This is a genomic window from Algibacter aquimarinus (assembly GCF_039543265.1).
Classification (GTDB): domain Bacteria; phylum Bacteroidota; class Bacteroidia; order Flavobacteriales; family Flavobacteriaceae; genus Algibacter_B; species Algibacter_B aquimarinus.
Genome location: NZ_BAABJK010000004.1, coordinates 230,087 through 287,757 on the forward strand (window position 1 = coordinate 230,087; position 57,671 = coordinate 287,757).

Below are 57,671 nucleotides of genomic sequence, written 5' to 3' on the forward strand. Positions count from 1 at the left end.
TGCAAATACATCATAAATAGTTGCTCCAGAAGTACCTCCATTAATATGAATATGCGATAGCAATGGAATACCAAAATACCAATCGTTATTTACCTCTCCACCGGGATTGAGTATTAGTGATTGTGGTATTTCTGAAAACCCGTAAAGTATTTGCTTGTTTTGTGAAAACGAAACACAGCACAAAGCAAGCATTATAAATGTACTTATTGGTTTCATTAAGAATCGTCTCTGATATTAAAGTAAAAAGCTGCTAAGGATTTTAACTCAATTCTACCTAAAGAGTTTTCATTTATTGTTTGTCCAGGGAGTATTCTGAGCGTGAATATTAAGACTGAAGTTCTTTTTAAAGCCTCTAATGTAACATCTTCAAAAGTTTCAGTATAGCTTGAAAAAACATCATTATTATTAGTTGATGCTTCTTGAATAAACGTAAAAGTGTGCTGTAATTGTGAATTATTATCTAAAAAATCTACTTGTAGTTCAAAATCTCGGTTGATAGAATTTACTGTTTCAAACTTAAATTCTGTTTTTACTAAATTATCAATAATAAATTGATCATTAAAAATATCAACAATTACAAAATCTTGAAAAGCACTAATTTCATTTCCATTAATTAAAAACTCATTTGCATTTTCATTAAAAAACACAAGGCTTGACTCTATAACTGGATTTATTTCAAAATCTCTTGCTTGATCAAAATCAATATCTTCCGTACAAGCTAAAACAAAAAAACTAGTACATATAATAAAACAAATGTTCTTAATCATAGTTATTCAAAAACGAATTTCAACTCATTATATTATAAATACTTTTTTAAGCTAATCAAATTATTTACTTGTTTAATACCTATATCTAAGTCTGTGTTATGAACATCAAAAAAAATGGCTTGCATACCTATATTTGTTGCTCCTAATACATCTGCCTCTAAGCTATCTCCAATCATAACGCTTTTGTCAATCTCTGTATTAGCCATTGTTAAAGCATAATTAAAAATTTTAGGATTAGGTTTTTTAACACCTACCATTTCAGAATTTGTTACCGTTTTAAAATAATGGTTAATGTTAGATTTAGTTAATTTTTTATGCTGTATTTCATCAAATCCATTGGTAATTATATGCAGATTATAATTTAATTTGAGGTAATCTAAAATATGGAAAGTATCCTGAAATACATTGTTAAACGTTGTTAGATATTTTATATAATCATCAGAAATTTTTAAAATTAAATCATCTTCAACTTTGTGATTAGCTGCTAAAAAAGCATCATTTAATCTGTTAAAACGTAAAGCTTCTTTTTCAATTTTTTCTTCTCTATAAAGCTTCCAGTATTTTAAATTAATAGGTTTATAATGTGATAAGAAGTCATCTAATTCTAATTCTATATTATTTAACTTAAATATTTTTTCGAATGTTAATGCTGAGTTTTTATCAAAATCCCAAAGTGTATGATCTAAATCGAAAAACACGTCTGTAATACCATTAATCTTCATTTGCAGAATTTAAAATTAAATTAAACAATTCTTTAAAGCCTTTCCACCTATTACCATTAACAAAAGTGTAATTATGAAAAACTGGAACAAACTCACCGTTTACTTGTTTGATTTGATTAATAATTTCATTCAATACTTTTTTCTTATCCAACAATGATTTCTTCTTTAATAAAGCAAAATCCATAAGATGATAGGGATGAATTTTTAAAGGTGTTTGTATTTCATAATCTAAATCGTAAAACAAAAATGGTGTACAAGAACCTGCCCTAAAACCAATATGGTTTACGTAACCCATGGTGTAATCTTCTTTTATTTCTAACTCGATTAAATACCGATAGGAATCTGGTAAGTTTAGTCTTGAAAAGGATTGTCTTGAAGCTGTTAATGGTTTATTTATTATAGCTTCCATTCTTATTTTTTCTTTCTTTAAAATAGAGGCATTATCTATAGCAAAATATGATGCTTTTAGGCCAACTCTTGAATAATCTGCAATATGTTTTATAAGTGAAATAAACTTCTTTTTGTTAGGGTTTATACCTTTATCATAAGTTGAATAATCTCCAATTAAAAAGAAAAACAAGAACTTAAAAGGAGTCTGTTTTTGTTTATTTATTATGTACTTGAAAGTATCATAAGGATCATGTTTTAAGCCTAGAATAACGCCAAATCTGTTATATAAACTCCTAAATCTCAACTTAAAAAAGTCTTTGGTAGCGCCTCCAAAAGAACGCATGATTCCTTTTAATTTATAATTGTATGCGCTTGGTACATCTATAATAGGTTTTATACTATATGTTTTCTTAGGAAACTTAAAGTCTGGAAACTGTTGTTGTAATGCTTCCTTAAATTTATAAGCCCAAATATCGACCACGGGTTGTTGTAAAAATCCATGCTTATAGGCTAAACTTTCTTTGGCAGTAAAACGTCCAAATTCATCTTTTACATGAGGTAAATACTCTTCATATCGAGATAATAAGTAAAAAGCAGCAGAGAAAATATCAAACGGTATAGTGCTCTTTTCGCCATTATAAAAAAAGCATTTTGAATTACCCCAATCATGAATATTAATATCTACATCACTTAACCCTTGCTCAAATAAAATGTCATGACTTTTTATAAAAAACTCATTACTTAGTTGTTGCTTTGTATACGACATTTTTAAGCTATCGTGGGCTATAAACTCTTCAATTTTATTTGTAAAACCAACTTTAACACCTAGTACTCTTGTACAAATATGCCTGAAAACGTATTTAAGTCGAGGAGAAATTTTATGTGTATAAACTAGAAGCATTAAAGTAAGGTTTCATCAGCAAAACTAAAGTATGCTTTTTCTGTTATAATCAAGTGGTCTAAAACTTTTATATCTAAACTTTGGGCAGCAGTTTTTAACTTTAGAGTAATTTGTTTGTCGGCTTCACTTGGTTTTAAAGTTCCTGACGGGTGGTTATGCGCCAGTATTAAACCTGTTGCTCCATGCTCTAGAGCATTTTTTAAAACCAAACGCACATCAACTAAAGTTCCAGTAATACCGCCTTTACTAAGCTGATTTTTTTGAATAACTCTGTTGGAGTTATTTAAATAAATAATCCAAAACTCTTCGTGTTCAAGTTCACCTATTACTGGTTGCATTAGTTCAAAAACCGAATTACTTGATGTAATTTTCTTTTTTTCGAGAGCTTCTTCTCCTCTGCGGCGTCTGCCCAACTCTAAAGCTGCAATAATACTTATGGCTTTAGCCTCACCAATACCCTTAAACTCCATAAGTTGCTTAATAGAAAGCTTTCCCAGAGCACTCAAATTATTATTTGTACTTGCTAAAATACGTTTACACAAATCAACAGCACTTTCGTCACGGCTACCCGAACCAATTAGAATAGCTACAAGTTCTGCATCGCTTAAAGCGGCTTTTCCTTTATGTAATAATTTTTCACGAGGTTGATCGTCTTGACTCCAGTTTTTTATTGAAAATGACGATGGTTTTTTTTGCATTGGTTAAAGATAAATATTGTAATTTACAGTAGCAATAAAAACTAGTATTATGAAACCATTAAAAAAAGAAGATATTAATCAAGATGTTTTTGATTTATATGATGATTATGCACATAATAAACTTAATAGACGTCAATTTGTAGAAAAGCTATCACTTTATGCAGTAGGTGGAGTAACTGTATCGTCATTACTGAGTTTTATGTCACCTAACTATATTGATAATCTCTTAGTAAAACCAGACGATCCAACTCTAGATTCAGAGTTTATTTCATATAATTCACCAAAAGGAGGTGGAACTATAAAGGGACTATTATCGAAACCTAAAGCTATTAAAACAAAGCTACCTGGTGTTATTGTTGTTCATGAAAATAGAGGACTTAACCCTTATATTGAAGATGTTGGTAGACGCACTGCAAAGGAAGGTTTTATAAGTTTAGCACCAGATGCATTATCACCTCTGGGCGGTTACCCTGGAAATGATGATGATGGTAGAGCCATGCAGAAAAAGAGAAATAGAACAGAAATGCTTGAAGATTTTATAGCCGCATACCATCACATTAAAAATCATGAAGATTGCGATGGGAATGTTGGCGTAGTTGGTTTTTGTTTTGGTGGTTGGATTTCTAATATGATGGCAGTAAAATTACCTGATTTAGGTGCAGCTGTTCCGTATTATGGTAGACAACCTGAAGCAGAGGATGCTATAAAAATTAAAGCACCCTTACTTTTGCAATATGGCGAATTAGATACTCGTGTAAATGCTGGCTGGCCAGCTTTTGAAAGTATTTTAAAAGAAAATAATATTGAATACCAAGCTTATATTTATCCAAATGTAAATCATGGTTTTCATAATAATACCACGCCTCGTTATGATAAAGATGCTGCGAAATTATCTTGGAAAAGAACTATTGCTTTTTTTAAGGAGAAGTTGAAGTAGCTTCTTTCTAAAAAATATTATATTTACCAAAGCTAAATGACTATTATTAACCTAAAAACTACATCTTGACCACTCTAATCGACTTTTATTTTGATATAAAGTTTTCTATTATGCAAAATCAGATAGAGTAAATATTCAAAAGTATTTTAATTAATAATTATGTTCGGGCTTAATCTATCAAAATATAATAAACACATTAAAGTGCTTTCAATAATACCTGTTTTAATTGGGTTGCTAACAATAAGCGAAAGTTTTTTACCAAATAAGAATATTGAAACTATAGTTGTTTCAAAAAAAGAAAGTTATCGTGCTAAATTTGACAGAACGACTTACAATATATATTTTGAAAATAATAATGACCAGTTTACAAAAGAAATATTTAATGATTTTGAAGTTGGTGATAACGTGACACTCACTACTTCGTACTTCCATGAAGAAACATCAAAAATCACAAAAAAAGAATCTGGAAAGATTTATGAAAACTCTACGGGAGAAGCCTATATACAATATATTTTTGCTGTTATTTTTTTACTCCCAGCGTTATCTTGGATAAAAAAAAGAAGTTTAAGTAACAAACAATCAAAATATATTATATTTATAATTCTTTTTAGCTTCACAGACCTTTATAGGATTTTAAAATAAATACACTTATGAAAATCAATAAACTTACTCTGGTAATTACTCTAGTATTCGTTTTATTTTTATTTATTGATCCCGTTTATGCTGGACCTGGTGGTACAGTAGCCAAAGCTTTATTTAAAACTTGGTGGGGTAAATTATTAATGAGTGTTTTAGTAATTATTTTCCTTCCTGTTGTTTTTTATGTTAGAATTATTGAATTTATTGCAGTTAGAAAAGCAAAGAAACAACTCGCTAGACTTGCTCTTAAAAACAAAGATTTTTCTTGGTTGAATATTCAAAAGAATGTTTCGAATGTATTTAGTAGAGTTTACTTAGCTTGGGGGAATGAAAACATGAAAGAAGTTTCAGAATATGTTAATCACTGGTATTGGCAAAACCAGCAACTTGTGCATCTTGATAGATGGAAAAAAGAAAACCTCTTAAACGTATGCAAACTTCAAAATATAAGCAGCATTAAACCTATGTACTTAGAAATTTCAGATAATGACAATTTTGAAGGCTCTAAAATAGCTTTCGAAATTACTGCTAATATTGAGGATTATCTGATTAAAAGAGACACAAGAAGAGTTGTTCAAGGGAAAAAAGGCTTTAGTGATGAAAGTAAAATTTGGATAATGGAATACACCGATGGCAAGTGGCTATTGGATGATATTAGAGATGAAGAATTCAGTTTAAGTTTTGCTAAAATGGAAAATGTTGTTCCTGCGCTTGATAATGTAAATAGAGTTGCTTGAAAAAAGTATTTTTACATGAAATTATAACAAAATAAAAATACATTTCTGTCTTTAAGGGATAGACAGAATTACCCAATCAACCCCTCCACCTCATCAAAATTCAAACCACCGTAATTACCAGAACTCATTAACAATAAAGCCTTATCATCAAAGTTTTGTTCAAATAAAAACACTTTAAAGTCATCTGGGTTGGTATAAATAATTAAATCATCTCTTTCAAAAGCTTCAGCAATTTGTTGATGAGTTACTTCTTGTAGTTTTTTAATTTCAACGGCATGTGGTGAATAGAATACCACGACTACATCGGCTGCATCTAAAGCACCTTTATATTCTTTTAAAAACTCAGCATTTAAACTGCTGTAAGTATGCAATTCTAAACAAGCTACCAAAGTTCTGTTTTCATACTGCTCTTTTACAGCTTTTGTTGTGGCCTCGACCTTACTTGGTGAATGTGCAAAATCTTTATAGGCTACACTATTCTTACTTTCAGCAATTTTTTCTAAGCGTTTGCTGGCACCATTAAATGTAGAAATGGCTTCATAAAAATCGTCTTCATCAATACCCATGTGCTGGCAAATCCATTTAGCACCAGCTAAGTTATTGAGGTTATGCTTACCAAAAATCTCAATAGGCAATTCACCTTCTGGTGTTTCTAAAAGTGTTTGTCCGTTTTCAACGGTGTATTCTGGTGTTTGGTATGCTAATTTTCTAATGGTGTTTTCTGAAGCTTCTACTACCCGCTTTACCTCTGGGTCTTCTTCATTATAATTAATGCTTCCTCCACTTACAATAGAATCTACGAAAATACTGAATTGCTCTACATAGTTCTCGTAGGTTGGAAATACGTTTATATGATCCCAAGCAATACCGCTTAACAAAGCTATATTGGGTTTGTACAAATGAAATTTTGGACGTCTGTCTATTGGAGAACTTAGGTATTCATCACCTTCTAAAACAATAAAATCATTGTGTTCTGTGAGTTTCACCATAACATCAAAGCCTTCTAATTGTGCACCAACCATATAATCTACATCTTTATCATGGTAATGCATCACATGCAAAATCATGGACGTTATAGTAGTTTTTCCATGGCTCCCTCCAATAACTACTCTGGTTTTGTGTTTAGATTGTTCGTACAAAAACTCTGGATAACTATAAATTTTGATTCCCAGTTCTTGAGCTTTTAATAGTTCTGGGTTATCTTCTTTAGCATGCATTCCCAATACAATAGCATCTAAATTTGATGTGATTTTTTCTGGATACCAACCAAATGCTTCGGGCAATAAACCTTTTGCTTCTAATCTAGATTTTGATGGCTCGAAAATAGTATCATCACTTCCTGTTACATGGTAACCTTTGTTGTGTAAAGCAAGTGCTAAATTGTGCATTGCAGCACCACCAATGGCTATAAAATGTACGTTCATTTAATTCTTTTTGAAGATGTTCAAATATACTTTATTTACAATAAATTCGAGAATGATTCATCTTGAAATTAAACACTTTTTTTGAATTAATTATGAAAAAAAAATTTAAAAAAAAGTTAACTAAAGACTTAAAATCTTTTCTTTTTGCTTCTTGAAGGGTTTAACCTTAGGTAGTTCTGCAATAGCCAAATCTATGTGTTTTAAAGCTTGATTTTTATTGTGTCTATGCATGTGTATTTGAGCCAAACGATAATGCGCCCAAGCTTTAGGAACGCCATCTTCAGCTGAATAATTTTTAAGATAAGTTTGTAAACATTGTTCACCTTTTTTTAACTCTATATTATATTCAGCAGCTACTTTTCCTATTTGATAATGTAATGCATTACGACTATGTTTTTTTTGAGCTTTCTCTATGTTTTCAATTGCTTTTTTAGGCTCATTTTCGTTTTCATAAAGCTGTGTTAGTTTTTCAAAACAGGTTAAAGAACCGCCTTCTTTAATCGCCATTTTATAAAATTTCTCGGCAAGTTCTGGCTCTTTATCGTATTCATAAACATAACCTTTAGCTAAGTATCCATCCACTTTCGATAAGTTTTCTAATTCTTCAGCATAGTGTAAAGATTTACTTTTGCTTCCCCCAAATATACCGGGTAGCTGCATATACAATTCCACTAGAGCCCAACGCGCCTCAATATGATTTTGGTCTAACTCTGCAGCCTTTAAAAAAGAAGATTTTACATCACCTATAAAACTAATTGCCTTAAACTTATTTTCTAGAGCTTTCATTCCTAAAGCTCCACCATATTTATAATGGTAATTAGCTATGTTTTCTTTTGCTTCAACCAGTTTTCCATATTGTTCTATAGCCCTATCCCACTTTTTTTGATGACCAAAAGCATCTCCTAAAAGCTCAATAGCTTCTAAATTATATGGATGTTTTTCTAAATAATTGGCTACAATTTCTTGAGCTTCTGTATATTTCTTTTTTTGAAAAAGAGATTCTACACCACTAAGCGATGATTGGCTAAAAGCCAAAATAGGACATAGAAGTAGGAATAAAAACTTGTTCATAAAATTTAGGTCGAAAATGCAAAGTTAATCTTTCATCAGAATTTAACCTATTCCGTTTCTTGTTAACTTAAAAAATAGCTAACTTCACTCAACCAACGAAACCATTTACGCATTTATTGTTTTTTGGAATGGCTTTTGAAAGTATTTTTATGACAAACTTAAACACATGAAAAACGCTTTATCTATTTTAATAATTATATTTTTTTCAAACTTTATTCAGGCTCAAAACTCCAATTATTCTGAGTTATGGGAAAAAGTTGAACAGTTTGAAATTGAAGGTTTGCCTAAATCTGCATTAAAAATTGTTGATGCTATTTATAATCAAGCAACAAAAGACAAAAACAACCCTCAGTTGGTAAAAACCATGCTTTTTAAAAGAAAATTCGCTTTAGTTTTAGAAGAAGATGCCCAATTAAATATTATTAATGATTTTAAAAATCAAATAAATCGAAGCGAATTCCCAACAAAAAATATTTTAGAAAGTATTTTGGCTAATATGTATTGGCAATACTTTAACAAAAACCGTTGGACGTTTTATAACCGAACGAAAACTGCCGAAAAAATAAATGCTGTAGATTTTAGAACTTGGGACTTAGAAACACTTTTTAACGAAATTCATATACATTTTCAAAACTCGCTTGAAAGTGGTTTAATGTTGCAGCAGGAAGACTTAAGTAACTATGATGAGATTTTAAACCTTCAAAAAGATTCTAAAATTTACAGGCCTACTTTGTTTGATTTTTTGAGTCACCAAGCTTTATCTTTTTACAAAACCAATGAAACGAATATTACCAAACCTGCCTATAAATTTGAGATTGATAATCCTGACTTTTTAGCTGATTCTGAAACGTTTTCAGCTTTAAAAATCACATCTAAAGACTCAACTTCACTACAACTTAATGCTATAAAAATCTATCAAAATTTAATTAAATTTCATTTAAAAGATGAAAATCCTTCTGCATTGGGTGATGTTAATATTGAGCGATTAAAATTTATAAACGACCACGCTACCTTTAGTAATAAAGAATCTATTTTGTTAGAAGCTCTTAAAGTTGAAAGTGAAAAGTTAAATACGCATAACGTTTCTGGTTTATATAACTTTGAAATGGCATCTATCTATTATAAGCAAGGTCAGAAATATAATAGAACGAATGACTATAATCGATGGAAAGCCAAAGATGCTATGGATATTTGTAATAGCGTTATTTCAAAATTTCCTGAAAGTAAAGGCGCTGAAAAATGTAAAGTATTAAAATCTCAAATAGAGCAGCAAACACTTCAAATTACCACTGAAAACATGCTTCCTATTCAAAAAAACGCTCGTTTATTGTTGCGTTACAAAAATTTGGATTCACTTAATTTTCAAATTTTTAAACTCTCTAGAAAAGAATTAGAACGTTTTAATAAAACATATAGAAAGGACGAGCAGCTTAAATTTATTAAAAAACTAGACCCTAAAATAAATTGGAAAAGCACATTAAAAAATGAAAAGGATTACCAAACTCATACTACAGAAATTGCCATTCCTAAACTAAACAATGGTAGTTATTTAATTTTTTCATCGTTAGAAAATAATGAAGATACTTTTGCTTTTAGCACCATACAAGTTACAAATTTAGCTTTAGTTGAAACAGAAAATGACTATTACAAAACCTTCCAAATAATTGACAGAAATATCGGAAAGCCCATAAAAAATGCAAATGTTGAACTAAGTTTTTATGAGAATAATGACAGAAGTATTCAAAGAGAAAACTTCACAACAAATAGCTATGGTGAAATTAAAATTGAAAAAGACAACGACCGTTATAGAAACATTACAGCAAAAATTAAATATGGTAATGATATAGCTTATTTCGGAAATTACTACATCAATAAATTTTACAAAAGAGAAAGGGAAAATATAAATTACAAATCGTTTGTATTTACAGACAGAAGTATTTACCGTCCTGGGCAAACAGTTTATTTTAAAGCCATTGCAATGAAAACTAAAAAGGGTAAATCGAAAGTACTGGCAAACGAACCTGTTTATGCTGTATTGTACAATATAAATGATGAAGAAATAAAAAAACTGGAACTAACAACCAACGAATTCGGATCTGTTTCTGGAGAATTTATACTACCAAATAATGGTTTAAATGGCGAATATTATATTGAATTTGATGGCGAAGATGAAGATTTATTTACTGAACATTATTTTTCTGTAGAAGAATACAAGCGACCTAAATTCGAAACAAATTTCAAACCAGTTACCGAAACTTTTAAAGTTAACGACTCTGTAACAGTAAAAGGAAATGCTTTGGCTTTTGCTGGTAGTAATGTAACCGATGCCAAAGTTGTTTATAGAGTACACCGAAAAGTAGAATACCCACGCTGGTATTATTGGTATCGCCCTAGTTTTTACAGCGAACCTCAAGAAATAACACATGGCGAAAGCATAACTAATGATAAAGGCGAATTTGAAATCACTTTTAAAGCACTACCTGACCAAAGTGTTGATGAATCGAGCTTACCTATTTTTAATTATGAAATAATAGCCGATGTAACCGATTTAAATGGTGAAACTAGAAGTGCTAAAACTATAGTAAATGTTGGTTATCATGCTCTAGTTGCCAACATATCTATTAACAATACTTTTAATAATACTTTAGATAAAACAAAAAAAGACAACACTATAACTATAAATACTGAAAACCTAAATGGCGAGTTTGTTCCAGCTCAAGGCATTGTTAAAATATATAAACTTAAAGCACCCAGCACCGTTTTAAGAAAACGTCCTTGGGCAGCACCAGATTATCAAAATTTTAGTAAAGAAGCTTTTAAAAACTTATTTCCTTATGACGCATATTCAGATGAACAAAACCCAAATAATTGGAAAAAAGGTGAATTAGTTTTTGAAAAAGACTTTAATACAGAAATTACTAAACAACTTAAATTAGGTCGAATTAAAAAATGGCAATCTGGTGCCTATCTTATTACTTTAGAAACTAAAGATAAATTTGGACAATTGGTTAAAGATGAAATAAAAACAACTCTTTATAGCAATGATGATAAGACTTTAGCTGACAACAAATTATTTAATATTTCAACCAATAAAACTGATTACAAAACGGGACAAATGGCTTTAATCACTCTAGCATCAGCTTCCAAAAATTTAAACGTTACTGTTAAAGTTGAAAAGGATAGAAATATTATCAAAACACAAGTAATAGAATTAAGTAACAATAAAAAAATAATTTCTATTCCTGTACAGCAAGAAGATATTGGTGGTTTTTCTTTGCATTACAGTTATGCAACTTTTAATAGTTACCAATCTGGAACGCTAAATATTTCTGTGCCTTACCCTAAAACCGAGCTAGATATTGAAACAAAAACCTTTAGAGACAGATTACAACCCGGAACGGACGAAACTTGGAGTTTTAAAATTAAAGGGCCTCAAGGTGAAAAAGTAAGTGCTGAACTTTTAGCAAGTATGTACGATGCTTCTTTAGACCAATTCAAACAGCATAATTGGGAATTTAATCCAATACAAAACCCTATCTATAGTTCTTATAATCGCGGTAATGCATACGGTAGTTTTGGCACAAAAAACTTTAGAGTTTATAATACTAGAAGGAGTTTTAATTACGGACAAAATTATTATGACCAGCTAAACTGGTTTGGGTTTAGTTTCAATTTCAATAAATGGCAATATGATAACTATCTAAAATCATTAAGGTTAAAAACAGAATCTAAATATGATAATTCTATAAAAAAAGGATTTGTATCAGGGACTATATTTGACGAACAAGGAAATCCATTACCAGGGGTAAGTGTTATTGTAAAAGGTACTATTAGAGGAACATCTACAGATTTTGATGGTAATTTTAGTATCGAAGCTTCTAATAAAGAAATATTAGTACTAAGCTATGTAGGCTTTAGTACTCAACAAATTAATCTTACTAAAAATAATTCACTTAATATATCATTAGCTGAAGATATCGAAAGATTAGAAGAAGTTGTAACTATTGGCTATGCTTCTCAAACTAGAAAAGCTAATTTATCTTCCTCGGTTTCTACCGTTAGTACAGAATCAATGGATGATAGTTTAGGAAACCTTCTCGGTGCAACTGCTATTCAAGGCACTGGTAAAAGTCGTAGCGATAATAAAGAAATTTTCATACGTGGACTATCTAGCTGGAGTGGTTCTGGAAATCCATTAATACTTGTTGATGGTGTACCTGAAGATATTAATGATATTGATTTCAATGATATCGAAAATATTTCCGTTTTAAAAGGTTCATCGGCTACGGCTATTTACGGAGCAAAAGGTGCTGATGGTGTTGTTATTTTAACGACAAAAGAAGGTTTAAAAAAATTAGCTCAAGTACAGGTTAGAAAAAATTTGCAAGAGACAGCCTTTTTCTTTCCGCATTTAAAAACAGATGTGGAAGGACACGTAAGTTTCAGTTTCTCTACACCCGAAGCCTTAACCCAATGGAAACTACAATTATTAGCACATACTAAAACTTTAGAAAGTGCCACAACAAGTTTAACTACTGTAACTCAAAAAGAATTGATGGTGATTCCAAATGCACCACGTTTTTTACGAGAAGGCGATGATATTACCATTAGTACAAAAATTTCAAATCTCACAGATAAAGAACTTTCAGGGCAAGCTATTCTATTATTAACCGATGCTATTTCAGGAAAAAAAATTGATGAAAACCTCAACAATATTGAAAACATTAAATCTTTTTCTGTAGATGCAAAAGGTAACACACAAGCATCATGGAATTTATCAATTCCTGATGATGTTCAAGCTATTCAATATAAAGTAATTGCAAAATCTGAAACCTTTAGTGATGGCGAACAAAATGCCCTACCTATTCTTAGCAACCGTAAATTAGTTACTGAAACTTTACCCATGTGGATCCGCTCCAACGAAACAAGAACTTTTACCTTAGACAAATTAAAAACCAATACCTCAACAACGCTAAAGCACCATAAGTTGACTTTGGAAATGACGTCTAACCCTGCTTGGTATGCAGTGCAGGCACTTCCTTATTTAATGGAATATCCTTACCAATGTAATGAGCAAACATTCTCAAGATATTATGCAAATGCTTTAGCGAGTCATATAGCAAATTCGAACCCTAGAATTCAGGACGTTTTTAATCAGTGGGCATCTCAAGAAGTACTTATATCAAATCTTGAAAAGAATGAAGAACTTAAGTCTATTTTAATTCAAGAAACACCGTGGTTGCGTGATGCACAAAGTGAAACCGAACAGAAAAAACGGATAGCTTTATTATTCAATTTAAATAAAATGAATAACGAATTACAATCGGCCATTAATAAATTGAAAAACAATCAAATGTCTTCTGGTGGTTGGGCTTGGTTTAATGGAGGGCGTGAAAACAGATATATTACACAACATATAATTTCTGGTTTTGGGCATTTGAAACAACTCAACGTAAAATCTGAGGAGAACTCTAGAATGATAGAAAAGGCTATCAATTATCTAGATGAAAAATTCATAAAAGAATATAAAGACATACGTAAATATGACGCCAAAGTAGACTTAAATAAAGACCATTTAAGCTACACACAACTACATTATTTATACATGCGAAGCTTTTACCCAGAGATAAACAAATCGAAAGAAGTTGAAACTATTATTAACTATTACCAAACTCAAATTCAAAAGTATTGGTTAAGCCGCTCATTATATTCTAAAGGGATGATGGCGTTAATAACGCATCGAAATAACGATTCGAAAACCGCTTCAAAAATTCTAAAAGCCTTAAAAGAAACAAGTATTACCACAGAAGAATTAGGCATGTATTGGAAAGCAAATACAAACTCTTGGTATTGGTATCAAGCGCCTATTGAAACTCATGCCTTAATGATTGAAACGTTTTCTGAAATTGAAAACGATACTGAAACTATTGATAACTTAAAAATCTGGTTACTTAAAAACAAACAAACTAATAAATGGAAAACCACTAAAGCAACAACCGAAGCTGTGTATGCATTACTACTTCAAGGAAGTGATTGGTTGAGTGTTACAGATATGGTTGACGTGATTTTGGGTGGCAAAAAAATAGAACCTTCGAAACTTGAAGATGTAAAAGTTGAAGCTGGAACAGGTTACTACAAAACATCATGGAATAACTCGGAAATTAAGCCAGAAATGGGAGATGTACAACTCACCAAAAAAGGTAGTGGTATTGCCTGGGGAAGTTTATATTGGCAATATTTTGAAGATTTAGATAAAATCACTTCGGCAGAAACGCCACTTAAATTAAAGAAAAAGTTATTTCTTAAAACGAATAGTGATACTGGTGAAGAAATCTCAGAAATTACATCTAAAACAAATTTAAAAGTTGGTGATTTGGTAAGAGTTAGAATAGAATTACGTAGTAACAGAAATATGGAATTCCTTCATATGAAAGATATGCGTGCTGCCGGACTTGAGCCTGTAAACGTTATTTCTAAATACAAGTGGCAAGATGGTTTAGGTTATTATGAAAGTACTAAGGATGCTTCTACAAATTTCTTTTTTGATTATTTACCTAAAGGCGTTTTTATTTTTGAATACGATTTAAGAGTTAATAATGCTGGTAATATGAGTAATGGTATTACAACTATTCAAAGTATGTATGCGCCAGAATTTAGTAGCCATAGTGAAGGAACTAGGATTCAAATAGATTAATTAAAAAAGGTCTTTCAATAATATTGAAAGACCTTTTAGGTAGTTTAGTTTGGTGTTAATTAAAAGTAACGGTGCTTATCTATTATATGGGTATTCACTTATCCAATGAAAGCCCCTATTGGTTAATAAAAAGTCTTCTTTACCCAGCCGTTTAGTTTGACCAGAGATTGTATCGTTTTTATGAATAAAACTAAATTCTAAAGTTTTTTCTGTGGTTGTGTAATTAAAATCAAAAGCCTCAGAAGTATTTCCAGAAGGAGAAAATGTAATCTTATTAGTAATAGAGTCTTCTTCTACTTTATAGTATAAATTTTCTTTATTCATTTTTTCTATCTGTACTCTGCCTACTCTTTCAAATCTAATATTCTTCCATAATTTATCACTTTTGTAGTTAGTAATAGTATCTCCATTAATTACATAGTTGGTAACTTCATAAACACCATATAATTTAGGCTTAGAAGCTTTTGAACCATAGGATTTTTGTGATTGTTTGGCATTATAAAATCCATATCCTAAAGCATAACTAAGAATTAATACCTTAATTATATTTAAGCTTATATTAAAACCCTTTTTTAATGATGGTCGTTTTATAGGAACTACATTAGTAACAGCTTTATTGGTAAGTAAAAAAAGTATCACTTTTTTAATATCTCGCCACAGAAGAAATAAGGTCATGATAACGAGATGGGTAGATAATATTTTAACAGGAACATCAAAAAAGTAGTTTACAGCCATAACATTCATTGTTGTCATGAGTGTTATTACTGCACCTAAAGTTAAAGTACGTCTAAATAAGAGTAATCCAGCAAGTACCTCAGCAATTCCCATAAACATATTATAACCCTCTGAAAACCCTAAAAAAGTCCAAGCTAATCCCATTGGTGAGGAGTCACCATAAGGCTCAAGCAATCTGTAAAAGTTGGGTTCTGGAAACTGTAATTGAATTACTTTAACCAAGCCATAGCTTATCAACATTAGGCCAACATAATATCTTATAGCCGTTGTTAGCCAATAATAGAGTTTATCGTAATTTGTTCTTTTTCTGTCTAGTAAAGTCCAAATTAAAGTTCCAATTAAAGCAACAATAAAAACAATAAAAACTACCAGATAATCATAAGTAGTATCACCACTTCCGTTAGGGCCAGTGCTAATTTTGTATGGCACTTTCAGAACACTTTCACCAAACCAAGTGATAAAATTCTGTGATAATTCAACAGGCTTTTCTGCCAGAAGTTCGAAAAATGGATAAGCGCCATTGTTTTCAAAAATAATTATTAATAAGAAGTAAATAAATGAAAACCTAAATCCGATGCGGCCAATTTTAGACCATTGGTTTTCAATATTTGAAGATCTATACGTCATTAACGCAAAAACTAAAACTAAAGCGTACAATAAAAGTATAAATATTCCAATATTTGGATAAACTGCTTCTGCACTTCCTGTATTTTTTGATATGCCTTTCCCTTCAACTAAAACGGAATAGCTGCCCTCTACTTTGTCTTTACTTGTTTTAAAAGTGAATTCCTTCACTCTATATTGTTCTCCTTTAGAAATACCCTGATTCCATTTAGGAATAACATTGTCTTTTATCTGTTCTTCGAAATTTGCATTACTAATAGGTACTGCTTGATAATTACCATTGCTATCCTCTATATAAAGTTCAAACTTATCAAAGAAAAACTTACCATTATTTAAACAAATAGCACCAAAATTAAGTGTCTTTGATTTTGAATCAATAACACCTTCGACAACATACGACTCCCAAGTATTCGATTTTATGGGTCTGTCTCTCATATTATCAAAAAAGCCTCTACCTTCATCTGGTTTATTGTCTACTCTAGCCCATATACCTGCCCAAGCCTCATCATCTTTAGTATCAACTTTTACCCAAGCAATAACTTTAAACTTTTTAATAGTATCAGACGCTACATCTTTTGATTGACTAAATGATATCCAAGTTCTGGAGATTTGTTTTTTATCTTGACTATTGACAGAAAAACAAATTAAAATAAGTGCTAAAAAGATTAATAGTTTTTTCATTTTTTAAAAGCTTAGTTGTTCTTTAAATATGTAAGATTGTCGTCTAGAAATCTCTATTTCTTCCCCAGAATTCATTTGTATTTTAAGTTTTCCATTAAACCAAGACACCACTTTTTTTACATGATTAATGTTAATAATCTGTTGTCTATTAGCTCTAAAAAAAACGTCTTTAGGTAATTTTTCTTCAATTTGCACAAGCGATTTATAAATAAGAGGTGTATTGTTTTCAAAAAATACCCGTGTGTAATTTCCAACTATTTCAAACATAGAAATATCTTGAATTTTAACTAGCCAACACTTTTCACCATCTTTAATAAAAATCTGTTTATCTAAACTTAAAGTATTGTCGTTTTTAGCCTCAGGTAATGAATTATCTGTTGCCCTTTCTATTACTTTATTAATACTCTGCGAAAATCGTTTTTGATTTATTGGTTTTAACAAATAATCGAACGCATTATATTCAAAAGATTTAATAGCGTACTCATCAAATGCAGTTGTGAATATTACTATAGGCACTTCATCAAGCATTTCCAATAGCTCAAAACCGTCTTTTTCAGGCATATTTATATCTAAAAATAATATATCAGGTTTTGTTTCTATTATTAGATTATACCCTTTATCTACATTTTCAGCTTCACCTAACAATTGAATTTCTTTATACTCTTTTATAAGTTCTTTCAACTCATTGCGAGCCAATCGAGAATCTTCAACTATAACGGCCTTTAAACTTATCATTTTAATGGTATTTTTATAGTTGCAACTACCTTATTATCTAACCTTCTTAAATTAAAAGTAGCTTCTTCACCATAGAGTAATTCGAGACGCCTTTCAATATTTTGCAAACCTAATTGTGTACCATTTTTATTTTGATTTAATTGTCCTGTATTAGATACTTCAATTCGTAGTTGGTTATCTTCAATTTTTGAAATGAGTTGTACTTCTCCTCCTTCTTTTAAATTAGAAATACCATGCTTAATAGCATTTTCAACCAACATCTGAATAATCATTGGCGGAATTTTAATATTTAAAGAGGCTTTATCAATATGAGTTGTAAATATGAGTCTATCTTCAAATTGGATTTTTGAAATGGCCACATAGTTTTCTATCATTTCTAATTCGTCTTCTAAAGCTATAGAATTTGAGTCGCTTTTAGTAAGTGAATAGCGTAATGTTTCAGACAAACTAGTTAGCATAACACGCGATTTGTCAACATCCTCTAACATTAAACCACGAATATTATTTAAACTATTAAACATAAAGTGTGGGTTAATTTGACCCTTTAGTGTATTAAGCTGAGATTCTTTTAAATTACTTTCTAATTGTATTTGCTTTAATTTAACAGTTTTTAATTGATGGTATATTTTAATTGTTAAAAACACAAAAAACCAAACAAAATATAAAGTTATAAAATAAAAGAAATTAAATATTTTACCTTCAAATGTAACAGTAGAATTTGTACCTCTAATTTGCAAAGCAGCGAAATCTAAAATTGGCCAGATTATAAAAGAATATAATAACTGAACTCCAATAAAAACAGCTGCAAGCTTCCAAATATTTTGTTTTAAATTGGAAATTTTAAGTTTGTAATCAATAACTAACGATATTACATAGCTGCATAAAAAAGCAAATAGACCACACAAAATACTTTCGACCCAGAAGTATAATTTCATATTATACATCAATTCATCTGACCTTATAAAAATTTTGGGTATGCCTAGAGTAGTTGTAAATAATAAAATCCAGCCGATTAAACCGAATGTTATGTAATATCTATTTAATGATAATTTCATTTACTTCTTCTATTTCAAAATAATCATTTATACTGGTTACCTGAGTTTAACATAGATGTGCATTACATATACTACTTTAATGTTACTCTTACATTTAGATGGATATCAATTTATGTTATAAAACTCAATTAAACATTAATACTGATTATTTTTATCTATCCTTTAGTTAATAATTTAGAATATTAGATGAATTAATGTGTCTAATAAATTAAATATAAAACTAATTAGAACTTTAATTAGATTAACCATAACACTGTTCGTTTTTTGATTGATAATTGATTGATGATATAAATGTACTTTGTAAATACACTAAAAAAAGTCAAATTATGATGAGTGGTAAAATGCTTAACGCTAATGGTGTTTATTTTAATAAAGCTCTTAAACATGTGTTAGCTATAATCAAAAAATTTGATTTTAATTATCGGTTATAAGGATATTCACTAATCCAATGGAAGCCTCGTTTTGTTAGTAAAAAATCTTTTTTATCGAGTCTTTTTGAGGCCCCATAAATAGTATCTCTTTCAAAAATAAAATCAAAATCTAAACCAGTACTATCAACTTTCTTATAATTGAAATCATAACTCTTACTATCATCACTCCAACTTGTTACCTTAAACTTATCTGCTACCAAACTATCCTTTTCAATACCAAAATACTCTTTACTATTATCAAATTTTCGTATTTGCATAGATCCCTCCCTTTGAATAGCAATACTTTTCCAAAGTTTTTCGTTTTTGTAATTTGTAATGGTATCTCCATTTATAACAAAATTAGTTACTTCGTAAACACCATATAAATCTGGTTTTGGTGCTTTTGAACCATACTGTTTTTCAGCTTCAATTGCATTTATAAACCCGTAAATAAAAACATAACCAATTAATAATCCTTTAAAAACGTTCATGGCTATATTTATTCCCTTTTTAAATTCGGGCCTTTTTATAACCTCTAGTTTTGTACTTACGCCTTTAAAAAAGAAAATTGTAAGCCTTTTTATATCTCGTGATAATAAAAACAAGGTCATTACTACTAAATGTGTTGATAAAATTTTAACTGGAATATCATAAAAATAATTTACTGCCATAATATTCATTGCTGTCATCAATGTTACAAGAGCTCCAAATGTCATTGTTCGCCTAAACAAAAGTAAACCTGCTAGAAGTTCAGCAATTCCCATGAACAAATTATACCCTTTTGAAAAACCTAAAAAGGTCCATGCAAGCCCCATTGGTGAAGACTCACCATAACTCGATATTAACCTATAAGGCCCTGGATAAGAAAACTGCAATTGGATAACCTTAACTAAACCATAGCTTATTAGCATTAAACCAACATAATAGCGAACGGCTAGTGTAAGCCAATAATATAATTTGATATAATTATTCCTTTTTCTATCTAGAATAGACCATAAAATAGCAGTAATAATAGCAACTAAAAATGCTGTTAAAATTACCAAATAATCAAATGTAGTATCACCGCTTCCAGTGAGTTTTATTGAAATTTCATAAGGCACTCCATAAACATTTGCGCCCATCCAAGGAATTAGTTTATTTAACCATCCTTGAGGTATTTTAAATATTTTATACCAAAAGGGAAATGCACCATTATTTTGAAACAGAACAATTAATAGAAAGTAAATACTGATAAATCTAAAACCTATTTTTTCTAATGAAGACCACTTTGTCTCTGAAGATAATTCACTCATTTAACTTGTTTTTTAATTGATACTTGTAATATATTTAAGAAGTTAACCCCAAAATCTCAAATTATGATGAACGGCAAAATACCATACTCAAACGGAATTAAGGTAAGTTACCTCAAATTAAATTTTCTAATCACAGAAGAAATTCAATTAATTTATATAAAACTCAAACATATTGAAACCAGACAATTAACTGATTTACAGAACATAAAAATGAGTTGATATTAATTATTATCTTTGTTATTGTTGTAAAACTCCAGTTTTGATAAATATAAAGCCCCTAAATATTATTAAATCTATCATATACCCCTTACTGGTATGCTTGTTCTTATCGATAGTCTCCTGCGGTATACGAAAAACTACTACTGAAGAACAAAAACCACTTGAAATAAACCCTAAAATTATCTTTTTGATCTATTCAATTTCTAAAGAAGAAAATGGAAATAAAAAAATGGTATTTATAAATAAAACTATAGCGAATGGTAGATTAAAAAATAGTAGTAATAAATATTTAAAAACAGGAAAGAAGGGCGATTTTATATGTACACAAAAAGACAAAAACTCTAATAAGCTTCAAACCGTTTATATAAAGAACCCTTTTTCTAAAACTATAGAATTTATAAACGATTCCCTTATCTTTGAAAGTAAAAAAATAGATTTAACAACCACCCAAATTTCATTAAGATTACAGTTAAATAGTAAAACAAAATCAATTATAATTAGTGAAATTATTGATGATTTAAAAAATACAAATCCACTAATTGAAACAAAGCTAGATTAAAATGAAAAACTTAGTTTTCATATTAATTTTATTTTTAATGACTAACACTATGTTAGCTCAAATTTTTGATGTTGAAGCCATCAAAATATCTGGGGATAATGATAAACGTATAAACCTCATCATTTTAAGTGAAGGCTACACAGCTGCTCAACTACCACAATTTATAGCAGATGCGAATAGTTTTACTAGTGAAATGTTTAGTCAATCTCCTTTTGCCGAGTACAGTAATTATTTTAATGTTTATGCCATTAAAGTCCCCTCTAATGAAAGTGGTGCAGATCATCCTGGAAGTGCAACAGATACCAGTGAACCAGCGTCACCAATAATAGATGTAGATACGTATTTTAATGCTACTTTTGATGCTTTTGGGTTTCATAGACTTTTATATTATGGAATTAATTTTGCAGATGCATCTAGTGCAGTAACGAAAATAAATTCAGTTTTAGCTGATAATTTCCCTACTTACGACCAAGCTTTAATAATAGTTAATTCAACTGTATACGGTGGTTCTGGTGGCGAATTCCCCATAGCTTCAAGAGCAGCTAGTGCCAATGAAATTGCTATACACGAATTAGGACACTCTTTATTTAACTTAAAGGACGAATATTATCCAGGTGATGCTTTAGCCTCAGAAGCTATCAATATGACACAAGAAACTAATCCTAGTTTAGTAAAATGGAAAAATTGGTTAGGGACTAATGGTGTAGATATTTACCCCTATGCTACTTCTGGAAATGCTGCTAATTGGAATAGACCTCATCAAAACTGTAAAATGCGATATTTAGGTGTTCCGTTCTGTGCCGTTTGTAAAGAAGGGATTGTAGAAAAAATACACGATTTAGTTTCTCCAATAAACTCTTTTACTCCAGTTTCCAATGCATTAGATAACCCATCTTTACCAATAGATTTTAACCTAACACTAATTAATCCTATACCAAATACTTTAAATAGTGATTGGACATTAAATGGTGCAAATTTTTCAAACAATTCAAGTAATATAAGTTTATCAGATATCGATTTAGTTGAAGGTTTTAATGCCTTAACTGCAGTTGTAACAGACAATAATGCAGCATTACTAAGAGTTGACAACCATGAAATTACACACGTCTATACAGTGAGTTGGTCAATAAACTACAGTGCTTTAAGTATTAATGATATTACAAGTAAAACAAACACTTACAGCATTTCTATGTATCCGAACCCTGCCAAAAATTTATTAAATTTAAAGGTTGAAAGTATTACTGAATCACGATTAAAGATAGATATTATTGCTTTAGATGGTAAAAAAATTAAAACGAAACGAATTAGCAATTATCAAAATAATCAAATTGACATTAGCAACTTAAGTTCTGGTATTTATGTTACTAATTTTTATGCCAACAACGTTTTAATTTCGAGTAGAAAACTCCTAAAAAAGTAAACTACTGTTTGGGAGGATATTTGGTAAATACTTTTTCTACAATCTCTGTAAATCTTGCTTCTCTTTTTTCAGGAGTTGCTCTCGGATTAAAACCAGATTCACTTATAGCTTGCCAGAATAATTGTTTTTTACTTTCATCAACAAAATCGATAATTATTTGTCTGTTAATATTATTTTGTCCGATAGGTAAACCTATAGAAATCCCGCCACCAACATTTCTTCCACCGCCTCCTACTCCAACGCCAACAGTTTCTCTTTGTGCGGCTTGAAATTCATTACTTTTTATATCAATAAAAAAATCTGGTGTGTTAGATAGTTTGTAACCTTTAGCTTCCATTTTATCATCTAAAGCATCTAATAAACGTTTGGTATCTAATTCAGATAAACCCGTTTGCATATCACGATAGTAATTATATGTTTTATAGTTGGTGAAATTAGTTTGTTTATCATAATCATAGTTTACATAAATAGGAGAACAGGATACAATAAACAATAATAAAATAATAGTTTTTCCAAATTTCATAGTAGAAAGTTTTTATAAATTTAATCAAAAATTGTTCCATTTAGCTGCGTTGAAATCTTAAAATATTTGGAAAATTAAAATAGTATTTAGATATTTGTCTAAATACCTAATTAATGAACTATCTCTTTAAAGCGTTAAATGATGAAACCAGAAGGCAAATTTTGGAATTACTAAAAGAAAAAGACATGACTGCTGGTGAAATTGCTGATGCTTTCAAAATATCAAAACCAAGTATTTCTCATCATTTAGATATACTAAAAAGAGCCGATTTGGTATCTAGTGAGAAAGTAGGACAGTTTATAACATATACCATTAATACAACCATTTTAGAAGATGTTTTACAATGGATTTTAACTTTAAAAAAATAGCCTGATGAATTTAAAAAAAGAAATACCTCTTATAATAATTGTTTTAATTCCATTTTTTTATTTGGCTTATATATGGAGTGGATTACCAGAAACCGTTCCAACACACTGGAATTATAAAGGCGAAATTGATGGCTGGGGTAAAAAATCATCCTTGATATTAATTACCTTTTTATTACCAGCGCTTACCTATATAATTTTTACTGTAGTTCCTTTTATTGATCCTAAGAAAAAAATAAAGGGTATGGGAAACAAATTTTACAATTTAAAGTTTTTAATGACGGTTTTTATGTCTGCACTGGCCATGTTTATATTGTACAGTGTAAAAGAACAATCTATTACAAATCCAGCTTTTATAATACTTGCAATAGGTATATTATATATTATTCTTGGAAATTACATGCGAACAATTAAAACAAATTATTTTATTGGCATACGAACACCTTGGACTTTAGAAAACGAAACGGTTTGGAAAAAAACACATGCTTTAGCAGGTAAATTATGGTTTAGTGGTGGCTTAGCAATCATTATTTCAAGTCTTCTTACTAACAAAAATTTTAACGGTATTTTTTTTATAACTATAACTATAATAATATCGGTTATACCACTTGTGTATTCATATTTAGAATTTAAAAAACTCCAAAACAATTCCTAAACTACTCCTATTATGAAACAATTTCTTATTATCGCAATATTATCAATATCAATATTCTCTTATTCTCAAAATAATAGACCTCAAGATCCAATTGAGCCTTATAATTATCTTTCTGAAGATGTATATTTTACAAATACTGCTGCTAACAATATAAAACTAGCGGGTACATTTACATTACCAAAAACTAAGAAAAAACCTGCTGTTGCTATTTTAATTTCTGGTTCTGGACCACAAAACAGAAATGAAGAAGTTAAACAATTTAATCATCGCCCATTTTTAGTATTGTCGGATTATTTAACAAACCAAGGTATTGCTGTTTTAAGATATGATGATAGAGGTGTTGCCAAATCAAAAGGCGATTTTGGTAGTGCAACATCTCTAGATTTTGCATCAGATGTTGAAGCTGCAATTAGTTACTTAAAAACGAGAAAAGATATTGATACTTCAAAAATTGGGTTAATAGGTCACAGTGAAGGTGGATTAATTGCACCCATAGTTGCATCCAAGAATAGAGATGTTGCTTTTATCGTATTGTTAGCTGGCACAGGTGTAAATGGCGGAAAAATTTTGGAAACACAAACAAGAAGGGCTGCAGAATTAGCTGGTGCACAAAAAAACATATTAGATGAAAATGAAAAGTTATCATCTAAAATTTATGATATTATAAGAAATAATACAGATGAAGAAATTATTAAAACAGAAATTACTAATTTTTTAAATGGTTTTAAAAAAAATAATCCAACTTCGCCTATAGCTTCAGTAATCTCTCCAACTATGATTAAACAACAATTAAGTGTTCTAAAATCAGAATGGATGCTTAATTTTATTAGGTTAGAACCTGCTGATTACTTAGCAAAAACAACTTGCCCTGTTTTAGCTTTAAATGGTAGTAAAGATTTTCAAGTATTGCCAAAATTAAACTTAGAAGGTATAAAGAATGGGCTTGAAAAAGCAAATAATAAAGATGTTACTATAAAAGAATTAGACGATTTAAACCATATGTTTCAAACTGCTGAAACTGGCAGTTTACAAGAATACGGGCAGATAGAAGAAACTTTTTCACCTATTGCACTTGAAATAATAAAAGATTGGATTCTAGAAAGATTCGATTAATTATTTAACATCTTCCATAATACGTCTTTTAGCTCTGTAATGCCTTTTTGGGCTACAGATGAAATAAATAAGTAAGGTATAGGAAGCTCGTTATCTAATTCCATTTTTAATTCTGCTTTTAGTTCTTCATCCAACATATCACTTTTTGAAATAGCTATAATACGTTCCTTATCAAGCATTTCAGGATTATATCTACGAAGTTCGTCTAACAAAATATCATATTGTTTTTTGATATCGTTAGCATCAGACGGAATAAGAAATAGTAGAATAGAATTTCGTTCTATATGCCTTAAAAAATAATGCCCAAGACCTTTACCTTCGGCTGCACCTTCTATAATTCCAGGAATATCCGCCATCACAAAGGTTTGAAAGTCTCTATACTTTACAATACCCAAATTCGGTTTTAAAGTGGTAAACTCATAATCAGCTATTTTTGGTTTAGCTGAAGTAATTACAGATAATAATGTAGATTTTCCAGCATTTGGAAAACCAACTAAGCCAACATCAGCAAGCACTTTAAGTTCCATGGTTATATACTTCTCCTCCATGGGTAATCCAGGTTGTGCGTAACGTGGTGTTTGATTTGTGGAACTTTTAAAATGCCAGTTTCCTAAACCACCTTTACCGCCTTCAGCTAAAATTTTTTCCTCTCCGTCTTCGGTAATTTCAAAAAGAATATTGTTAGTTTCGGTATCTCTAATTACAGTACCTAAAGGCACATCAATATAAAAATCTTCTCCATCAGCACCTGAACTACGACTTTTGCTTCCATGCTCACCATGACCTGCACGAATGTGTTTTTTAAACTTAAGATGTAAAAGTGTCCAAAGGTTTGATTTTCCTCTAACTATAATATGGCCTCCACGACCACCATCTCCTCCATCAGGCCCGCCTTTCTCTATATATTTTTCACGATGTAAATGAGAAGATCCTTGCCCACCTTTTCCTGAGCTAACAAACATTTTTACGTAATCTACAAAGTTACCTTCAGTCATAATATCAGTGAATAATTATGGTTTAAGAACTAAAAATTATATTTAGTTTTTCTTAATCCTTTTGGGTCTGCCTAAAATAAAGTATAAAATTGTACCAAGGAATGGTACTAATAAAACAATTAATACCCACATGATTTTATCATTATTTTTAAATTCATTTTTTAAAATACTGATAAGTGCAATGATTGGAAAAAACAATAATATTAGTACTACAAATATTATTATCATTTGCCAAGGTCCAATTGCCAAATTAGTAGTAAGTTGTAGTAAGTTCAAACTTGTATTACAATTTATCTATTACACTACTTAAGCGCACCGTAATATCCTCTATACTGCCAATACCATCAACTCCAAAATATTTTTTTTGTGCTGTATAATAATCTTTTAAAATAGCTGTTTCATCATAATACACCTTAATTCTGTTTCTTATTACAGCTTCATTTGCATCATCTTTTCTTCCACTTGTTTTTCCTCTTTCAAGTAAACGTTTTACTAAAACTTCATCATCAACTTCTAATGCTATCATCGCATTAATCTGAGAATCTTTACTATCCATTAACTTGTCTAATGCTTCTGCTTGTGCATTAGTTCTAGGGAATCCATCAAAAATAAAACCATTAGCATCAGCATTCTTTTCCACTTCAGCATTAAGCATATCAATAGTAACTTGATCTGGAACTAAAGCGCCTTTATCTATATAAGACTTAGCCAACATCCCTAAAGCGGTTTCATTTTTCATGTTAAATCTAAAAACATCGCCTGTAGAAATATGTACTAAATTGTATTTCTCTTTTAAAAATTCTGCCTGTGTTCCTTTACCCGCACCTGGAGGGCCAAATAGCACTAAATTTGTCATGTGTTGTGTGTCTTTTATTTGATATACTTCTGGAATATCTCTTCCTAAACCATCGTAGTCTAAACCATAGCCTACTATAAATTTGTTAGGAATTTCTATGCCAACATAATGTAATTTAAAATCTTTCTTGTAAGCTTCGGGTTTGTAAAAAAGTGTGGCAATTTTTAACGATTTTACCTTTTCATTTTTAAATATCCTATGAACTTCGTTTAATGTATTTCCAGTATCAATAATGTCTTCTAAAATAATAACCGTACGCCCAGTTAAATCTTGCGTTAAACCAATAAGTCTTTGAATATCTTCTGTAGATTTAACACCTTCATAAGATGCTAATTTTATAAAAGTTACTTCACATGGCTTAGGATATTTTTTTACAAAATCGCTTACTACCATAAACGAACCATTTAAAATACCAATAAAAACAGGAATTTCATCACCAATATCATTAGCTATCTCATTTACCATGCGGGCTAATGCTTCATCAATTTCTTTAGCAGAAATAAAGGGTTTAAAAAATTTATCGTGTAGCTTAATCACTATTCTGTTTTTTTTGCAGACGCAAAGATAATCAATAGATTGGCGAATAACGATTTTTTGATTTAGGAATTCTGGAGTAATTTAAGATTTAAGTGTATTTTTGCGTAACCTAATTTTATTTCAGTTAAAAGCATTTAAATGAACTACTTTTCTTCAAATTTCAAACTCGGTATTCTTGGTGGTGGGCAATTAGGAAAAATGCTACTTTATAACACCAGAAAGTTTGATGTGTACACTTGTGTTTTAGAAGCCAGTAATGATGCGCCTTGTAAAATTGCGTGTGATAAATTTCATCTTGGTAATTTAATGGATTACGATGAGGTTTATAATTTTGGAAAGCAAGTTGATGTTTTAACTATTGAGATTGAAAACGTAAATATTGATGCTTTAGAAGCTCTTGAAAAAGAAGGAATTAAAGTATACCCTGGTTCAAAAACGTTGAGAAGTATTCAAAATAAAGCAAAACAAAAACTGTTTTATGTTGACCATAATTTACCAACCGCTCCTTTTTCTCGTTTTGCGTACACTTCAGAAATTGAAGACGCATTAAACCATGGTGGATTAAATATGCCTTTTGTTTGGAAAGCAGCTCAATTTGGATATGATGGCCAAGGCGTTAAAATAGTTAAATCTACGGAAGATTTAAAAGGATTACCAAATGTTGAGTGCATTGCAGAAAATTTAGTGCCTTTTAAAAATGAATTGGCAGTAATAGTTGCAAGAAATGCTTCAGGAGAAATTGCTACTTACCCTGTGGTTGAAATGGAATTTCATCCAGAAGCAAATCAAGTTGAATATGTAATATGTCCTGCTAGAATTTCTAATGAGGTTGCAAAAAAAGCACAGGACATTGCTCTTAAAACCTCTGAAGCTTTTAATCATGTAGGATTATTAGCAGTGGAAATGTTTCAAACTCAAGAGGATGAAATTTTAATAAACGAAGTTGCACCACGTCCACATAATTCTGGTCATCAAACTATTGAAGCAAGTTACACATCACAATTTGAACAGCATCTAAGAGCAATTTTAGATTTACCTTTAGGGAGAACAGATAATAAAGTTGGTGGTGTTATGGTAAATTTAGTTGGAGCTGAAGGCTACACCGGAAATGTGGTTTACAAGAATATAGAAAGTATTATGAAAATGGATGGTGTAACACCTCATATTTATGGAAAAAAGCAAACACGCCCTTTCAGAAAAATGGGACATGTAACTATTGTAAATAAAGATTTAAATGAAGCCAGACGTGTGGCAGAACAAGTTAAAAAATCAATTAAAGTAATAAGCGAGTAATATGAGCAAAGTTGGAATTATTATGGGAAGTAAAAGTGATCTTCCTGTTATGCAAGATGCCATAGACATCTTAAAGGGGTTTGATATAGAAATTGAAGTTGATATTGTTTCTGCACATCGTACTCCTGAAAAACTATTCGATTATGGAAAGCATGCGCACACTAGAGGATTCTCAGTTGTTATAGCAGGCGCTGGAGGAGCCGCTCATTTACCGGGTATGGTAGCCTCATTATCCCCACTTCCCGTAATTGGTGTACCTGTAAAAAGTAGTAACTCCATTGATGGATGGGATTCTGTGTTATCTATTCTTCAAATGCCAGGTGGTGTTCCAGTTGCCACTGTTGCTTTAAATGGAGCTAAAAATGCTGGTATTTTGGCAGCACAAATTATCGGGTCTTCAGATAAATGTGTACTGGATAAAATTATGACTTACAAAGAAGGATTAAAAATTAAAGTAAACGAATCTGCTAAAGACTTAAAATAAAAAAAGCCTCAAATATAATTTGAGGCTTCTAGCTATTAACAATAATTCCTTGAGTTAGTCACTCTTCAAATTGTTGCTGGCAAAAATACAAAAATTTTATTATGCATACATAGCATATTACATTTTAACATATTTATTAAAAAAATGATAAAGAAATATCTAAATACTCCATTTAATACCAAATATAATACTGCTCCATTCTCAAAAATTAAAAACACAGATTATATTCCAACCTTTAAGGAAGCCATAAATCTAGCAAAGAAAGACATTGATGATATTGTAAACAACTCAGAAAAACCTTCTTTTCAAAATACTATTGAAGCTTTAGATTTTTCTGGTGAACAATTAGATAGAGTTTCTAGTATTTTTTTCAACTTAAATTCGGCTGAAACTAATGAGGAGATTCAAAAAATAGCTCAAGAAGTATCTCCAATGTTGTCTGAATTTAGTAACGACGTTGCTTTAAATACAGAATTATTTGAACGTGTAAAATCTGTATACAACTCTAAAGATGAGTTAAATTTAACAACAGAGCAAAACACTTTATTAGATAAGAAATACAAAAGCTTTTCAAGAAATGGGGCCAATTTACCTGAAGAAAAGAAAAGTGACCTAAGAGAAATTGACAAAAAACTGAGTCAGTTAAAATTAAAGTTTGGTGAAAATGTTTTAGCAGAAACCAACAAGTTTGAAATGCTAATTACAAATGAAGAAGATTTATCTGGGCTCCCTGAAGGCACTAAAGAAGCTGCTAAACAATTAGCAACATCAAAAGAGAAAACTGGTTGGCTATTTACTTTAGATTACCCAAGCTATATTCCTTTTTTAACTTATGCTGATAATCGTGAATTACGCAAAAAAATAACACTTGCCGCGGGAAGTAAGGCCTTTAAAAATGATGATTTAGACAACCAAAACAATGTTTTACAAATAGTTAAACTTAGGCATAAGCGTGCTAATCTTTTGGGTTATAAAACACACGCACATTTTGTTTTAGAGGAGCGTATGGCAGAAACACCAGAAACGGTTCTTGAATTTTCAAATGAATTGCTAAAGAAAGCTAAACCAGCTGCTGAAAACGAATTTAAAAATCTTGAAAACTTTGCAAAAGAATTAGATGGTATTGATAGATTAGAAAAATGGGATGGATCATATTATTCAGAAAAACTAAAACAAAAATTATTTAGTTTAGACGATGAAAAGCTTAAACCATATTTTAAATTAGAAAATGTTATTGCTGGAGCATTTACCATTGCAAATAAATTATTCGATTTAAAATTTGAAGAAATTGATACCATTGATAAATATCATGAAGATGTTTTAACCTATAAAGTAACAAACTCAAAAGGTGATTTTATTTCTGTTTTCTATGCAGATTTTTTTCCTAGAGCAGGTAAAAGAAATGGAGCGTGGATGACATCCTACAAACCACAATACATTAAAAATGGAGAAAATAGCAGACCTCACGTTTCCATAGTTTGCAACTTTACAAAACCTACAAAAACAAAACCTTCCCTATTAACATTTAATGAAGTAACTACTTTATTTCATGAATTCGGACATGCGCTTCATGGCATGTTAGCTAATACCATCTACCCTAGCTTATCAGGCACTAATGTACACTGGGATTTTGTAGAATTACCAAGCCAGATTATGGAAAACTGGTGTTATGAAAAGGAAGCCTTAGAATTGTTTGCTACGCATTATGAAACTAACGAAGTGATCCCTATGGATTTGGTTGAAAAGATTAAAGAATCTGCCACGTTTCATGAAGGCATGCAAACTTTACGCCAGTTAAGTTTTGGTTTATTAGATATGAGTTGGCATGGAAACGAAACGATAGAGAGCATTAAAAATGTAAAAGCTTTTGAAACAGAAGTCTTTAAAAATACATCTCTTTATCCTGAAACAAAAGAAACTTGTATGAGTACTGCATTTTCTCATATATTTCAAGGAGGTTATTCTTCAGGATATTACAGCTACAAATGGGCTGAAGTTTTAGATGCTGATGCTTTTGAATATTTTAAACAAGAAGGTATTTTTAATAAAAAGGTAGCCAATAAATTTAAAGATTATGTATTAAGTCAAGGTGGCACTGAAAACCCCATGACACTATATAAACGCTTTAGAGGGCAAAAACCTCAACCAGAAGCTTTGTTAAGACGTGCTGGATTGTTGAAATAAATTTATATTAAAAATAATAAGCTTGGTGGTAATTATAGATCTATTACTAAAAAAGCATTTGAAATTTATATTATTTCAAATGCTTTTTTTGAAGTTTGAATAAGCAACATGACACTTTCGATAATAAAAAATCACATTGCACGCACATGCTGCTTATCGAACCATAATTATTTATCCTTTTTTTTCGAAGGCTTGTAGTTTTTGTATGCTGGTCCTGTTAATTTTTGCCTTTCATGACCATTAGTATTTATTATAATCGCTTCCCCTTTCGATGATTTTTGTCCTGGTCTATAATTCTTATAAGCTGGTCCTTTAAGTAATTTTTTTTCATTAACTACATAAATTGTAGTTAGTACTGTTCTATGATTCCCATGCTTGTAGTTTTTATATGCTGGTCCTTTTAAATCACTTCGTTTTACATTGTTTTGCTCTTGAGCAGATGCTCCAAAAGCAAATAATAAAAATCCTAAAATTAATGCTCCTTTTTTCATGATAATTATTTTTATGGTTCATGACAAAATTAAGCACCATTATAGCTGTTTAGAATTATAAGAATCTACCCAATCTGTATCCGTATAAATACGGATACGCGATTTTAAAATATTATATTAAGTTTATTTTTGCTGCTTTTTTAATAAGTTCAGCTGTATTTTTTACTTCTAGTTTTTTTAAAATATTTGCTCGATGTGTTTCTATAGTCCTTGAACTCACAAATAGTTTAGCAGCAATTTCTTTAGTAGTTAAACCTTCGGAAATTAAACCCAGAACCTCTGTTTCTTTATTAGATAAAATGTCTTCGCTTACACTTTGGGTAGACATAAAATTTATCATTTTTTCAGAAATTTCAGCACTAAAATATTTTTTCCCTTTGCTTACGGATCGTATTGCCAAGGTTAATTCATCTTCATCAGTGTTTTTTAATAAATAACCATAAGCACCACTTTTAGCACACTTAGCTATGTAGTTCCCATCGCTATGCATAGAGATTACAATAGGTTTTATATTAGATTTTAAAGTTTTTATTTCTTTTAAAACCTGAAAACCATCCATTTTTGGCATGGTAATATCTAAAAGCACAATATCTATCTCCAACGCACTCCTAAGCACATCCATAAATTCAATACCATCAGCAAGACTTCTAACTATTTTTATATCATCATGCTTTCTTAACAATTCGGCTAATCCTTTTCGAAAAAGTTCGTGATCGTCTGCTATTACTATTTTAATTTCATTCATAATTCCACAGGTAGTTCAATTTCAAAAGTAGTGTTTCCAGCTTTAGAGTTAATAACAATTTTACCATTGCAAATTTCAACACGTTCTTTAATGTTTATAATTCCAGAACCTAACTTTACCTCTTTTTCATCAAAACCAATGCCGTCATCAAAATAGAAAAGTGATATAAATTCATCAAATTCTGAAAGCGTAATTCTTATATTTTTTGCTTTAGAATGTTTCAATGAATTGTTGATTAATTCTTGACAAATTCTAAAAAGATTAATGCCTTGTTGATTTGTTATATTAGTTTGATCGTGTTTAGTTAAATCTTCATACTGAATAGCTATAAGAGTTGAATTTTTAAGGCTTTCAACAAAATTAGTTAGTGCAACACCAACCCCAAAATCGTCAATAGACGAAGGCATTAATGCATTAGACATCAACCTAATTTCAGAAATAGTATCGTCTACTATCCTTTTCATTTCTGTTTTTTGCTTTTCATTTTGAACTTTATTTTCAATATAATGTTTTAGAGATGTTAAGTACGGCCCAATACCATCATGTAGTTCCCTTGATAGGCGACGTCTTTCACTTTCTAAACCATTTACTAATAAGCGTTTTGTATTTATTCTGTTATTTTCTTCGTTGTTTCTATATTCTACCAATTTATCTCTCATAACCAACAAACTTTTACCAAGCATATCGTGAGTGCTTTTTGGTGTATATTGGGCATTCAAGTTCATTTTTCCTATATCATTTGAAAACTTCACAGCACCTTGTAAAGAAGCTTTTAAATTAGCCAAAGCATCAAACATATCATTAATTTCATTAGAGTTTTTAATAAACTCATTGCTTTTGTTGTAATCTCCTTCTGCCATAACCTTTAGGCTCCTTTGCATATTTTTTATCGGGTCTGTAATAATTCTTATAAGGAAAAGTGATAGAATTATTGCTACCATTAGAATACCGAGGGTTAAGGTTATTAATCTTGTTTTTAAGTTTTTTAATGGCGTGGTAACCTCACTAACATCTATCTCGGAAAGAATAATCAATTTAAGATTTGAAATTTCAATAAGACTATATACACTATAAACATCAACACCTCTATAATCATCAAATGTCCCCCTTCCACTATTGCCTTTTAAAGCATTAATTACGCCTTCGGTTTTAACCAAAATAGAGTGTGGTGTTTTATCAGGGAAAAAGCGTGATTGAGAACGCATCTTAAAATCTTCTCCCACTAGATAAGACTCCCCGCTATTTCCCATACCTGTTCGCTCAAGCAATATTTCTTTTATTTTATTATAGTCTAGTATCTTGATATATGTTTTGTTAACATTTTTAGAAACAAAACCTATTGAAGTTTTTTTATGAATGTGGTTTGAGGTAAAATCGTAAACCCCTTCTAAGTTTGTTATGCTATCAGGAAATACAAAACTTGGAGTATCTATATTTTGATAGTTTTCATGGTTGTTTAATAAATCTTCCCATTCAGCCTTTATTAAATTTTCAATTTGGACTTGTTTGAGGGTTTTTATAGAATTTAACTGTAACAAAACACGATCGTTTAGTACTTTAGAAAACTGTTTGTAGAAAGAAAATGATAATACAGCAACTACCAACGCTATTAAACCATTTATTATTATAAGTATTAAGGTTTTGATGTTCATTAAAAAAAAACTTTTTATAAAATCTAGATTTATTAAAGATAAAGAATTAACAACTTAATTATTTGTTTCAAATCTTTTAAAAATAAACTTTCAATAATTATTGAAAGTTTAGAAATTATTTATATATTTGTCTCATGGAATATAAAGAAGCAAAAGAAAAATTTATTAGTACCTGGGGAAGTTTAGGCACTCTTTGGGGAATTAATAAGGCTATGGCACAAATTCAATCCTTACTTTTTATATCTATAAAACCGCTCTCAATGGAAGAGATTATGGAGGAACTAAAAATTTCTCGTGGTAATACCAGTATGAATTTACGTCAGTTAATGGATTGGGGCATTGTTACTAAAGAATTAATTCCTGGTGAACGAAAAGAGTTTTTTACAACTGAAAAAGATGTACAAGAATTAGCAAGACATATAGCAAAAGAACGCAGCCGAAGAGAAATTAAACCTGTATTAAAAGTTTTAAAAGAAGTCTCCTCTATTAATGATGATGGTACAGAAAAAACGAAAGAGCTAATTAAACAAACTAAAGCATTGCATGATTTAGCAGATACAGCAGATTCACTTTTAAACAAAGTGGCAAACCAAGAGCAAAACTGGGTTACTAAATCTTTACTGAAATTATTTAAATAAAAAATTTGAACTATACTTTCAATACTTTCTGAAAGTTTAAAATATATAAAATCAATAAATCATGAACTATCAAATTCCAAATTGGCTAATCATCCTTGGAGGATGTGGTCAAATATTTACTGCATTAATTTATCCTTACATAAGGCATCAAGTTTTTGATTGGTATAATGATGTAAAACAGCTAAAACCATTAAACCAAGAAATTGCAAAAACATATGGTAGATACATCCAAGGTTTAAACTTCTCTTTTGGATTGATAGCCATTTTAATTCCGACTGATTTAAAAAATAATACTACACTGGCCATAGCATTAACAGGATTAATTGCAGCTTATTGGGTTGGAAAAGTAGCAACTCAATTTGCTTATTACCCTATGTATGATATTCCAAAAAAAACACTTTTTAAAATTGGAAGCTATTTTATGAATACATTATTCATACTCTTTGCAATTGTATATTCTTGGTTATTTATTTATAACCTGAGTTATTTTATTAATAATTAAAACATAATCATGAAATCACTAACAATAAATTTAGCAAGTAAAAAGGAAACCAATCGCATAGAAATGATAGATTTCTATAACGAAGCTACTGAAGATTATGAATTTTGGAGCAAAGACTTCAACATGCACTTTGGATATTTCGTCCCATTTAAAACAAATCCGTTTAAACGTGATTCCATGCTAAATCAAATGAATACTCAGGTGCTTAACCGTTTAGATATAGGAACATCAAAATATAGGTTAGTAGATTTAGGTTGTGGTATGGGAGGAACTATGAGGCATGCTTTAAAGTTATACAAAAACATGGTAGCTTACGGCGTAACACTTTCAAACTTTCAAGTGAAACAGGGTAATAAATTATTAAGAGGAGAAAATGGAATTATTCTAAAAGAAAACTATAATAATACATCATTTAAATCTAATTTTTTCGACTCAGCAATTGCCATAGAGAGTTTTTGTCATTCTGGACACGACAGCAATTCATTAAAAGAAGCTTTTAGAATATTAAAACCAAAAGGTAAACTTATTATTGCAGATGCTTTTCTTAAAAAAGAACCTTCTAAACTTTGTAATGGAAGTTATTTAGCTTATCAAAAACTATGTAACCATTGGAGTTTAGAAAAATTAGAAACTATTGAGAACATGGCGAAGAATTTAAAACAACAGGGGTTTCAAAAAATTCAAATTGAAGATGCATCTTTTAAAGTTGCGCCTTCTGTTCTTCATGTACCGTTTGCCATAATAGGCTTTGCAATAAAACAACTCATAAATATTAAAAAACTAAAAAGAGAAAGTTTACATAACTTAAAAGGTTCTTTTTATGCATTATTATCGGGGTTACACATAAAAAGTTTTAGTTACTTTATTATTTCAGCTACTAAATAAATCATAGTATTTAATAAACAATTTAAAAATTCATTTTTTTAGCTTATTTTTGGAATTCAAAAAAAATTATTTGCGCTAATGCCAAACCATAAAATTGATCCTAACAAATGGATTGACCTTTATTCTGATTACCTCTTTAACTATACTATTTCACGTGTTAGTGATAGAGAAATTGCCCAAGATTTGGTTCAAGACACATTTTTTGCAGGTTTAAAATCTATGAAAAATTTTAAAGGAGAAGCAAGTGAACGCACATGGCTTATCTCTATTTTAAAACGTAAAATAATAGACCATTACAGAAAAATAAACTCAAATAAAGGAAAAGCAGAAGTACGCATTAATTATAATGATACTGAAAGTGAAGGTGATTGGTTAGAAGAGCGTGTTGCAGACCCTTTTGATAAAACTGCAGAAGACACTTTAGAAAACAACGAGTTAGGAGATGCTATCCATAATTGTTTAGGTAAATTACCTAAAAAACAAGCAGATGTTTTTAAGATGAAAACCATTTTAAATCATGAAACTGAAGCAATTTGTAATGAATTAAATATTACTGCGTCTAACCTATGGGTAATTATCCATAGAGCTAGAACAGCCATGGCAGATTGCCTTAAAGCAAATTGGTTTTAAGCTATGAGTAAAAAAAATAAAATATTTATACCTTGTGATGAAGCTAACCATGTATGTGATAAAAATCAATACAAAGAGGCATCGCTATGGGAATTGATTAAATTAAATGTACATTTAATTTATTGTAAAGCCTGCAGAAAATATACTGTAAATAACACTAAACTCACCAAAGCAATTAAAAAAGGGGAAGTTGGATATCTTGAGACTTCAGCTAAAAGTGATATGAAAAAAGAGTTTGAAAAAGCTCTAAATGAAGTTTCTAATTAAAGTATAATACTAAAATAAGCCATAGAATTGGCAAACCTTCTACCCAAAAAGCACTATAGTATTTACACTGTTCTTTTTTAGCAAATAACACTAACATTGCTGTAAGAGTTAAAATCCCTATTAATATAAAAATTTTAGTAGCTGATGATGTTTCATTTTTAAAAAATTCCAAAATAAAAAATACACTTAAAAGTAAAACACCTAACATTTTAGTTTGCTTTACTCCTATTTTTTGTGGAACTGTGGAGAGTTTTAAACTATCGTACCTCAAATCTCTTATTTCAAAGGGTAACATCAAAACAAGTACAAAAACATAGAGCTGCGCTGCGGTAATTACAACATCAGTATTTATATAATAGTCATTATTAATTAAAGGAATAAAAACAGTTACTCCACTCCAAACTAAAGCAATTAAATATATTTTTAATCCGCTAATTGTTCTTAAATTATGTTGACCATCCAAAAAGAAGCGTTTTGGTAAAAATGGAATTGCATACAAAAAAGTAATTAAAGCGAAAATCAAAATATAAAACAACGTATTAGTGTGTAATTGACTTACATAATAAAGCATTAAAATAAAACTGAAAAGGGAAAAAACTTGTATCGCTTTTAACCAATTAGTCAAGCTTCTATGATGAAACTTAGCAATGCCAAAATACTTCACAAAATTATAACCTGTTATGGTTGCAAAAAAAATAAAATATAGTATGTTTTCATCATACGAAATATCATACTCTAATAATGTTAAATAGCTTAAAGAATATACTGCTAAAGCCACATGAATACTACTATTTATGTAAAAGTCGAAAAGTTGTTTCACTCGCTTCATTTTGTAAAAATACACAAACTGTTAATAAGGTTTCTAAATGGTTAAAAACTTTCCATTTTATGCCATAAAACACGTTAATTATTACTTATTTTTGCAAAATATATATCAAATTGTAATTGAATGAATACAAATGCTTTCGCTTTGCGTCATATTGGTCCAAGAGAAAACGACCAAAATCTTATGTTAGAAACTATAGGTGTAGACTCATTAGATCAACTGATATCTGAGACTGTTCCTAGTGATATTCGCTTAAAAAGTGGTTTGAATTTAGATGACCCGATGACTGAGCATGAATATTTACTTCATATACACGAGTTGTCTAAAAAAAATAAAGCTTACAAGACATACATTGGTATGGGATACCACCCAACCATAATGCCAGCTGTTATTCAAAGAAATATTCTTGAAAATCCAGGTTGGTACACAGCATATACTCCATATCAGGCAGAAATTGCTCAAGGTAGACTTGAGGCACTTTTAAATTTTCAAACCATGGTTATAGACCTAACAGGAATGGAAATTGCAAATGCATCTTTACTTGATGAAAGTACTGCTGCTGCTGAAGCTATGAGTTTATTATTTGCAGTTCGAGAGCGCGCTCAGAAAAAAGCAGGTATTAATAAGTTTTTTGTTTCAGAACATATTTTACCACAAACGCTTTCATTATTAAATACACGGGCAATACCAATTGGAATTGAACTTGTAGTTGGCAATGAGGAAAGTTTTGATTTTTCAACAGAATTTTTCGGAGCTATTTTACAATATCCAGGTAAAAATGGTCAAATAACCGATATTAAATCTTTTATTAATCAAGCTACTAATTCAGGAATAAAAGTTGCCGTTGCTGCAGATGTAATGAGTTTAATAAAACTTGAAGCTCCCGGAAAATTTGGTACTGATGTCGTAGTGGGTACCACTCAGCGTTTTGGTATTCCTATGGGTTATGGTGGTCCACACGCAGCTTTTTTTGCTACAAAAGAAGCTTACAAAAGAGATTTACCAGGGCGTATTATAGGTGTTACAAAAGATGCAAATGACAATCGTGCATTACGAATGGCATTGCAAACTAGAGAGCAACATATTAAAAGAGATAAAGCTACATCAAACATATGTACAGCTCAAGTACTTTTGGCTGTAATGGCTAGTATGTACGGTGTTTATCATGGACCTAAAGGCTTAGAATTTATTGCTAACGAAATTCACGATAAGGCAGTTACACTTGCAAATGCATTAAAAGCATTGGGTTACAAGCAAGTTAACACCTCTTATTTTGATACGCTTCAAATAAATACAAAAGCAAAAAAAATAAAGCGAATTGCCACTGAAAGAAAGGTAAACTTAAATTACACAAATAAAGAAACCGTTACAATTTCTATTAATGAAACGACTTCTTTAAGAGACTTAAACTATTTAATTTCTGTTTTTGCTGAAGCCGCAGAAAAAGAAACCATTATTATTTCATCAATAGAAAGCGGAAATACAATAGATGAATCTATTCGCAGGACTTCAGATTTTTTAACTGATGCTGTATTCAATACCTACCACTCAGAAACTGAATTGATGCGTTATATAAAATCTCTTGAACGTAAAGATTTAGCGTTAAACCATTCTATGATTTCCTTAGGGTCTTGTACTATGAAGTTAAATGCAGCCTCAGAAATGCTTCCTTTAAGTATTTTTAAATGGGCAAACATCCACCCTTTTGTTCCCTTAAAACAAGCAAAAGGCTACTTAACCGTTTTAAAAGAATTAGAAGATCAATTAACTGAAATTACTGGCTTTGCAGCTACTTCGCTTCAACCTAATTCTGGAGCACAAGGAGAGTTTGCTGGTTTAATGGTTATAAAAGCATACCATGAATCACGTGGAGATTTTCACAGAAATATTTGCTTAATTCCATCTTCGGCACACGGTACAAATCCTGCAAGTGCAGTAATGGCAGGTATGAAAGTTGTTGTAACTAAATCTACTGAAGAAGGTAATATTGATGTAGAGGATTTACGTGAAAAAGCTTTATTACACAAAGATAATTTGTCGGCACTTATGGTAACATACCCATCTACCCACGGTGTTTACGAATCTGCAATTAAAGAAATTACACAAATTATTCATGACAATGGGGGTCAGGTTTATATGGATGGTGCTAATATGAATGCTCAAGTAGGTTTAACAAACCCAGGAAATATTGGAGCAGATGTATGCCATTTAAACTTGCATAAAACTTTTGCAATTCCACATGGTGGTGGTGGTCCAGGTGTTGGACCTATTTGTGTTGCAAAACAATTAGCTCCCTTCTTACCTGGAAATCCTATTATTAAAACTGGAGGTGACAAAGCTATATCAGCTATATCTGCAGCTCCATTTGGCTCTTCATTAGCTTGTTTAATTTCATATGGTTATATAAAAATGTTGGGCGCACAAGGATTAACAGAATCAACCAAAATTGCCATCTTAAATGCTAATTATATAAAGCGACGTTTAGAAGGTAGTTTTGAAACACTTTATTCTGGAGAGCAGGGTCGTGCAGCTCATGAAATGATTATAGATTGCCGCCCTTTTAAGGCTCATGGTATTGAAGTAACCGATATTGCAAAACGTTTAATGGATTATGGTTTTCATGCGCCAACAGTTTCTTTTCCTGTTGCTGGAACTATGATGATTGAACCAACTGAAAGCGAGAGTAAAGCTGAAATGGATCGTTTTTGCGATGCTATGATTTCTATAAGAAAAGAGATCGACAGTGTTTCAAAAGATGATGAAAATAATGTTTTACGAAATGCACCTCATACCTTAGATATGATTACAGCAAACGAATGGTATTTCCCTTATTCTCGTGAACAAGCCGCTTTTCCTCTAGATTATGTTAGAGAAAATAAATTCTGGCCAACCGTAAGACGTGTTGATGATGCCTATGGAGACAGAAATTTAATTTGTTCTTGTACGCCTATTGAAGCTTATGCTGAGGTTTAAAACACCTTTTGAACATCGTAAAATAAAAACAAAATATATTTGCCTTAAATAGAAAGTATTTATATTGCTTATCACTAAGACTAATTAAAGGCAACTTTCTTTTTATGAATATAAAAATTACTGGATCTGGAAGTTATATTCCTGCTAATATTGAAAGAAACGAAGACTTTCATAATCATGAATTTTTAAATAGTGATGGTTCCACAATAAACGCACCAAACGAAATTATAGTAAAAAAGTTTAAAGCTATAACAGGTATTGATGAGCGCCGATATGCTAAAAACCATTTAAACACCTCAGACATAGCATCTTTTGCTGCTGAAAAAGCTATTGAAGATGCCAATATTAATCGAGAAGAGCTCGATTATATAATTGTAGCACATAATTACGGTGATGTGAGAAGTGATTCTCAACAAAGTGATACAGTACCAAGCATAGCCTCTAGGGTAAAGCACCTTCTTAGAATAAAAAACCCTAAGTGTGTTGGTTACGATTTACTATTTGGCTGCCCAGGTTGGATAGAAGGTGTTATTCAGGCGAATGCGTTTATAAAGTCTGGAATTGCAAAAAAATGTTTAGTTATTGGTGCCGAAACATTATCTCGAGTTATCGACCCGCATGATAGAGATTCCATGATATATAGTGATGGTGCTGGAGCAGTAATAGTAGAGTCTACACAAGATAATAAATCTGGTATCATTACTCATGAATCTGCAACTTTCGCTTTAGATGAAGCACACTTCATATATTTTGGAGAAACTAATAATCAAGAAATAAAAGATAACCGTCGATACATTAAAATGTATGGACGAAAAATATATGAATTTGCCTTGAACAACGTGCCTCTAGCTATGAAATCTTGTTTAGATAAAAGCGAAATAGATATCTCTGATGTTAAAAAAATACTCATTCATCAAGCAAATGAAAAAATGGATGAAGCCATAGTAAAACGTTTTTACGAATTATATAATATGGAAATGCCTGAGGGTATCATGCCAATGAGCATTGGTAAGCTTGGTAATTCTAGTGTGGCTACAATACCCACATTATACGATATGATTATAAAAGACAACTTTGAAAATCAGAATATAAACAAAGGCGATATTATTATTTTTGCTAGTGTAGGTGCTGGAATGAACATTAATGCTATTGTATACAAACACTAATAATGTACGAAAATAGTTTTCCCAATAAACGCTTCAAACATACAATCCAGTTTTTAGAAAAACACGTTTCAAATTCTGAAGCTATATTGGATTTAGGTGTAGAAAATCCTTTTACCAAAATAATGCAACAACATGGATTTTCAGTTGAAAATACTAAAGGGGAAGATTTAGATATTGACGTATCGACAATTGAAAAATCAGACGCAAATGTTGTAACAGCATTTGAAATTTTCGAACATTTACTTTCACCTTTTACAGTTTTAAAATCTATAAAAGCTGATAAATTAGTTGCTAGTGTGCCACTTAAGTTATGGTTTTCATCTGCTTACAGAAGTAAAACTGATATGCTCGATAGACATTACCATGAGTTTGAAGATTGGCAATTTGATTGGTTATTAGAAAAGGCTGGTTGGAAAATTATAGATAGACAAAAATGGACTAACCCAACTAAAAAAATTGGAATTAGACCAATTTTAAGATGGTTTACACCAAGATATTACATAGTATATGCTGAAAGAGTTTAACTTTGAATATTAAGCTTTAAATTTTTGGATTTCTACATTATCATTCCTGCTCATAACGAAGAAAGTTCTATAGGACTAACACTAGACTCTTTAGCTAAACAAACACTTTTACCTAAAAAACTAGTTGTGGTTAATGATAATTCCACCGATAAAACAGAAGATATTGTTGAAGCTTACGCCGAAAAACACAATTTCATTTCATTAGTAAACTCCAAATCTTCAAATCAGCATTTACCAGGTTCAAAAATCATAAATGCGTTTTATAAAGGTTATGAAGCTTTGGATAAAAATTATGATATAATCTGCAAGTTTGATGCGGATTTAATCTTTCCAAATAATTACTTAGAACAACTATCAATTCATTTTTCAAAAAACAAAGAGTTAGGTATGGCAGCTGGCTTTTGTTACATTGAAAAAAATGGAGATTGGGTTTTAGAAAATTTAACTAGAAAAGACCATATCCGAGGAGCCTTAAAAGCATATAAGAAAGAGTGCTTTTTACAAATTGGAAAGTTAAAACCATCCATGGGTTGGGATACAGTTGATGAATTACTTGCCAAATATTACGAATGGGAAATTTTAACTGATGAATCTTTACACGTAAAACACTTAAAACCTACAGGAATAAGTTACAATAGAGCTTCAAAATATTTACAAGGAGAAGCCATGTATAAAATGCGTTATGGTTTTATTATCACATTGATTTCTGCTTTAAAACTTGCATATAAGAAAAAGAGTGCTTCTTTATTTAAAGATTATTTAGCAGGTTATTTTAAAGCTAAAAAAGAAAAATTAGATTTTTTAGTTTCTTCAGATGAAGGTAAATTTATTAGAAATTTACGTTGGAAAGGTATGCTTACTAAGTTTAGTTAAAACTCCAATTCTTATAATTGTTAGAAGCTTCCAACTTATTTTCTAAACTATCTTCTAATTCTGGAAAGAAATCTATTCCAGTAAGAGCTTCAATTTTATCAACCGAAACAACAAATTTATATAAAGGTTTATTTGATTTTTTATGAGGTATTAAAAAAGCTATCATTTTTGTTTTTCCAGAATTATTATCAATTAAAACTTTATAAAACTGATTTGGTACAGAAATTTGGTCATCACCAATAGTTTGCATATTGCCGTTTAAAACACCTCCAGTAACTACAAAAACACCATCATATTTTCTTGCCCAATAGCGTACTTTCTGTTCTAAAGTATTCCAAATACCAGAATTAAATTGATGTTCTTGCGGACTTATATTACTGGTTAAAAATGTTTCATCATGAGCTGATTTACTATATCTTTTATCTCCTGCAGGGCATAAATGTCCGCGGTCATAACCTGAGTTTTTATAATTTCGCCAATGGGCTGCTCCTGTTTTTACAGCTTTATCTATTTCAAAATAAGGTCGTTTATGGTTTGTTTTAGTGAGATGCGATTTCTTGAGCTCATAAGCTACCCATTCTGCTTGCTCATGCGGCTCACTATAAGATAATGAATACCCTTGGTGATGCACAACTTGCCCTGTTGTACTTGTAGGTAAAAAGTATTCGTTTGTATTCTTTTTTACACTTTTACCTTCTGATACAATTTCAGTTTTTTCTTCTTCAACTAAAAAATGCTCATAAGCATAAACTCCTAAAATAATTAGGATTGCGATTACAGAATATAGTTTTCGCTTATTCAATTAATCTAAAACAAACTCTAGAGGTTTACCTATAGCTGCGTTTGGGAAACTAATACCCAAAAGTGCAGACATGGTTGGGGCAATATCTGTAATTTCTGTTTTTTGAAGTGTTTGTCCCTTTTTTATGCCTTTACCAAAAAACAAAAGAGGTACATGCGTATCGTAGTTTAAACCACTTCCGTGAGTAGAACCTGTTTTCCAATAGGAAATATAAGCAGTATCATCAACTAAAAGAATATCCCCTGATCGTTTTTGATTAAAACCTTTTTGTAGTAAACTTTCAACTCCATCGGTAAAATGAACTGAATTCATTGTTGTAGCTGTATATGCTTTTGAAATGTGTTTATAAGTTAGTTGCTCGTTTGCTATAGCTTCTTGTACATCATCTAAATCTAAATCTAGCTCTTCTAACTTTCTTTTATTTAGGAAAATTTGGTTATTACTTATATTCTCGACAATATCCTTTGTTCCGTAACTGTTCTCCAAAAATTTATAGAACTCATTTTTTCTTTCAGAATTACTAATATATCCGGCTGGTATTTTTAAACTCTGTAAATAAGCTGGCACATCTACAGCTCCATGATCTGCAGTTAGAAAAACAGTATAGCTCTCTTTTCCTACTTGGGTGTCTAGAAACTTGAAAAAACGCTCTAAATCTCTATCTAATCTAATATAAGTGTCTTCAATTTCTTTAGAGTTAACTCCAAAATTATGCCCAATATAATCGGTACTAGAAAAACTAACAGTAAGTACATCAGTAAAATTATCTTTACCAAGTGCCTCTGCTTTAATTGTTTCAATCGCAAAATCGGCAACAATACTATTACCGTAAGGACTATATTTTAAAATATCGAAACCAGCATTTTTCTTTTTGTTAAATAGTTTTTTTAAATCATATGGGAATGTTGCTGTTTCCTTTCCTTCAAAACCTCCCTCATAGCTATTTAAATCGTCTCCACTTTCAGTATATGTAGAAATGTCATAATACGTATCCCATTCTTTAAGGTAAGACTCAACAATTTTAGAATTATTAAAATCTTCAACCCACTTTGGTAAAGTTTCCATGTAATATGTACTCGAAACAAAATTTCCTTCATTCTTCCCCCTAAACCAGTAAGCCGCATTTGCAGAATGTCCTGCAGGTAAAATAGCACCTCTATCTTTAATTGAAATACCTATACTTTTACCTTTCAATTGTGTGAATAACCTATTCTCGTCAGCAAATGTAGTAGTTTGCATTCTGTGAGGCGACATGCGCTCTGCATCAGAACTTGTTCCAACAGCTTTAACTGATTCGTCACCAGCACAATACACCATTTTTTTATTTTCTTTATCATACCAATCGTTTGCTATTACACCATGGTATTTGGGGGTTGTTCCAGTAAAAACAGAAGCATGTCCAGGCCCAGTTTTTGTTGGTATGTAATTAAAATGATTGTTTTTACAATTAAAACCTTCATTCATCATCCTTTTAAAACCTCCATCTCCATATTTATTATAAAACCGCGTTAAATAATCATAACGCATTTGGTCTACTACTATTCCTATTACAAGTTTAGGGTTTGAATAATCTGCTTTTACATTTTGCTGCCCATAACTACATATGGCAAATACTAAAAGTACAAAAAGGGATGTGGTTTTCTTTATCATGGTATTTTAATAAGTGTATAAAAATACATATTTTAAAACATCATAGTTTAAAATTAAGGTTAAATACCATTAACTTTTTTTACTTTAGCAATTCATAAATTTTGTATGACATATCTAAATAATATAGGTGCTTATTTTTTAATGCTAGCTGAAATGTTTCGCAAGCCCACAAAATGGAGTGTTATGAAACAACTTATATTAAAAGATATTGATGATTTAATTATTGGTTCTTTAGGTATTATTGCCTTTATATCCTTTTTTGTTGGTGGTGTAATTACTATTCAAACGGCGTTAAATATAGATAACCCATTAATTCCTAAATACTTAGTAGGCTTTGCAACAAGGCAATCTGTAATTTTAGAATTTGCACCTACATTTACATCTATTATTATGGCGGGTAAAGTAGGTTCATTTATTACATCTAGCATAGGAACAATGCGTGTTACAGAACAGATAGATGCACTTGAAGTAATGGGAATAAACTCCTTAAACTATTTAGTTTTCCCTAAAACAATTGCACTTATGCTATTCCCTTTTGCCATAGCAATCGGTATGTTTCTTGGTATATTAGGCGGTATGGCAGCATGTGTATTTGGAGGATATTCAACACTTGCCGATTATATAATTGGTATACAAACAGATTTTGAGGTATTCCATGTTATTTATGCCTTTATAAAGACATTCATTTTTGCCATAGTTCTAGCAACAATTCCATCTTTTCATGGATATTTTATGAAAGGCGGTGCACTTGAAGTTGGTAAAGCCAGTACCACAGCTTTTGTTTGGACCTCGGTAGTTATCATTTTACTAAATTATGTATTAACTGATATGATGCTAGGCTAATGATAGAAGTAAAAAACTTAAATAAATCGTTTGGTGAAGCTCATATTTTAAAGGGTATAACAACTACTTTTGAAAAAGGTAAAACTAATCTTGTAATTGGACAAAGCGGATCTGGTAAAACAGTTTTTTTGAAATGTTTATTAGGTTTATTTGATTATGAAGAAGGCAGTATTGCTTATGATGGACAAATTTTCGCCAAACTTACCGAAGATGAAAAACGTGATATGAGAGCCAAAATAGGCATGGTATTTCAAGGAAGTGCTTTATTTGACTCTATGACTATTGCTGAAAATGTTATGTTTCCATTACGTATGTTTACGAAAATGAGTAAAAGCGAGATGGAAGATCGAGCAGATTTTGTTTTAAAACGTGTTAATTTACCTGATGCGCATAAAAAGATGCCAAGTGAAGCTTCTGGAGGTATGCAAAAACGCGTTGCTATTGCCCGAGCTATTGTTAATAATCCTAAATATTTGTTCTGTGATGAACCTAACTCTGGTTTAGACCCTAAAACAGCAATTGTAATTGACAATTTGATTCAGGAAATTACGGACGAATATCAAATTACAACAGTTATAAACTCTCATGATATGAATTCTGTGATGGAAATTGGTGAAAAAATAGTATTCTTAAAAGACGGTTTAAAAGCTTGGGAAGGTTCTAAAGAAACTATTTTTAAAACAGATAATGAAGTGGTTACTGATTTTGTTTACTCCTCTAATTTGTTTAAAAAAGTACGTAAAATGTACTTAGAGGAAAATAGCTAGTTCACTCGATTTACTATTAAAGTATCCAAATCCAATTCAAATTTTAGCCATTTTTCTAATCTCAATTTATCTTTCTTTCTGAGTGTTTCGTTAGTTAAAGAATCAATCCATTTAACTGTAAAAACAGAAATAGTGTCCATTTTTGTGAAATTTGAGTTTATAACATTAGCATAAGAAAACTGCTCTACGTTTTCGAACTGAATTTTCACCTCCTCTAAAATCTTCTCTAAAGCTATATAATTTTTTTCAAGTTTAGAAAATTGTAACACACGGTTTTCTAGGTATGCTATTTTTTGTGTTTGAGATAATAAATCAAGAGAATCCCGAGTTCGGAGTTCTTCCATATATTTAAAATTATCTAGGTTTTTAGATTTATTTTGATTTATTTTCAGTTTAGCATTTGCTAATGCACTATAATCTTTCATTCTACCCTCTAAGAGTCTAATAGTCTCATCAGAAATTTCATCTAACCCAAAAGTATTTAACTGTATTACAGATTCTCCAACATCAGAATATTTATATACTGCATTATTTTTCAAATAGTCATAATGATCTAATGTAATCAATTCATTAGTTACAAATATACTAGCATCACGCTTAAAATTACTCTCTTTTAAAACATTTAAAAAAGTCCAAACAGCAGGCACCATAACCACTATAGCTAATAAGGTTGCCATTCTTGAAATAAAAAGACGTTTTTTAGAGTTCGCATACTTAAGCATAGGAAACCTCAAAAGTTTTAATACTAAAAACGTAGCTAATGCAATAAAAATCGTATTTATTGTGAACAAATACATAGCACCACCAAAAAAGGCCCAATTTCCTTTTGCCAAACCGTAACCAGCTGTACACAGTGGTGGCATTAACGCTGTAGCAATAGCAACTCCAAAAATAACTGACGCAATAGTGCCTCTTTTTGTTCTAGCAATAATTAAAGCTAAACCTCCAAAAAAGGCAATTAAAACATCTCTGATATCTGGACGGGTTCTGCCTAAAAGTTCAGAAGTTTCTTCACTTAAAGGAAATAACCAAAAGAAAAGAAAGGCAGTTAATAGACTAAGCACTATCATGGTAGCCAAGTTTATTAACGAACGTTTTAAGGTATCAATATCATTTATAGCTATAGATAGACCAACACCTAAAATTGGCCCCATAAGTGGAGAAATTAACATGGCACCAATAACAACTGCAGTAGAGTTTGCATTTAGCCCTATTGAAGCAACAAATATTGAACATATTAAAATCCAAGCTGTAGCGCCTTTAAAAGGAATATCTCCTTTTATAGCTTGTATGGTGGCATCTCTATCAGTGTCATCACGAAAATCCAATAATTCGCTAAAAAAGTTTTTAATACTCTTGAATAAACCCTGAGCATCTTTTTTAACGGCTTCTTTAGATTGCTCAACAGCTTCTTGATTTTTAACTTCTTCTTCTGAAAAATTGAATTTACTTTCTTCACTCATAATTAACCATATTGTTCTCCAAACTTATCTTTTACTTTCTGAAGTGTTTTTTTGATATCTTGTTCTTTTGTTTTAGGAAAGATAAGTAAAACTTCCTCTTTATCAACAATTATGTAATCATTCAATCCATCAACAACAACAATTTTATCATTTTTAGTCCGTATCATATTACCAGATGCATCATCTACCAAAGTTCTAGAATTCACTACGGCGTTTCCTTCTGCATCCTTATCTAATTTGTCATACAAACTACCCCAAGTTCCTAAATCGTTCCAGTCAAATTCAGCTGCGATTACAAATACATTGGTAGATTTTTCCATAAGAGCATAATCAACTGAAATATTTTCTGCTTTCGGGTAGTTTTCTTTTATGAAACCACTTTCAGCTTCTGTGTTATATGATGAAATTCCTGATTCGAAAAGTTCATATAATTTAGGTTGATTATTTTGAAAAGCTTTAATAACACTTTTAGCACTCCACATAAAAATACCAGCATTCCATAAAAAATTACCTTGAGCTATAAACTCTTTTGCTGTTTGATAATCTGGTTTTTCTCTAAACTGATTTACTGATTTTATAGCATGACTAAAAACTTTATCAAACTCAATATAGCCATAACCCGTATTTGGGAAAGTTGGTTGAATACCTAGAGTCATTAACGCATCATTTTTTGAACAAAAATTAAAGGCTTGCTCTACATTTTTTGAAAACGTAGTTTCATCTTCAATCCAATGATCACTTGGTGCAACTATCATAACCGCATCTGGGTTTTCCTTTTGAATTTTAAGTGAGGCATATAAAATACAAGGTGCTGTATTTCGCATTGCAGGTTCTAAAACAACTTGTTTTTGTGTTACTTCTGGAAGTTGTTCTAAAACCAAATCGTTGTAACGTTCGTTAGTTAGTATATATATATTTTCTTTTGGAATTAAATCTGCTAATCTGTGAAATGTTTTTTGTATGAGTGTATCTCCAGTACCCAACATATCATGAAATTGCTTTGGAAAATCTTGAGTGCTTACTGGCCAAAACCTAGATCCTACGCCTCCTGCCATTAAAATGGCATAATAATTCTTATTCATATTTTTAATTTAATATTTCTACTTCTGCATTTGGATTAAATAAATACAACCTTCCTGTTTTTATCTCGATACATTCAAAACGTTTTACTCGCTTTTTACCTCTTTTAAATACTTTTCCGTTATATAATTTAAATTCACTCCCGAAAGGTACTTCAAAAATGTATGTTTTGCCATTTGGTTCGTCAAATTGCTTTAAACTTAAGGCTAATTGCACATCCGTATCGCTAGATGCTTTTGGATTTTTAAAATGTTTCGCTAAAAGTGGTAGTAAATCCAATGGAAAAATTTCTGGATTTAAAAAAGGGAGCATTAAACGCTGAAAAGTATGTTTCCACTCTATACCATGAGGTTTTATAAGTTTACCATAGGTTTTATAAGCTTCAAAATGTGCTATTTCGTGAACAAGAGTTATTAAAAATCGATATTTATTTAAATTTGAATTTATAGTTATTTGATGCTTTCCATTTGGTAAACGCATATAGTCTCCATGACGTGTTTTGCGTTCCTTCTTTATTTTCACTATCAAATTATCATGTTCTAAAAGTCTTAGAACCTGAGACAAAGCATTTTCTGGTATATACGCTTCAAGTTGTTGATGCATCTTTGCTAAAATAAAGAAATCTTTAAATTCATTAATAAAATTTACATAATCTTAATAATAGAGTAAATACAAAGCTCAAAAAAGCATGCTAATAAGAATTTATAACATATTAATTAAATCATGCATGTCATCAAAAGTTTTAGTAGCTAAGGCAGCAAGTTCATTATTATAATCATGTTCGGTATATCCAAACACATCAAAACCACCAGATTTAGCAGCTTTTACACCAGACACACTATCTTCAATAACTAAACATTCGCTTGGTTTAAATCCCATAGTTTCTGACGCCCAAAGAAAAATATCTGGTTCGGGTTTCCATTTTTGTATAGCGTAACAACTAAAAATATTACCTTCAAAAAACGGCAACAAACCTGTGATTTTTAAATTAAGACGAATCTTATTTTCTGGCCCACTAGATGCTACACAAAATGGTATCTTTAAGTTTAGTAAAACTTTTTCAACACCTTTTATAGGTTTTATCTCTTCTTTAAATGCTTGAAAACTCCTTTTACGATATTCAGCCTCGAATGTTTCCGGGATATCTAATCCAGTTAATTTGGAAATTTGCTCAAAACACCCTTTTAAAAAACCACCTTTAAAATGTTTCATAGCGTAATCTAAATCGATTTGAGCCCCTAAATCATTTGCCATATCGACTAAAACCTTATTCCCTATGGTTTCACTATCTACTAATACCCCATCACAATCAAAAATGATACACTTGTATTTACTCATAAAGTTAAGGTGTAGAATTGGATACTTGTAATAATTTACCGTTATAATACCTATTTCCGTTAAGCGAAAAATCAAAAATGTACTGAGCCATTTCTAGAGCAGTAGTTGGAGCTTCATAGCCTGGAAAAGCTTCTTCAAGCATTTCTGTTTGTACGGCTCCTAAAGCTAAAACATTAAAAGAAATACCTGAGTCTTTATATTCTTCAGCAAGTAACTCTGTTAAAGTAATTACGGCAGCTTTACTTGAACTATATGCTGCTAATCCGGGAAACTTCATACTCCCTTGAACACCACCCATAGAACTTATGGTTACAACATGACTTTTTTGCTTCATGAATGGCAATACAACTCTTGTTAACTCTGATACTCCAAAAACGTTAGTTTTATAAACTTCCTCAAAATCTGATATTGAAGTTTCAGAAAATGGTTTATTTAGTAATGCTCCTGCATTATTTATTAAAACATCTACTGTCTGCAAATTTTCATCAATATATGTTTTAACCTTAGAATACTCTTCCTCATTTGATAAATCAAAAGGCATAGCTATAACATTTTCTAATTGCAAATTTTTAATAGGCATCGCATTACGAGAAAGCGCTAAAATATTGTGTCCTGCCTTAGCAAATAATTGTACCAATTCAAAACCTATCCCTCTGCTAGTTCCTGTGATTATTATATTACTCATTGTTAATCTTTATTTCGTCAGTTGCGGCGTTTATCATTCCTTTTAGAGCGGGAATCATTGCATTTATAAAGTTAGTCATGTGATTAAAATCCATTTTATCTGCTTCGTCGTCTACATGATGATAGTAATCAAAATTAGAGAAATCAAAAGTAGAAATGGCATGAGCTGGTTTTTTAAAAACTTTATAAAATGGAAAATTATCAGACCTCATGAATAAATTAAGTTCTTTGGCTCTAGGAAAAAAACCAATTATTATATCTCCTGCGTATTCATTTATCCTTTCAGCCATATTAGATTTTTCATAACCTGAAATGTATGCAATTATCTCTTCTTTTGCTCTAGGCACGCCGATCATTTCAAAATTAATCATAGTATACAAATTCAAGTTTTCTTTTTTCAACCTTTTTGCTAAATGACTTGAACCTTTCAATCCCATTTCTTCAGCAGAGAATAAGGTAAAAAGTATACTTCGTTTATTACTTTTAGTATTTGAAAAATGTTTTGCCCATTCTAAAATCGCAACTGTTCCTGAGGCATCATCATTAGCTCCGTTGGCTATTTTATCCCCATTTACTTCTTTTGCAGTACCAATATGATCATAATGTGCTCCTAAAACAACAAATTCATCTTTTAAATTTGGGTCATTCCCTTCAATGTAACCAACTATATTGTAACCTATAATTTTCTTTAGATTAAAACTGTCTCTAAACGTTTTAAAATATGGTTTAACATTATTATTTTTAAAGTGATTCTCTATAAAAACTGCAGCTTTCTCAATGCCTATAGTCCCTGTATTTCTTCCTTCTAGTTCATCTGAAGCCAAATACTCCATATTTTTTTGAACATCTGAGACACTTACTTTACTAAAAACTTCATTATTTATGGTATTAGTGTTTTGTTTTACAGCACTAGTACCAGCAACTCCAGGTTTTCCATCAGCAGCTTTTTTCCTAATGGCGCAGGAAGCTACTAGAAAAAGTAAAAAAATTAAACATGATTTTTTCATTTCAATTGAATTTATAATAAAGGTTAAAGATAAAAAAACCTGCTCCAAACAAATGAAACAGGTCTATTATAATCTATTTGTAATATCATTTATACTAACATAGTAACAGGATTTTCAATGTATCCCTTTAATGTTTGAAGAAACATAGCTCCTGTAGCACCATCAACTGTTCTGTGATCGCATGCTAAGGATAGCTTCATGGTATGACCAACAACTATTTGACCATTTTTTACCACCGGTTTTTCAACTATGTTACCAACTGAAAGAATTGCTGAATTTGGTTGATTTATTATAGATGTAAATGTATCTATACCAAACATCCCTAAATTTGACACAGTAAATGTACTGCCTTGCATTTCGTCTGGAGTTAACTTTTTGTTTCTTGCTTTTCCAGCTAATTCTTTAACTTCAGCGCCAATTTGAGGTAAGGTTTGCTCATTAGCAAATCGTACTACAGGCACAACTAAACCATCTGGAACAGCTACTGCAACACCAATATGAACATGGTTATTTAATCGCATTTTATCTGCAAACCATTGCGAATTAACTTGAGGGTGTTGTTTTAATGCTAAAGCACATGCTTTAACTACAATATCATTATAAGAAATCTTTGTATCTGGAATAGAGTTAAATTGAGCACGGAATGCCATGGCATTTTCCATGTCAAACTCCACACTTAAGTAATAGTGAGGTGCCGAAAACTTAGAATTCGTTAATGCCTTTGCAATTGCTTTACGCATTTGAGAATTATCAACATCATCAAAATCCTCTTGACCAGATGGCACAAATTTACCAACCGAAGCACCAGATGCAGCTGGTTCGTAATTTTCAATATCACGTTTTATGATACGACCATTTTCGCCAGATCCTTGAACTTTGGTTAAGTTGATTCCTTTTTCTTCTGCTAATTTTTTTGCTAGAGGCGACACATATAATCTTCCATTTTCTGTAACAGGGGTTGGTGCAGGCGCTTTAGCTTTTGTTTCTGTTTTAGCTGGCGAAGCCTTCGGAGCTTCACTCTTTACTTCCGTTTTAGGAGCTTCTTCTTTTTTAGCTGGTGCAGATGTCGCTGAAAAATTAGCAGCAACACCAGAAACATCAGTTCCCGCAGGACCAATAATAGCCAAAAGAGCATCTACTTTTGCAGACTCTCCTTCTTGTAATCCTATTTCTAATAGAGTACCTGACTGGAATGATTCAAATTCCATGGTTGCTTTATCTGTTTCTATTTCAGCTAGTATATCACCTTCTTCTACCGTATCACCAACTTTTTTTAACCATGTAGCCACAGTACCTTCTTCCATCGTATCACTTAAACGTGGCATAGTAACAACTATAACGCCTTCAGGTAAATCTTGAGATTTCGCTTCTGTTTCTTTAGACTCCTCATCTTGACTTGGAGTGGCACTTTCTTCTTTATCTTCAGACGATTCTGTTGCTGAACTTCCTCCTCCATTTAGCAAACTTGAAATATCTTCTCCTTCGTCACCAATTATAGCTAAAAGCTCATCTACCTTAGTCGTTTCACCTTCTTGAACTCCAATATGAAGTAGAGTACCTTCGTTGAAAGACTCAAACTCCATTGTTGCTTTATCAGTTTCAATTTCAGCTAAAATATCTCCTTCTTCAATTTTGTCTCCTACTTTCTTTAACCAAGTAGCAACAGTTCCTTCTTCCATAGTGTCGCTTAAACGCGGCATGTTTACAACTATAGCCATATCTTATAATTTGTGTTGAATAAATGGATAATCTTCTTGCTCATAAACTACATCATACAATTGTTGTACTTCTGGAAATGGAGATTCTTCAGCAAACTTTTCACATTCTGAAACTTTTGCTTTAACACGCTTATCTATTTCTTTAATTTCTTCTTCTGAAGCGTATTTATTTTCAAGAATAACATCTTTTACTTGGGTAATAGGATCAATTTTCTTGTATTCTTCAACCTCATCTTTTGTTCTATAATGTTGAGCATCAGACATGGAGTGACCTCTATAACGATAAGTTTTCAACTCTAAAAATGTTGGTCCACCACCTTTTCTTGCACGTTGAATAGCTTCATCAAAAGCTTCAGCAACTTTTACAGGATTCATACCATCTACTGGTCCTGATGGCATCTCATAGCCTCTTCCTAACTTCCATATTTCGTCATGATTTGCAGTACGCTCAACTGATGTTCCCATAGCATAACCGTTATTCTCACAAACAAAAACTACTGGTAAATTCCAGAGCATTGCTAAGTTAAAAGTCTCATGTAATGATCCTTGTCTTGCTGCACCATCACCAAAACAGCATAAAGTTACAGCATTTACATCATGGTATTTGTCACCAAAGGCAATACCAGCGCCTAAAGGAATTTGACCTCCAACTATACCATGACCTCCATAGAAACGATGTTCTTTTGAAAAGATATGCATAGAACCTCCCATGCCATGAGATGTTCCAGTAACTTTTCCATACAATTCTGCCATAACACGTTTTGGGTCTACACCCATACCAATAGGTTGTACATGATTTCTGTAGGCTGTAATCATTTTATCTTTGGTCAAATCCATAGCATGTAAAGCTCCTGCTAATACAGCTTCTTGACCGTTGTATAAATGAAGAAATCCTCTTACTTTTTGTTGTATGTACACTGCAGCAAGTTTGTCTTCAAACTTCCTCCAAAACAACATGTCCTCATACCATTTTAGGTATGTTTCTTTAGTGATTTTTTGCATCGACTAATATTAGGTTTTACTTAAGCGAAATACAAAAGTAATACATTGATTGGTATTGCAAAAATGGAATATGATTAAAGTATAAAAAATATTAAAAAAAGTGGATGAAGATGTGTACTTTATTGAATTCTTATTTTTTTTCGATGAATACTTTAATGTATTTAAAACTAGAGAACAGTTTTATCAAAAACCAGAGGTAATAAATTTGCTAAAGAATGAGATTTAATAACATTGCCCTTCTCTCCCATAAAATATATTTCAATAGATTCCTTTTGTTTTATTTCGTATTCAGCAATAGCCTGTCTGCACGCACCACAAGGTGGAATGGGTTCTGTATTAATTTTACTTGTTGAGCCTGCCGATATTGCTATTTTATTAATTTTAGCATCTGGGTATTGAGATCCGGCATAATAGATTGCTGTACGTTCTGCACACAAACCAGATGGGTAGGATGCATTCTCTTGATTATTGCCTGTAATTACTTCTCCGTTATCTAAAAGTATAGCTGCTCCTACATGGAATTTAGAATAAGGTGCATACGCGTTTTCTCTTGCTTTAAATGCTTTCTCCATAAGCATTATTATATCTTCAGGAAGTTGTTCTAAATTTTCATAAACAATTAATTTTGATTCAATTATAACTTCCTTCATAACACGATTGTGTAAAATATTATTTATCATTAAAATTCACCAGCAATAAATCCATAAGGTTAAGTAAATTACTAGTTACAAACATAAATCAGAACATTTACATAGATTATTGCTCTCTAATTTAAAACAAAAAAACTATTGCTCATAGAACAATAGTTTTAAAATACATTTATTTTGAATATTTTTTAGTACTCTAAATACTCACCTGCTCCAATATTAAAGGTTAACGAGAAGCGTAGAGTGTTTTCAAGTGGACTCTGAATTTTGGAAGCCGAAAATAAATATGACAAATCAATATTCACAACATTTGCTTTAAATCCTGCTCCTAGAGATAAAAATTTTCTAGCTCCTTTCTCTTCACTTTCATTGAAATAACCCGCTCTGAAAGCGAATGAATCTTGATACACATACTCAGCACTCAAAGCCCAAGTAAATTCTTTTAATTCCTCACTGAAACCATCAGGAGCATCTCCAAACGATTGAAACATACCTGATAGAAAACTCACATTTGGATCTTTTCCTTCTACTATAATTGTTGGCTCATCTGCATCTTGAGCTTCGTCACCATCTGTATCAACAAAACCTAAAACAGGTGGTGTTGGCACTAATAACTTTGCAACCTCAGCAGTAACTGATATTTTATTATAATCATCAAAAATAAAATCAAAACCACCACCTAAACGTAAATTAGTTGGTTGAAAGTTTTCTTGCCCTCCTTCGTCATATTTAAATTTAGGACCTATATTTTGAATAGCAAATCCTGCTCTCCACCGTCCGTTA

Annotated in this window: 55 protein-coding genes (2 of these 55 running past the window's edge); 24 read left to right on the top strand and 31 right to left on the bottom strand. The window is 30.9% G+C overall.

All coding sequences use genetic code 11. The annotated features are described in order from the left end of the window. The 5 genes in view from ABD939_RS03865 to radC are tightly spaced (at most 32 nt apart) and all read right to left on the bottom strand, a layout consistent with a single transcriptional unit that may run on beyond the window. Positions 1-216 carry the 5' end (the start) of a DUF5723 family protein gene (locus tag ABD939_RS03865; RefSeq protein WP_345164703.1) on the bottom strand. The gene continues 1,194 nt to the left of window position 1, outside the view, so the window shows 216 of its 1,410 coding nt (coding positions 1-216); it begins with the start codon at positions 214-216; its stop codon lies off the left edge, out of view. Further along, the gene (locus tag ABD939_RS03870; protein WP_345164705.1) at positions 216-767 is read right to left on the bottom strand and encodes a hypothetical protein; all 552 of its coding nucleotides are present in this window, start codon (positions 765-767) and stop codon (positions 216-218) included. Before ABD939_RS03870 ends, ABD939_RS03865 begins: the two co-directional genes overlap by 1 nt. Positions 768-799: 32 nt before the next feature. Next, a complete protein-coding gene (locus ABD939_RS03875; RefSeq protein ID WP_345164707.1) occupies positions 800-1,489 on the bottom strand; it encodes a YjjG family noncanonical pyrimidine nucleotidase in 690 nt (229 codons plus the stop codon). Beyond that, on the bottom strand, positions 1,479-2,780 hold the full coding sequence (locus ABD939_RS03880; RefSeq protein ID WP_345164709.1) for a polysaccharide deacetylase family protein: 1,302 nt from the start codon (positions 2,778-2,780) through the stop codon (positions 1,479-1,481). The genes ABD939_RS03875 and ABD939_RS03880 overlap by 11 nt, the downstream gene beginning before the upstream one ends. After that, a complete protein-coding gene (gene radC / locus ABD939_RS03885; protein WP_345164711.1) occupies positions 2,780-3,478 on the bottom strand; it encodes a RadC family protein in 699 nt (232 codons plus the stop codon). The genes ABD939_RS03880 and radC overlap by 1 nt, the downstream gene beginning before the upstream one ends. A 49-nt stretch (positions 3,479-3,527) precedes the next feature. Here radC and ABD939_RS03890 point away from each other — a divergent pair, with 49 nt between their 5' ends. From ABD939_RS03890 to ABD939_RS03900, 3 genes are all read left to right on the top strand, one after another. Next, positions 3,528-4,415, top strand: a complete 888-nt coding sequence (locus tag ABD939_RS03890) for a dienelactone hydrolase family protein (RefSeq protein ID WP_345164713.1) — start codon at positions 3,528-3,530, stop codon at positions 4,413-4,415. 201 nt (positions 4,416-4,616) lie between these two features. After that, on the top strand, positions 4,617-5,057 hold the full coding sequence (locus ABD939_RS03895; RefSeq protein ID WP_345164715.1) for a hypothetical protein: 441 nt from the start codon (positions 4,617-4,619) through the stop codon (positions 5,055-5,057). A gap of 8 nt (positions 5,058-5,065) precedes the next feature. Continuing rightward, on the top strand, positions 5,066-5,791 hold the full coding sequence (locus ABD939_RS03900) for a Tim44 domain-containing protein (protein WP_345164717.1): 726 nt from the start codon (positions 5,066-5,068) through the stop codon (positions 5,789-5,791). Positions 5,792-5,859: 68 nt separating this feature from the next. On the opposite strand, the gene ABD939_RS03905 is transcribed toward ABD939_RS03900, so the two are convergent. Together ABD939_RS03905 and ABD939_RS03910 are read right to left on the bottom strand one after the other, a co-directional pair. Then, positions 5,860-7,215, bottom strand: a complete 1,356-nt coding sequence (locus ABD939_RS03905) for a UDP-N-acetylmuramate--L-alanine ligase (RefSeq protein WP_345164719.1) — start codon at positions 7,213-7,215, stop codon at positions 5,860-5,862. Between the two features lie 120 nt (positions 7,216-7,335). Beyond that, complete coding sequence (locus tag ABD939_RS03910; RefSeq protein WP_345164722.1) at positions 7,336-8,286, bottom strand: tetratricopeptide repeat protein; 951 nt, start codon at positions 8,284-8,286, stop codon at positions 7,336-7,338. Between the two features lie 166 nt (positions 8,287-8,452). Here ABD939_RS03910 and ABD939_RS03915 point away from each other — a divergent pair, with 166 nt between their 5' ends. After that, positions 8,453-14,980 (top strand): alpha-2-macroglobulin family protein, encoded by a 6,528-nt coding sequence (locus ABD939_RS03915; protein WP_345164724.1) that lies wholly within the window; start codon positions 8,453-8,455, stop codon positions 14,978-14,980. 75 nt (positions 14,981-15,055) lie between these two features. Here the strand turns inward: ABD939_RS03915 and ABD939_RS03920 are convergent, their stop codons facing one another. The 4 genes from ABD939_RS03920 to ABD939_RS03935 form a co-directional block, all read right to left on the bottom strand. Next, positions 15,056-17,020: a hypothetical protein gene (locus tag ABD939_RS03920; protein WP_345164726.1), complete on the bottom strand. Its 1,965-nt coding sequence runs from the start codon at positions 17,018-17,020 to the stop codon at positions 15,056-15,058. Between the two features lie 3 nt (positions 17,021-17,023). Then, positions 17,024-17,755, bottom strand: a complete 732-nt coding sequence (locus ABD939_RS03925; protein WP_345164727.1) for a LytR/AlgR family response regulator transcription factor — start codon at positions 17,753-17,755, stop codon at positions 17,024-17,026. Next, positions 17,752-18,810 carry a sensor histidine kinase gene (locus ABD939_RS03930; protein WP_345164728.1) on the bottom strand — a complete coding sequence of 353 codons (1,059 nt, stop codon included), beginning with the start codon at positions 18,808-18,810 and terminating at the stop codon, positions 17,752-17,754. Before ABD939_RS03930 ends, ABD939_RS03925 begins: the two co-directional genes overlap by 4 nt. A gap of 418 nt (positions 18,811-19,228) precedes the next feature. Further along, positions 19,229-20,512 carry a hypothetical protein gene (locus ABD939_RS03935; protein ID WP_345164729.1) on the bottom strand — a complete coding sequence of 428 codons (1,284 nt, stop codon included), beginning with the start codon at positions 20,510-20,512 and terminating at the stop codon, positions 19,229-19,231. A gap of 63 nt (positions 20,513-20,575) precedes the next feature. Here ABD939_RS03935 and ABD939_RS03940 point away from each other — a divergent pair, with 63 nt between their 5' ends. From ABD939_RS03940 to ABD939_RS03950, 3 genes are all read left to right on the top strand, one after another. Beyond that, positions 20,576-20,731 (top strand): hypothetical protein, encoded by a 156-nt coding sequence (locus tag ABD939_RS03940; protein WP_345164731.1) that lies wholly within the window; start codon positions 20,576-20,578, stop codon positions 20,729-20,731. Between the two features lie 187 nt (positions 20,732-20,918). Next, the gene (locus ABD939_RS03945; protein ID WP_345164733.1) at positions 20,919-21,290 is read left to right on the top strand and encodes a hypothetical protein; all 372 of its coding nucleotides are present in this window, start codon (positions 20,919-20,921) and stop codon (positions 21,288-21,290) included. 1 nt (position 21,291) lies between these two features. Continuing rightward, positions 21,292-22,710, top strand: a complete 1,419-nt coding sequence (locus ABD939_RS03950; protein ID WP_345164735.1) for a T9SS type A sorting domain-containing protein — start codon at positions 21,292-21,294, stop codon at positions 22,708-22,710. 1 nt (position 22,711) lies between these two features. On the opposite strand, the gene ABD939_RS03955 is transcribed toward ABD939_RS03950, so the two are convergent. Further along, on the bottom strand, positions 22,712-23,233 hold the full coding sequence (locus tag ABD939_RS03955; protein WP_345164737.1) for a DUF4136 domain-containing protein: 522 nt from the start codon (positions 23,231-23,233) through the stop codon (positions 22,712-22,714). 113 nt (positions 23,234-23,346) lie between these two features. On the opposite strand from ABD939_RS03955, the gene ABD939_RS03960 reads away from it, so the two are divergent. Genes ABD939_RS03960 through ABD939_RS03970 form a run of 3 tightly spaced genes read left to right on the top strand, consistent with a single transcriptional unit; the run spans position 23,347 to position 25,366 of the window. Then, complete coding sequence (locus tag ABD939_RS03960; protein ID WP_345164739.1) at positions 23,347-23,601, top strand: autorepressor SdpR family transcription factor; 255 nt, start codon at positions 23,347-23,349, stop codon at positions 23,599-23,601. Positions 23,602-23,605: 4 nt separating this feature from the next. Next, the gene (locus ABD939_RS03965; RefSeq protein WP_345164741.1) at positions 23,606-24,253 is read left to right on the top strand and encodes an SdpI family protein; all 648 of its coding nucleotides are present in this window, start codon (positions 23,606-23,608) and stop codon (positions 24,251-24,253) included. A gap of 12 nt (positions 24,254-24,265) precedes the next feature. Beyond that, positions 24,266-25,366, top strand: a complete 1,101-nt coding sequence (locus tag ABD939_RS03970) for an alpha/beta hydrolase family protein (protein WP_345164743.1) — start codon at positions 24,266-24,268, stop codon at positions 25,364-25,366. On the opposite strand, the gene obgE is transcribed toward ABD939_RS03970, so the two are convergent. From obgE to ABD939_RS03985, 3 genes are read right to left on the bottom strand one after another with little or no spacing between them, the layout of a single operon-like run. Then, complete coding sequence (gene obgE / locus ABD939_RS03975) at positions 25,363-26,361, bottom strand: GTPase ObgE (RefSeq protein WP_345164745.1); 999 nt, start codon at positions 26,359-26,361, stop codon at positions 25,363-25,365. The two genes, ABD939_RS03970 and obgE, sit on opposite strands and share 4 nt — an antisense overlap. 42 nt (positions 26,362-26,403) lie before the next feature. Then, positions 26,404-26,589: a PLDc N-terminal domain-containing protein gene (locus ABD939_RS03980; RefSeq protein WP_345167323.1), complete on the bottom strand. Its 186-nt coding sequence runs from the start codon at positions 26,587-26,589 to the stop codon at positions 26,404-26,406. Between the two features lie 55 nt (positions 26,590-26,644). After that, entirely contained in the window at positions 26,645-27,754 is a 1,110-nt protein-coding gene (locus tag ABD939_RS03985) for an adenylate kinase (protein ID WP_345164747.1), read from the bottom strand. Between the two features lie 138 nt (positions 27,755-27,892). On the opposite strand from ABD939_RS03985, the gene ABD939_RS03990 reads away from it, so the two are divergent. The 3 genes from ABD939_RS03990 to ABD939_RS04000 all read left to right on the top strand — a co-directional run bounded on the left by ABD939_RS03990 (position 27,893) and on the right by ABD939_RS04000 (position 31,715). Next, the gene (locus tag ABD939_RS03990; protein WP_345164749.1) at positions 27,893-29,047 is read left to right on the top strand and encodes a 5-(carboxyamino)imidazole ribonucleotide synthase; all 1,155 of its coding nucleotides are present in this window, start codon (positions 27,893-27,895) and stop codon (positions 29,045-29,047) included. 1 nt (position 29,048) lies between these two features. Continuing rightward, on the top strand, positions 29,049-29,531 hold the full coding sequence (gene purE / locus ABD939_RS03995) for a 5-(carboxyamino)imidazole ribonucleotide mutase (RefSeq protein ID WP_345164751.1): 483 nt from the start codon (positions 29,049-29,051) through the stop codon (positions 29,529-29,531). A gap of 144 nt (positions 29,532-29,675) precedes the next feature. Beyond that, complete coding sequence (locus tag ABD939_RS04000) at positions 29,676-31,715, top strand: M3 family metallopeptidase (RefSeq protein WP_345164753.1); 2,040 nt, start codon at positions 29,676-29,678, stop codon at positions 31,713-31,715. Positions 31,716-31,882: 167 nt separating this feature from the next. Here ABD939_RS04000 and ABD939_RS04005 read toward each other — a convergent pair whose 3' ends face one another. The 3 genes from ABD939_RS04005 to ABD939_RS04015 all read right to left on the bottom strand — a co-directional run bounded on the left by ABD939_RS04005 (position 31,883) and on the right by ABD939_RS04015 (position 34,603). After that, positions 31,883-32,206 carry a hypothetical protein gene (locus tag ABD939_RS04005; RefSeq protein ID WP_345164755.1) on the bottom strand — a complete coding sequence of 108 codons (324 nt, stop codon included), beginning with the start codon at positions 32,204-32,206 and terminating at the stop codon, positions 31,883-31,885. Positions 32,207-32,318: 112 nt separating this feature from the next. Next, on the bottom strand, positions 32,319-32,951 hold the full coding sequence (locus ABD939_RS04010; RefSeq protein ID WP_345164757.1) for a response regulator: 633 nt from the start codon (positions 32,949-32,951) through the stop codon (positions 32,319-32,321). Beyond that, positions 32,948-34,603, bottom strand: coding sequence for a sensor histidine kinase (locus ABD939_RS04015; RefSeq protein WP_345164759.1), 1,656 nt, complete (start codon positions 34,601-34,603; stop codon positions 32,948-32,950). Before ABD939_RS04015 ends, ABD939_RS04010 begins: the two co-directional genes overlap by 4 nt. Before the next feature lie 134 nt (positions 34,604-34,737). On the opposite strand from ABD939_RS04015, the gene ABD939_RS04020 reads away from it, so the two are divergent. From ABD939_RS04020 to ABD939_RS04040, 5 genes are all read left to right on the top strand, one after another. Next, a complete protein-coding gene (locus tag ABD939_RS04020) occupies positions 34,738-35,241 on the top strand; it encodes a GbsR/MarR family transcriptional regulator (RefSeq protein ID WP_345164761.1) in 504 nt (167 codons plus the stop codon). A 61-nt stretch (positions 35,242-35,302) separates the two neighbouring features. Continuing rightward, positions 35,303-35,743, top strand: a complete 441-nt coding sequence (locus ABD939_RS04025; protein ID WP_345164763.1) for a hypothetical protein — start codon at positions 35,303-35,305, stop codon at positions 35,741-35,743. A gap of 9 nt (positions 35,744-35,752) precedes the next feature. Then, positions 35,753-36,628 carry a methyltransferase domain-containing protein gene (locus ABD939_RS04030; protein WP_345164765.1) on the top strand — a complete coding sequence of 292 codons (876 nt, stop codon included), beginning with the start codon at positions 35,753-35,755 and terminating at the stop codon, positions 36,626-36,628. Between the two features lie 78 nt (positions 36,629-36,706). Next, positions 36,707-37,258, top strand: coding sequence for a sigma-70 family RNA polymerase sigma factor (locus ABD939_RS04035; RefSeq protein WP_345164767.1), 552 nt, complete (start codon positions 36,707-36,709; stop codon positions 37,256-37,258). Between the two features lie 3 nt (positions 37,259-37,261). Continuing rightward, positions 37,262-37,525, top strand: a complete 264-nt coding sequence (locus ABD939_RS04040; RefSeq protein WP_345164769.1) for a hypothetical protein — start codon at positions 37,262-37,264, stop codon at positions 37,523-37,525. Here ABD939_RS04040 and ABD939_RS04045 read toward each other — a convergent pair. Beyond that, positions 37,518-38,354 carry a UbiA prenyltransferase family protein gene (locus ABD939_RS04045; RefSeq protein WP_345164771.1) on the bottom strand — a complete coding sequence of 279 codons (837 nt, stop codon included), beginning with the start codon at positions 38,352-38,354 and terminating at the stop codon, positions 37,518-37,520. The genes ABD939_RS04040 and ABD939_RS04045 overlap by 8 nt on opposite strands. Before the next feature lie 120 nt (positions 38,355-38,474). Here ABD939_RS04045 and gcvP point away from each other — a divergent pair, with 120 nt between their 5' ends. From gcvP to ABD939_RS04065, 4 genes are all read left to right on the top strand, one after another. Next, positions 38,475-41,324, top strand: coding sequence for an aminomethyl-transferring glycine dehydrogenase (gene gcvP, locus ABD939_RS04050; protein WP_345164773.1), 2,850 nt, complete (start codon positions 38,475-38,477; stop codon positions 41,322-41,324). Positions 41,325-41,428: 104 nt separating this feature from the next. After that, on the top strand, positions 41,429-42,490 hold the full coding sequence (locus tag ABD939_RS04055; RefSeq protein ID WP_345164775.1) for a 3-oxoacyl-ACP synthase III family protein: 1,062 nt from the start codon (positions 41,429-41,431) through the stop codon (positions 42,488-42,490). Positions 42,491-42,492: 2 nt separating this feature from the next. Then, positions 42,493-43,014 (top strand): methyltransferase, encoded by a 522-nt coding sequence (locus ABD939_RS04060; RefSeq protein WP_345164777.1) that lies wholly within the window; start codon positions 42,493-42,495, stop codon positions 43,012-43,014. 24 nt (positions 43,015-43,038) lie between these two features. Further along, positions 43,039-43,887, top strand: a complete 849-nt coding sequence (locus tag ABD939_RS04065; RefSeq protein ID WP_345164779.1) for a glycosyltransferase family 2 protein — start codon at positions 43,039-43,041, stop codon at positions 43,885-43,887. On the opposite strand, the gene ABD939_RS04070 is transcribed toward ABD939_RS04065, so the two are convergent. Both ABD939_RS04070 and pafA read right to left on the bottom strand, forming a co-directional pair. After that, a complete protein-coding gene (locus ABD939_RS04070) occupies positions 43,880-44,689 on the bottom strand; it encodes a DNA/RNA non-specific endonuclease (RefSeq protein ID WP_345164780.1) in 810 nt (269 codons plus the stop codon). The two genes, ABD939_RS04065 and ABD939_RS04070, sit on opposite strands and share 8 nt — an antisense overlap. Further along, entirely contained in the window at positions 44,690-46,339 is a 1,650-nt protein-coding gene (gene pafA / locus ABD939_RS04075) for an alkaline phosphatase PafA (protein ID WP_345164782.1), read from the bottom strand. A 105-nt stretch (positions 46,340-46,444) separates the two neighbouring features. On the opposite strand from pafA, the gene ABD939_RS04080 reads away from it, so the two are divergent. Together ABD939_RS04080 and ABD939_RS04085 are read left to right on the top strand one after the other, a co-directional pair. Next, positions 46,445-47,182 carry an MlaE family ABC transporter permease gene (locus ABD939_RS04080; protein ID WP_345164784.1) on the top strand — a complete coding sequence of 246 codons (738 nt, stop codon included), beginning with the start codon at positions 46,445-46,447 and terminating at the stop codon, positions 47,180-47,182. Next, positions 47,182-47,949, top strand: a complete 768-nt coding sequence (locus tag ABD939_RS04085) for an ABC transporter ATP-binding protein (RefSeq protein ID WP_345164786.1) — start codon at positions 47,182-47,184, stop codon at positions 47,947-47,949. Before ABD939_RS04080 ends, ABD939_RS04085 begins: the two co-directional genes overlap by 1 nt. Here the strand turns inward: ABD939_RS04085 and ABD939_RS04090 are convergent. The 10 genes from ABD939_RS04090 to porV form a co-directional block, all read right to left on the bottom strand. Continuing rightward, entirely contained in the window at positions 47,946-49,412 is a 1,467-nt protein-coding gene (locus tag ABD939_RS04090) for a DUF389 domain-containing protein (RefSeq protein WP_345164788.1), read from the bottom strand. The genes ABD939_RS04085 and ABD939_RS04090 overlap by 4 nt on opposite strands. 2 nt (positions 49,413-49,414) lie before the next feature. Continuing rightward, entirely contained in the window at positions 49,415-50,494 is a 1,080-nt protein-coding gene (locus ABD939_RS04095) for a mannose-1-phosphate guanylyltransferase (protein ID WP_345164790.1), read from the bottom strand. Between the two features lie 4 nt (positions 50,495-50,498). Beyond that, positions 50,499-51,095 (bottom strand): SprT-like domain-containing protein, encoded by a 597-nt coding sequence (locus tag ABD939_RS04100; RefSeq protein WP_345164792.1) that lies wholly within the window; start codon positions 51,093-51,095, stop codon positions 50,499-50,501. Positions 51,096-51,194: 99 nt separating this feature from the next. Next, positions 51,195-51,830: an HAD family hydrolase gene (locus tag ABD939_RS04105; protein WP_345164794.1), complete on the bottom strand. Its 636-nt coding sequence runs from the start codon at positions 51,828-51,830 to the stop codon at positions 51,195-51,197. Between the two features lie 4 nt (positions 51,831-51,834). After that, complete coding sequence (locus tag ABD939_RS04110) at positions 51,835-52,515, bottom strand: SDR family NAD(P)-dependent oxidoreductase (RefSeq protein WP_345164796.1); 681 nt, start codon at positions 52,513-52,515, stop codon at positions 51,835-51,837. After that, positions 52,508-53,521, bottom strand: coding sequence for a M28 family metallopeptidase (locus tag ABD939_RS04115; RefSeq protein WP_345164798.1), 1,014 nt, complete (start codon positions 53,519-53,521; stop codon positions 52,508-52,510). The genes ABD939_RS04110 and ABD939_RS04115 overlap by 8 nt, the downstream gene beginning before the upstream one ends. An 89-nt stretch (positions 53,522-53,610) precedes the next feature. Beyond that, the gene (locus ABD939_RS04120; protein ID WP_345164800.1) at positions 53,611-55,239 is read right to left on the bottom strand and encodes a pyruvate dehydrogenase complex dihydrolipoamide acetyltransferase; all 1,629 of its coding nucleotides are present in this window, start codon (positions 55,237-55,239) and stop codon (positions 53,611-53,613) included. A gap of 3 nt (positions 55,240-55,242) precedes the next feature. After that, positions 55,243-56,241 (bottom strand): pyruvate dehydrogenase (acetyl-transferring) E1 component subunit alpha, encoded by a 999-nt coding sequence (pdhA, locus tag ABD939_RS04125; RefSeq protein WP_345164802.1) that lies wholly within the window; start codon positions 56,239-56,241, stop codon positions 55,243-55,245. 167 nt (positions 56,242-56,408) lie between these two features. After that, complete coding sequence (gene cdd / locus ABD939_RS04130) at positions 56,409-56,891, bottom strand: cytidine deaminase (protein WP_345164804.1); 483 nt, start codon at positions 56,889-56,891, stop codon at positions 56,409-56,411. A 185-nt stretch (positions 56,892-57,076) separates the two neighbouring features. Next, on the bottom strand, positions 57,077-57,671 hold the 3' portion of the coding sequence (gene porV, locus ABD939_RS04135; protein WP_345164806.1) for a type IX secretion system outer membrane channel protein PorV. It continues 608 nt past the right edge of the window; only the last 595 of its 1,203 coding nucleotides appear in the window; its start codon lies off the right edge, out of view; its stop codon occupies positions 57,077-57,079.

What these genes read in the sequence shown, in the direction of transcription:
- ABD939_RS03870 (WP_345164705.1), bottom strand. Translation starts at nt 767, where the DNA reads ATGATTAAGAACATTTGTTTTATTATATGTACTAGTTTTTTTGTTTTA.
- ABD939_RS03875 (WP_345164707.1), bottom strand. Translation starts at nt 1,489, where the DNA reads ATGAAGATTAATGGTATTACAGACGTGTTTTTCGATTTAGATCATACA.
- ABD939_RS03880 (WP_345164709.1), bottom strand. Translation starts at nt 2,780, where the DNA reads ATGCTTCTAGTTTATACACATAAAATTTCTCCTCGACTTAAATACGTT.
- radC (WP_345164711.1), bottom strand. Translation starts at nt 3,478, where the DNA reads ATGCAAAAAAAACCATCGTCATTTTCAATAAAAAACTGGAGTCAAGAC.
- ABD939_RS03890 (WP_345164713.1), top strand. Translation starts at nt 3,528, where the DNA reads ATGAAACCATTAAAAAAAGAAGATATTAATCAAGATGTTTTTGATTTA.
- ABD939_RS03900 (WP_345164717.1), top strand. Translation starts at nt 5,066, where the DNA reads ATGAAAATCAATAAACTTACTCTGGTAATTACTCTAGTATTCGTTTTA.
- ABD939_RS03905 (WP_345164719.1), bottom strand. Translation starts at nt 7,215, where the DNA reads ATGAACGTACATTTTATAGCCATTGGTGGTGCTGCAATGCACAATTTA.
- ABD939_RS03910 (WP_345164722.1), bottom strand. Translation starts at nt 8,286, where the DNA reads ATGAACAAGTTTTTATTCCTACTTCTATGTCCTATTTTGGCTTTTAGC.
- ABD939_RS03915 (WP_345164724.1), top strand. Translation starts at nt 8,453, where the DNA reads ATGAAAAACGCTTTATCTATTTTAATAATTATATTTTTTTCAAACTTT.
- ABD939_RS03920 (WP_345164726.1), bottom strand. Translation starts at nt 17,020, where the DNA reads ATGAAAAAACTATTAATCTTTTTAGCACTTATTTTAATTTGTTTTTCT.
- ABD939_RS03925 (WP_345164727.1), bottom strand. Translation starts at nt 17,755, where the DNA reads ATGATAAGTTTAAAGGCCGTTATAGTTGAAGATTCTCGATTGGCTCGC.
- ABD939_RS03930 (WP_345164728.1), bottom strand. Translation starts at nt 18,810, where the DNA reads ATGAAATTATCATTAAATAGATATTACATAACATTCGGTTTAATCGGC.
- ABD939_RS03935 (WP_345164729.1), bottom strand. Translation starts at nt 20,512, where the DNA reads ATGAGTGAATTATCTTCAGAGACAAAGTGGTCTTCATTAGAAAAAATA.
- ABD939_RS03940 (WP_345164731.1), top strand. Translation starts at nt 20,576, where the DNA reads ATGATGAACGGCAAAATACCATACTCAAACGGAATTAAGGTAAGTTAC.
- ABD939_RS03950 (WP_345164735.1), top strand. Translation starts at nt 21,292, where the DNA reads ATGAAAAACTTAGTTTTCATATTAATTTTATTTTTAATGACTAACACT.
- ABD939_RS03955 (WP_345164737.1), bottom strand. Translation starts at nt 23,233, where the DNA reads ATGAAATTTGGAAAAACTATTATTTTATTATTGTTTATTGTATCCTGT.
- ABD939_RS03960 (WP_345164739.1), top strand. Translation starts at nt 23,347, where the DNA reads ATGAACTATCTCTTTAAAGCGTTAAATGATGAAACCAGAAGGCAAATT.
- ABD939_RS03965 (WP_345164741.1), top strand. Translation starts at nt 23,606, where the DNA reads ATGAATTTAAAAAAAGAAATACCTCTTATAATAATTGTTTTAATTCCA.
- ABD939_RS03970 (WP_345164743.1), top strand. Translation starts at nt 24,266, where the DNA reads ATGAAACAATTTCTTATTATCGCAATATTATCAATATCAATATTCTCT.
- obgE (WP_345164745.1), bottom strand. Translation starts at nt 26,361, where the DNA reads ATGACTGAAGGTAACTTTGTAGATTACGTAAAAATGTTTGTTAGCTCA.
- ABD939_RS03980 (WP_345167323.1), bottom strand. Translation starts at nt 26,589, where the DNA reads ATGATAATAATATTTGTAGTACTAATATTATTGTTTTTTCCAATCATT.
- ABD939_RS03990 (WP_345164749.1), top strand. Translation starts at nt 27,893, where the DNA reads ATGAACTACTTTTCTTCAAATTTCAAACTCGGTATTCTTGGTGGTGGG.
- purE (WP_345164751.1), top strand. Translation starts at nt 29,049, where the DNA reads ATGAGCAAAGTTGGAATTATTATGGGAAGTAAAAGTGATCTTCCTGTT.
- ABD939_RS04000 (WP_345164753.1), top strand. Translation starts at nt 29,676, where the DNA reads ATGATAAAGAAATATCTAAATACTCCATTTAATACCAAATATAATACT.
- ABD939_RS04005 (WP_345164755.1), bottom strand. Translation starts at nt 32,206, where the DNA reads ATGAAAAAAGGAGCATTAATTTTAGGATTTTTATTATTTGCTTTTGGA.
- ABD939_RS04010 (WP_345164757.1), bottom strand. Translation starts at nt 32,951, where the DNA reads ATGAATGAAATTAAAATAGTAATAGCAGACGATCACGAACTTTTTCGA.
- ABD939_RS04015 (WP_345164759.1), bottom strand. Translation starts at nt 34,603, where the DNA reads ATGAACATCAAAACCTTAATACTTATAATAATAAATGGTTTAATAGCG.
- ABD939_RS04020 (WP_345164761.1), top strand. Translation starts at nt 34,738, where the DNA reads ATGGAATATAAAGAAGCAAAAGAAAAATTTATTAGTACCTGGGGAAGT.
- ABD939_RS04025 (WP_345164763.1), top strand. Translation starts at nt 35,303, where the DNA reads ATGAACTATCAAATTCCAAATTGGCTAATCATCCTTGGAGGATGTGGT.
- ABD939_RS04030 (WP_345164765.1), top strand. Translation starts at nt 35,753, where the DNA reads ATGAAATCACTAACAATAAATTTAGCAAGTAAAAAGGAAACCAATCGC.
- ABD939_RS04035 (WP_345164767.1), top strand. Translation starts at nt 36,707, where the DNA reads ATGCCAAACCATAAAATTGATCCTAACAAATGGATTGACCTTTATTCT.
- ABD939_RS04040 (WP_345164769.1), top strand. Translation starts at nt 37,262, where the DNA reads ATGAGTAAAAAAAATAAAATATTTATACCTTGTGATGAAGCTAACCAT.
- ABD939_RS04045 (WP_345164771.1), bottom strand. Translation starts at nt 38,354, where the DNA reads ATGAAGCGAGTGAAACAACTTTTCGACTTTTACATAAATAGTAGTATT.
- gcvP (WP_345164773.1), top strand. Translation starts at nt 38,475, where the DNA reads ATGAATACAAATGCTTTCGCTTTGCGTCATATTGGTCCAAGAGAAAAC.
- ABD939_RS04055 (WP_345164775.1), top strand. Translation starts at nt 41,429, where the DNA reads ATGAATATAAAAATTACTGGATCTGGAAGTTATATTCCTGCTAATATT.
- ABD939_RS04060 (WP_345164777.1), top strand. Translation starts at nt 42,493, where the DNA reads ATGTACGAAAATAGTTTTCCCAATAAACGCTTCAAACATACAATCCAG.
- pafA (WP_345164782.1), bottom strand. Translation starts at nt 46,339, where the DNA reads ATGATAAAGAAAACCACATCCCTTTTTGTACTTTTAGTATTTGCCATA.
- ABD939_RS04080 (WP_345164784.1), top strand. Translation starts at nt 46,445, where the DNA reads ATGACATATCTAAATAATATAGGTGCTTATTTTTTAATGCTAGCTGAA.
- ABD939_RS04085 (WP_345164786.1), top strand. Translation starts at nt 47,182, where the DNA reads ATGATAGAAGTAAAAAACTTAAATAAATCGTTTGGTGAAGCTCATATT.
- ABD939_RS04090 (WP_345164788.1), bottom strand. Translation starts at nt 49,412, where the DNA reads ATGAGTGAAGAAAGTAAATTCAATTTTTCAGAAGAAGAAGTTAAAAAT.
- ABD939_RS04095 (WP_345164790.1), bottom strand. Translation starts at nt 50,494, where the DNA reads ATGAATAAGAATTATTATGCCATTTTAATGGCAGGAGGCGTAGGATCT.
- ABD939_RS04100 (WP_345164792.1), bottom strand. Translation starts at nt 51,095, where the DNA reads ATGCATCAACAACTTGAAGCGTATATACCAGAAAATGCTTTGTCTCAG.
- ABD939_RS04105 (WP_345164794.1), bottom strand. Translation starts at nt 51,830, where the DNA reads ATGAGTAAATACAAGTGTATCATTTTTGATTGTGATGGGGTATTAGTA.
- ABD939_RS04110 (WP_345164796.1), bottom strand. Translation starts at nt 52,515, where the DNA reads ATGAGTAATATAATAATCACAGGAACTAGCAGAGGGATAGGTTTTGAA.
- ABD939_RS04115 (WP_345164798.1), bottom strand. Translation starts at nt 53,521, where the DNA reads ATGAAAAAATCATGTTTAATTTTTTTACTTTTTCTAGTAGCTTCCTGC.
- ABD939_RS04120 (WP_345164800.1), bottom strand. Translation starts at nt 55,239, where the DNA reads ATGGCTATAGTTGTAAACATGCCGCGTTTAAGCGACACTATGGAAGAA.
- pdhA (WP_345164802.1), bottom strand. Translation starts at nt 56,241, where the DNA reads ATGCAAAAAATCACTAAAGAAACATACCTAAAATGGTATGAGGACATG.
- cdd (WP_345164804.1), bottom strand. Translation starts at nt 56,891, where the DNA reads ATGAAGGAAGTTATAATTGAATCAAAATTAATTGTTTATGAAAATTTA.